This window comes from Actinomadura sp. NBRC 104425 (genome assembly GCF_030269545.1).
Taxonomy (GTDB): domain Bacteria; phylum Actinomycetota; class Actinomycetes; order Streptosporangiales; family Streptosporangiaceae; genus Spirillospora; species Spirillospora keratinilytica.
Window position 1 is genome coordinate 56,306 of record NZ_BSTN01000019.1, and the last position, 56,706, is coordinate 113,011.

At 72.3% G+C, this 56,706-nt stretch carries 54 protein-coding genes (1 of these 54 running past the window's edge); 27 read left to right on the forward strand and 27 right to left on the reverse strand.

The features are described 5' to 3' along the window. Positions 1-962 carry the 3' portion of a prenyltransferase gene (locus QSK22_RS24540; protein WP_285496711.1) on the forward strand. The gene continues 139 nt to the left of window position 1, outside the view, so only the last 962 of its 1,101 coding nucleotides appear in the window; its start codon lies off the left edge, out of view; the stop codon is at positions 960-962. A gap of 37 nt (positions 963-999) precedes the next feature. Here the strand turns inward: QSK22_RS24540 and QSK22_RS24545 are convergent, their stop codons facing one another. Continuing rightward, the gene (locus QSK22_RS24545; protein WP_285496768.1) at positions 1,000-1,659 is read right to left on the reverse strand and encodes a class I SAM-dependent methyltransferase; all 660 of its coding nucleotides are present in this window, start codon (positions 1,657-1,659) and stop codon (positions 1,000-1,002) included. 532 nt (positions 1,660-2,191) lie between these two features. On the opposite strand from QSK22_RS24545, the gene QSK22_RS24550 reads away from it, so the two are divergent. From QSK22_RS24550 to QSK22_RS24560, 3 genes are all read left to right on the forward strand, one after another. After that, positions 2,192-2,383 carry a ferredoxin gene (locus QSK22_RS24550; protein WP_285496712.1) on the forward strand — a complete coding sequence of 64 codons (192 nt, stop codon included), beginning with the start codon at positions 2,192-2,194 and terminating at the stop codon, positions 2,381-2,383. An 88-nt stretch (positions 2,384-2,471) separates the two neighbouring features. After that, positions 2,472-3,560: a Zn-dependent alcohol dehydrogenase gene (locus QSK22_RS24555; protein ID WP_285496714.1), complete on the forward strand. Its 1,089-nt coding sequence runs from the start codon at positions 2,472-2,474 to the stop codon at positions 3,558-3,560. Positions 3,561-3,795: 235 nt separating this feature from the next. Next, positions 3,796-5,793 (forward strand): DUF8508 domain-containing protein, encoded by a 1,998-nt coding sequence (locus QSK22_RS24560; RefSeq protein WP_285496715.1) that lies wholly within the window; start codon positions 3,796-3,798, stop codon positions 5,791-5,793. A gap of 698 nt (positions 5,794-6,491) precedes the next feature. On the opposite strand, the gene QSK22_RS24565 is transcribed toward QSK22_RS24560, so the two are convergent. Next, on the reverse strand, positions 6,492-9,887 hold the full coding sequence (locus QSK22_RS24565; RefSeq protein ID WP_285496716.1) for a beta propeller repeat protein: 3,396 nt from the start codon (positions 9,885-9,887) through the stop codon (positions 6,492-6,494). Between the two features lie 146 nt (positions 9,888-10,033). Beyond that, complete coding sequence (locus QSK22_RS24570) at positions 10,034-10,657, reverse strand: DUF1707 SHOCT-like domain-containing protein (protein ID WP_285496717.1); 624 nt, start codon at positions 10,655-10,657, stop codon at positions 10,034-10,036. A gap of 282 nt (positions 10,658-10,939) precedes the next feature. Here QSK22_RS24570 and QSK22_RS24575 point away from each other — a divergent pair, with 282 nt between their 5' ends. Further along, positions 10,940-11,542, forward strand: coding sequence for a Uma2 family endonuclease (locus tag QSK22_RS24575; protein WP_285496718.1), 603 nt, complete (start codon positions 10,940-10,942; stop codon positions 11,540-11,542). 124 nt (positions 11,543-11,666) lie between these two features. On the opposite strand, the gene QSK22_RS24580 is transcribed toward QSK22_RS24575, so the two are convergent. The 5 genes from QSK22_RS24580 to QSK22_RS24600 form a co-directional block, all read right to left on the reverse strand. Continuing rightward, complete coding sequence (locus tag QSK22_RS24580; RefSeq protein ID WP_285496719.1) at positions 11,667-12,281, reverse strand: GTP-binding protein; 615 nt, start codon at positions 12,279-12,281, stop codon at positions 11,667-11,669. After that, positions 12,262-12,726 (reverse strand): DUF742 domain-containing protein, encoded by a 465-nt coding sequence (locus QSK22_RS24585; RefSeq protein WP_285496720.1) that lies wholly within the window; start codon positions 12,724-12,726, stop codon positions 12,262-12,264. The genes QSK22_RS24580 and QSK22_RS24585 overlap by 20 nt, the downstream gene beginning before the upstream one ends. A 1-nt stretch (position 12,727) precedes the next feature. Continuing rightward, a complete protein-coding gene (locus tag QSK22_RS24590) occupies positions 12,728-13,171 on the reverse strand; it encodes a roadblock/LC7 domain-containing protein (RefSeq protein ID WP_285496721.1) in 444 nt (147 codons plus the stop codon). After that, positions 13,168-15,864: a nitrate- and nitrite sensing domain-containing protein gene (locus QSK22_RS24595; protein ID WP_285496722.1), complete on the reverse strand. Its 2,697-nt coding sequence runs from the start codon at positions 15,862-15,864 to the stop codon at positions 13,168-13,170. Before QSK22_RS24595 ends, QSK22_RS24590 begins: the two co-directional genes overlap by 4 nt. Positions 15,865-16,177: 313 nt before the next feature. Further along, positions 16,178-16,576: a roadblock/LC7 domain-containing protein gene (locus QSK22_RS24600; protein ID WP_285496723.1), complete on the reverse strand. Its 399-nt coding sequence runs from the start codon at positions 16,574-16,576 to the stop codon at positions 16,178-16,180. A gap of 410 nt (positions 16,577-16,986) precedes the next feature. Here QSK22_RS24600 and QSK22_RS24605 point away from each other — a divergent pair, with 410 nt between their 5' ends. Beyond that, complete coding sequence (locus QSK22_RS24605) at positions 16,987-17,754, forward strand: sirohydrochlorin chelatase (protein WP_285496724.1); 768 nt, start codon at positions 16,987-16,989, stop codon at positions 17,752-17,754. Between the two features lie 184 nt (positions 17,755-17,938). On the opposite strand, the gene QSK22_RS24610 is transcribed toward QSK22_RS24605, so the two are convergent. The 3 genes from QSK22_RS24610 to QSK22_RS24620 all read right to left on the reverse strand — a co-directional run bounded on the left by QSK22_RS24610 (position 17,939) and on the right by QSK22_RS24620 (position 20,599). After that, complete coding sequence (locus QSK22_RS24610; RefSeq protein ID WP_285496725.1) at positions 17,939-18,766, reverse strand: enoyl-CoA hydratase/isomerase family protein; 828 nt, start codon at positions 18,764-18,766, stop codon at positions 17,939-17,941. A gap of 13 nt (positions 18,767-18,779) precedes the next feature. Beyond that, the gene (locus QSK22_RS24615) at positions 18,780-19,682 is read right to left on the reverse strand and encodes an SDR family oxidoreductase (protein WP_285496727.1); all 903 of its coding nucleotides are present in this window, start codon (positions 19,680-19,682) and stop codon (positions 18,780-18,782) included. A gap of 194 nt (positions 19,683-19,876) precedes the next feature. Beyond that, on the reverse strand, positions 19,877-20,599 hold the full coding sequence (locus QSK22_RS24620) for a DedA family protein (protein WP_285496728.1): 723 nt from the start codon (positions 20,597-20,599) through the stop codon (positions 19,877-19,879). A gap of 92 nt (positions 20,600-20,691) precedes the next feature. Here QSK22_RS24620 and QSK22_RS24625 point away from each other — a divergent pair, with 92 nt between their 5' ends. From QSK22_RS24625 to QSK22_RS24650, 6 genes are all read left to right on the forward strand, one after another. Then, a complete protein-coding gene (locus QSK22_RS24625) occupies positions 20,692-21,621 on the forward strand; it encodes a glutathione S-transferase family protein (RefSeq protein ID WP_285496730.1) in 930 nt (309 codons plus the stop codon). A 187-nt stretch (positions 21,622-21,808) separates the two neighbouring features. Continuing rightward, positions 21,809-22,480, forward strand: coding sequence for an AIM24 family protein (locus QSK22_RS24630; protein ID WP_285496731.1), 672 nt, complete (start codon positions 21,809-21,811; stop codon positions 22,478-22,480). A 197-nt stretch (positions 22,481-22,677) separates the two neighbouring features. Beyond that, positions 22,678-26,376 carry a multifunctional oxoglutarate decarboxylase/oxoglutarate dehydrogenase thiamine pyrophosphate-binding subunit/dihydrolipoyllysine-residue succinyltransferase subunit gene (locus tag QSK22_RS24635; protein ID WP_285496732.1) on the forward strand — a complete coding sequence of 1,233 codons (3,699 nt, stop codon included), beginning with the start codon at positions 22,678-22,680 and terminating at the stop codon, positions 26,374-26,376. Between the two features lie 95 nt (positions 26,377-26,471). Further along, positions 26,472-26,651 (forward strand): DUF6104 family protein, encoded by a 180-nt coding sequence (locus tag QSK22_RS24640; RefSeq protein WP_285496733.1) that lies wholly within the window; start codon positions 26,472-26,474, stop codon positions 26,649-26,651. 96 nt (positions 26,652-26,747) lie between these two features. After that, complete coding sequence (locus QSK22_RS24645; protein WP_285496734.1) at positions 26,748-27,563, forward strand: DUF4097 family beta strand repeat-containing protein; 816 nt, start codon at positions 26,748-26,750, stop codon at positions 27,561-27,563. Between the two features lies 1 nt (position 27,564). Continuing rightward, on the forward strand, positions 27,565-28,275 hold the full coding sequence (locus QSK22_RS24650; RefSeq protein WP_285496735.1) for a PadR family transcriptional regulator: 711 nt from the start codon (positions 27,565-27,567) through the stop codon (positions 28,273-28,275). A 72-nt stretch (positions 28,276-28,347) separates the two neighbouring features. Here QSK22_RS24650 and QSK22_RS24655 read toward each other — a convergent pair whose 3' ends face one another. The 4 genes from QSK22_RS24655 to QSK22_RS24670 form a co-directional block, all read right to left on the reverse strand. Beyond that, complete coding sequence (locus QSK22_RS24655) at positions 28,348-29,316, reverse strand: zinc-binding dehydrogenase (RefSeq protein ID WP_285496736.1); 969 nt, start codon at positions 29,314-29,316, stop codon at positions 28,348-28,350. A 135-nt stretch (positions 29,317-29,451) separates the two neighbouring features. Continuing rightward, positions 29,452-30,210 (reverse strand): amino acid ABC transporter ATP-binding protein, encoded by a 759-nt coding sequence (locus tag QSK22_RS24660; protein WP_352231477.1) that lies wholly within the window; start codon positions 30,208-30,210, stop codon positions 29,452-29,454. A 14-nt stretch (positions 30,211-30,224) separates the two neighbouring features. Further along, a complete protein-coding gene (locus QSK22_RS24665) occupies positions 30,225-31,070 on the reverse strand; it encodes an amino acid ABC transporter permease (protein ID WP_285496738.1) in 846 nt (281 codons plus the stop codon). 9 nt (positions 31,071-31,079) lie between these two features. Further along, on the reverse strand, positions 31,080-31,931 hold the full coding sequence (locus QSK22_RS24670; protein WP_285496739.1) for an ABC transporter substrate-binding protein: 852 nt from the start codon (positions 31,929-31,931) through the stop codon (positions 31,080-31,082). A 499-nt stretch (positions 31,932-32,430) separates the two neighbouring features. Between QSK22_RS24670 and QSK22_RS24675 the strand changes: the two genes are divergently transcribed. From QSK22_RS24675 to QSK22_RS24685, 3 genes are all read left to right on the forward strand, one after another. After that, positions 32,431-33,537, forward strand: coding sequence for an NAD(P)-dependent malic enzyme (locus tag QSK22_RS24675; RefSeq protein ID WP_285496740.1), 1,107 nt, complete (start codon positions 32,431-32,433; stop codon positions 33,535-33,537). Between the two features lie 266 nt (positions 33,538-33,803). Beyond that, positions 33,804-34,361 carry an ABATE domain-containing protein gene (locus QSK22_RS24680; RefSeq protein ID WP_285496741.1) on the forward strand — a complete coding sequence of 186 codons (558 nt, stop codon included), beginning with the start codon at positions 33,804-33,806 and terminating at the stop codon, positions 34,359-34,361. 673 nt (positions 34,362-35,034) lie between these two features. Then, a complete protein-coding gene (locus tag QSK22_RS24685) occupies positions 35,035-36,246 on the forward strand; it encodes a hypothetical protein (RefSeq protein WP_285496742.1) in 1,212 nt (403 codons plus the stop codon). Positions 36,247-36,268: 22 nt separating this feature from the next. Here the strand turns inward: QSK22_RS24685 and QSK22_RS24690 are convergent, their stop codons facing one another. Further along, entirely contained in the window at positions 36,269-38,644 is a 2,376-nt protein-coding gene (locus QSK22_RS24690; RefSeq protein WP_285496743.1) for a hypothetical protein, read from the reverse strand. Between the two features lie 260 nt (positions 38,645-38,904). On the opposite strand from QSK22_RS24690, the gene QSK22_RS24695 reads away from it, so the two are divergent. Next, positions 38,905-39,873 carry a hypothetical protein gene (locus QSK22_RS24695; protein ID WP_285496744.1) on the forward strand — a complete coding sequence of 323 codons (969 nt, stop codon included), beginning with the start codon at positions 38,905-38,907 and terminating at the stop codon, positions 39,871-39,873. A 223-nt stretch (positions 39,874-40,096) separates the two neighbouring features. On the opposite strand, the gene QSK22_RS24700 is transcribed toward QSK22_RS24695, so the two are convergent. Further along, positions 40,097-40,309: a DUF397 domain-containing protein gene (locus QSK22_RS24700; protein ID WP_285496745.1), complete on the reverse strand. Its 213-nt coding sequence runs from the start codon at positions 40,307-40,309 to the stop codon at positions 40,097-40,099. Here QSK22_RS24700 and QSK22_RS24705 point away from each other — a divergent pair. Both QSK22_RS24705 and QSK22_RS33815 read left to right on the forward strand, forming a co-directional pair. Then, on the forward strand, positions 40,295-40,573 hold the full coding sequence (locus tag QSK22_RS24705) for a hypothetical protein (protein ID WP_285496746.1): 279 nt from the start codon (positions 40,295-40,297) through the stop codon (positions 40,571-40,573). The genes QSK22_RS24700 and QSK22_RS24705 overlap by 15 nt on opposite strands. 135 nt (positions 40,574-40,708) lie before the next feature. Beyond that, the gene (locus QSK22_RS33815) at positions 40,709-40,915 is read left to right on the forward strand and encodes a DUF2399 domain-containing protein (RefSeq protein WP_352231476.1); all 207 of its coding nucleotides are present in this window, start codon (positions 40,709-40,711) and stop codon (positions 40,913-40,915) included. On the opposite strand, the gene sodX is transcribed toward QSK22_RS33815, so the two are convergent. After that, positions 40,878-41,231: a nickel-type superoxide dismutase maturation protease gene (gene sodX / locus QSK22_RS24710; RefSeq protein ID WP_285496747.1), complete on the reverse strand. Its 354-nt coding sequence runs from the start codon at positions 41,229-41,231 to the stop codon at positions 40,878-40,880. The two genes, QSK22_RS33815 and sodX, sit on opposite strands and share 38 nt — an antisense overlap. A gap of 169 nt (positions 41,232-41,400) precedes the next feature. Between sodX and sodN the strand changes: the two genes are divergently transcribed. From sodN to QSK22_RS24730, 4 genes are all read left to right on the forward strand, one after another. Next, entirely contained in the window at positions 41,401-41,802 is a 402-nt protein-coding gene (gene sodN / locus QSK22_RS24715) for a superoxide dismutase, Ni (protein WP_285496748.1), read from the forward strand. Positions 41,803-42,018: 216 nt separating this feature from the next. Beyond that, positions 42,019-42,528, forward strand: coding sequence for a GNAT family N-acetyltransferase (locus QSK22_RS24720; protein WP_285496749.1), 510 nt, complete (start codon positions 42,019-42,021; stop codon positions 42,526-42,528). A 105-nt stretch (positions 42,529-42,633) separates the two neighbouring features. Then, positions 42,634-43,062, forward strand: a complete 429-nt coding sequence (locus tag QSK22_RS24725; protein ID WP_285496750.1) for an ATP-binding protein — start codon at positions 42,634-42,636, stop codon at positions 43,060-43,062. A gap of 65 nt (positions 43,063-43,127) precedes the next feature. Further along, complete coding sequence (locus tag QSK22_RS24730) at positions 43,128-43,886, forward strand: RNA polymerase sigma factor SigF (RefSeq protein WP_285496769.1); 759 nt, start codon at positions 43,128-43,130, stop codon at positions 43,884-43,886. 179 nt (positions 43,887-44,065) lie between these two features. Here the strand turns inward: QSK22_RS24730 and QSK22_RS24735 are convergent, their stop codons facing one another. Beyond that, positions 44,066-44,578, reverse strand: coding sequence for a hypothetical protein (locus tag QSK22_RS24735; RefSeq protein ID WP_285496751.1), 513 nt, complete (start codon positions 44,576-44,578; stop codon positions 44,066-44,068). Between the two features lie 72 nt (positions 44,579-44,650). Here QSK22_RS24735 and QSK22_RS24740 point away from each other — a divergent pair, with 72 nt between their 5' ends. Then, positions 44,651-45,583 (forward strand): diacylglycerol/lipid kinase family protein, encoded by a 933-nt coding sequence (locus QSK22_RS24740; protein WP_352231478.1) that lies wholly within the window; start codon positions 44,651-44,653, stop codon positions 45,581-45,583. A gap of 303 nt (positions 45,584-45,886) precedes the next feature. Beyond that, on the forward strand, positions 45,887-46,147 hold the full coding sequence (locus QSK22_RS24745; protein ID WP_285496754.1) for a WhiB family transcriptional regulator: 261 nt from the start codon (positions 45,887-45,889) through the stop codon (positions 46,145-46,147). Between the two features lie 136 nt (positions 46,148-46,283). Here QSK22_RS24745 and QSK22_RS24750 read toward each other — a convergent pair whose 3' ends face one another. Beyond that, positions 46,284-47,909, reverse strand: coding sequence for a PAS domain-containing sensor histidine kinase (locus tag QSK22_RS24750; protein ID WP_285496755.1), 1,626 nt, complete (start codon positions 47,907-47,909; stop codon positions 46,284-46,286). Positions 47,910-48,004: 95 nt separating this feature from the next. Between QSK22_RS24750 and QSK22_RS24755 the strand changes: the two genes are divergently transcribed. After that, positions 48,005-49,174 carry an 8-amino-7-oxononanoate synthase gene (locus QSK22_RS24755; protein WP_285496756.1) on the forward strand — a complete coding sequence of 390 codons (1,170 nt, stop codon included), beginning with the start codon at positions 48,005-48,007 and terminating at the stop codon, positions 49,172-49,174. Positions 49,175-49,210: 36 nt separating this feature from the next. Then, on the forward strand, positions 49,211-50,011 hold the full coding sequence (locus tag QSK22_RS24760; protein WP_285496757.1) for a GntR family transcriptional regulator: 801 nt from the start codon (positions 49,211-49,213) through the stop codon (positions 50,009-50,011). A 39-nt stretch (positions 50,012-50,050) separates the two neighbouring features. Here the strand turns inward: QSK22_RS24760 and bioB are convergent, their stop codons facing one another. Together bioB and bioD are read right to left on the reverse strand one after the other, a co-directional pair. Beyond that, entirely contained in the window at positions 50,051-51,046 is a 996-nt protein-coding gene (bioB, locus tag QSK22_RS24765; protein ID WP_285496758.1) for a biotin synthase BioB, read from the reverse strand. 75 nt (positions 51,047-51,121) lie between these two features. Continuing rightward, on the reverse strand, positions 51,122-51,847 hold the full coding sequence (gene bioD / locus QSK22_RS24770; protein WP_285496759.1) for a dethiobiotin synthase: 726 nt from the start codon (positions 51,845-51,847) through the stop codon (positions 51,122-51,124). Positions 51,848-52,291: 444 nt separating this feature from the next. Here bioD and QSK22_RS24775 point away from each other — a divergent pair, with 444 nt between their 5' ends. Continuing rightward, entirely contained in the window at positions 52,292-52,804 is a 513-nt protein-coding gene (locus QSK22_RS24775) for a GNAT family N-acetyltransferase (RefSeq protein WP_285496760.1), read from the forward strand. A 97-nt stretch (positions 52,805-52,901) separates the two neighbouring features. Here QSK22_RS24775 and bsaP read toward each other — a convergent pair whose 3' ends face one another. The 5 genes from bsaP to QSK22_RS24800 all read right to left on the reverse strand — a co-directional run. Further along, positions 52,902-53,087, reverse strand: coding sequence for a biotin synthase auxiliary protein BsaP (gene bsaP, locus QSK22_RS24780; protein ID WP_285496761.1), 186 nt, complete (start codon positions 53,085-53,087; stop codon positions 52,902-52,904). Positions 53,088-53,099: 12 nt separating this feature from the next. Next, complete coding sequence (locus QSK22_RS24785; RefSeq protein ID WP_285496762.1) at positions 53,100-53,312, reverse strand: biotin/lipoyl-binding carrier protein; 213 nt, start codon at positions 53,310-53,312, stop codon at positions 53,100-53,102. Between the two features lie 126 nt (positions 53,313-53,438). Then, a complete protein-coding gene (locus QSK22_RS24790) occupies positions 53,439-54,776 on the reverse strand; it encodes an acetyl-CoA carboxylase biotin carboxylase subunit (protein ID WP_285496763.1) in 1,338 nt (445 codons plus the stop codon). 197 nt (positions 54,777-54,973) lie between these two features. Beyond that, positions 54,974-56,347, reverse strand: a complete 1,374-nt coding sequence (locus QSK22_RS24795) for an HD-GYP domain-containing protein (protein ID WP_285496764.1) — start codon at positions 56,345-56,347, stop codon at positions 54,974-54,976. A 6-nt stretch (positions 56,348-56,353) separates the two neighbouring features. Beyond that, positions 56,354-56,706: HD-GYP domain-containing protein (locus tag QSK22_RS24800; protein WP_285496765.1), on the reverse strand; the 353-nt coding region annotated here is incomplete at its 5' end.

Genomic DNA, 56,706 nt, shown 5'->3' on the forward strand with positions numbered 1-56,706 from the left:
ACGTCGACGCCTGGAACCACGTCGAGGCCGCCATGGCGCTCACCGTGGCCGGGCTGCGCGAGCACGCGCGGCTGGCCTACGAGTGGCTGCGCGGCGCGCAGCGGCCGGACGGGTCCTGGCCCGCCAAGTGGGTGCTGGGCGAGATCACCGAGCCGGGCGGCGAGTCCAACCACGCCGCCTATCTGGCGGTCGGGGTCTGGCACGAGCTGCTGGTGACCGGCGACGAGGACTTCGCCCGGCACATGTGGCCCACGGTGCGCGCCGGCGTCGAGTTCGCCCTCGGCCTGCAGACGCGGCGCGGGGAGATCCGCTGGATGCGCGACCCGGACGGCCGCGCCGCCGGCGAGGCGCTGCTGACCGGCTGCTCGTCGATCTACCAGTCGCTGCGCTGCGCGGTGGCCCTCGCCGAGCACCTGGGCGAGCCGCAGCCGGACTGGGAGCTGGCCGCCGACCAGCTCGGCCATGTGGTGGCCGAGCATCCGGAGGCGTTCGCCGACAAGCGCCGCTGGTCGATGGACTGGTACTACCCGGTGCTGGGCGGCCCGGTGCGCGGGGAGGCCGCCGCGCGCCGCCTGGCCGAGGGCTGGGACACGTTCGTGGTGCCGGGGCTGGGCTGCCGCTGCGTGTCCGACCAGCCGTGGGTGACCGCGGCCGAGAGCTGCGAGCTGGTGATGGCGCTGGACGCGGCGGGCCAGCGGGACCGGGCGCTGGAGCTGTTCGCCACCGTCCAGCACCTGCGGCACGAGGACGGCTCGTACTGGACGGGCTGGCAGTTCGAGAACCGGCGGCACTTCCCCGGGGACCGTTCCACCTACACGGCCGCCGCGGTGATCCTTGCGGCCGACGTGCTGGCGGACGCCACCCCGGGCGCCCGCCTGTTCAAGGAGATCGCCGGGCGCCGGCTCGGGCCGTCCGCGGCCGCCGACCCCGTCGCCTGCGGCTGCGCCCTCGTCGGCGTCTGAACCGCGCGCGGGCCCCGGGAAGGCCGCCGGGGAGGGCCTACGGTGCGGCGAGCGGGTCGCGGTCGTCCACGCGCTCCAGCACGCGCAGCGAGCCGACGGCGCGCCGTTCGACGAACGCGCCGTTGTTCAGCGCCCGCAGGTAGATGTGCTGGTAGGGGGCCTGCCCGCCGTCCACCGGGTCGGGGAACACGTCGTGGACGACCAGCGCGCCGCCGACCATCACCCACGGCGCCCAGCCCTCGTAATCGGCGCGGGCGTGCTCCTCGGCGTGCCCGCCGTCGATGAACGCCAGCGCCAGCGGGGTGCGCCACAGCCGCGCCACCGTGCGGGACGCGCCCACGACGGCCACCACGTGGTCCTCCAGGCCCGCCGCGCCGATCGTCTTGCGGAACGTCGGCAGCGTGTCCATACGGCCGGTCTCCGGATCGACCAGCGACGGGTCGTGGTACTCCCAGCCCGCCTGGTTCTCCTCCGAGCCGTGGTGGTGGTCCACGGTCACCACCACGGCTCCGGTGCGGCGCGCGGCCGCGCCGAGGTAGATGGCGGACTTGCCGCAGTAGCTGCCGACCTCCAGCAGCGGCCCGCGGCCGCCGAGGCGCGCGCCGTACTCCAGCGCCGTCTCGTACAGCGCCTGCCCTTCGGGCTCGGGCATGAAGCCCTTGGCGTTCAGCGCGGCGCGCAGCAGGTCGGGGGGCATGGGCTCGTAGGCGGTGTCCGCGGGCGTCCGGGCGGCGGGCGGGGCCGGTTCGGCGGGGGTCCCCGCGCCGGTGGACGCCAGGGTGTCGGTCATCGGTGCCTTCTTCCGTGGTCGGTCGGCGGCCATGGGGGCGGCGCCCGGGTCTGCCGCGCACTCTATCCGGGCGGCGGCCCGGCCGGGCATCCGCCTTGTGACGTCTTAGTGAAACGTGTTCTACTTCGGTTATGGGGCAGCGGACGGCGGCGCGCCCCGGCCGCCTCGGGCGCCGGCCGGGACGACCGGGCCGCGCCGCGCAGCGGGCCGCACACCGCCCGCCTTTGACACGACCCGCCTCCCGACATCCCCGGAGAGCACGGAGTCCGCCCCACCCGTGACCAAACCGAATGACGTTCGCTATGTTGGCAGCCGGACCTTCCGGAGGATGATGGAAGGCGGCGGCCGGCGCGACCCCGCACCCGGGCCGCCGCTAGAACGTGTTCGCGTGCCCGTACCGGGGATCCGCGAGCCCACCGGGAAGTGAACGGAGAAGGCGATGCGCGTACGAGTCGACCCCCTGGTCTGCGAGGCCAACGCCGTGTGCGTGGGCCTGGCTCCCGAGGTCTTCGACCTGACCGACGACGACGAGCTGCAGATCCTGCTGCCCGACGTCCCGGCCGAGCACGCCGACCGCGTCCGGCACGCGGTGCGGTCGTGTCCCAAGGCCGCGCTCACCCTCGACGAGTGATCCCGGCCGTCCACCATCCTCCCTCCCCCACCCCTTTCCGCGACCCGCGCGCCCCGCGCGGCGTCCGATCCCCTCAGTGGAGGCAGCCATGGCACGTGCCGCGGTACTGCACGCGGTCGGCGACACCGAACTCGACCTGCGCGACGACGTGACCGCCGTCGCCCCCGGTCCCGACCAGGTGAAGGTCCACCTCAAGGCGACCGGCGTCTGCCACTCCGACCTGTCCACCATGACCGGCGTGCTGCCCGTCGTGCCGCCGGCCGTGCTCGGCCACGAGGGCGCCGGGGTCGTCGCCGAGGTCGGCGAGCACGTCACCCACGTCAAGCCCGGCGACCACGTGGTGGTCAACTGGACGCCCGACTGCGGCACCTGCCCCGACTGCCTGCGCGGGCAGCCGTACCTGTGCATGACGTTCATGGCGCAGTCGTTCAGCGATCCGCACTTCCGCATCGGCGCCGACACCCCCGCGTTCGGCATGGCGGGCTGCGGCACCTGGGCGGAGGAGATGACGGTGCCCCGGCAGGGCGTCGTCAAGATCGCCGACGACGTGCCGTTCGAGTACGCCGCGCTGCTCGGCTGCGGCATCCCCACCGGCGTGGGCGCGGTGGTCAACACCGCGCGGGTGCGGCCCGGGTCCAAGGTCGCCGTGGTCGGCGCGGGCGGCGTGGGCCTGGCGGTCATCCAGGGCGCCAAGATCGCCGGCGCGTCCACCATCCTGTCGGTCGACCCCAACGAGGCCAAGCACCCGGTCGCCAAGCAGTTCGGCGCGACGCACGTCGCCACGCTGGACGGCCTGGACGAGACCAAGAACCTGCTGACCGGCGGCGCCGGGTTCGACTACGTCTTCGAGGTGGTCGGCAAGGCCGCGGCCATCACCACCGCCTGGAACCTCGCCCGGCGCGGCGGCGACGTCATCGTGGTCGGCGCGGGCGCGGCCGACGACAACGTCCAGCTGAGCGCGTTCGCGCTGCTGTTCGACGGCAAGAACCTCAAGGCGTCGCTGTACGGCGGCTGCGACCTCAAGCACGACATCCCGATGTTCGTCGACCTGTGGCGGGCCGGGCGCCTGGACATCGACGGGCTGATCTCCCGGCGCATCCGCTTCGAGGACCTCAACGACGCCGTGCGGGCGCTGCGCAACGGTGAGGTGATCCGCCAGGTGGTGCTGTTCGACTGAGCCGCGGCGGGACCCCGCCGTTCACCCAAGATCATCCGGGTTGTTCGGCAACCGCTTTTTCCCCGCCGACAACGCATGTCATCCTTTGTCGTGCACGGCGCCCGCCGGTGAGCGGCGGGCGCCGAACGCACCACCGAGAACACGCGCGTCAGTCGAGCATGGAGCGTGGGTGACCTACGTCGGACGGGGACGCGGACGCCGCCCCTCAGCGCCAAGGACCCTTCTCACGGGAGCGGTGCTCGCCCTGCCCGTCCTCGCGGTGCCGACCTCCCAGGCGGCACCGCCCGAGGGTGCGGGGGTCTCCGCGCACGAGGCCGCGCGGGGCGCGCCGGGCGCGCAGAGCACCCCTGACGGCGCCGCGCGCACCGGAGCGGGCGGCACCGCGCCGTCCACCGCCGCGGGCGCCCGGCAGATCCGCATCCACGACATCCAGGGCGCCGGGCACGTGTCGCCGATGAAGGGGGCGCGGGTGACGGGCGTGCGCGGCGTCGTCACGACCGTCACCGCCACCGGCTTTTGGATGCAGGACCCGCGGCCCGACCGCGACGACGCCACGTCCGAGGGCATCTTCGTCTACACGCGCAACCGGCCGTCGGTGGCCGTGGCCGACGCCGTGCGCGTCGACGGCAAGGTCAGCGAGTTCCGCCCCGGCGGGAAGGCGTCGGCGACCCTGGGCCGCACCGAGATCGACGCGACCGCCACCGCGGTGGAGGCCCGCGGCGTGCAGCTGCCCGCGCCGGTGGTGCTGGGCCCGAAGGGCCGCAGGCCGCCGGGCCAGGTGGTGGACGACGACGGCCGCGGCCTGCCCATCAACGTCGAGACCCGGGGCTCGTTCGACCCGACCCGGGACGCCCTGGACTTCTACGAGACGCTGGAGGGCCTGCGCGTCCGCGTGCAGGACGCGGTGGCCGTCGGCCCCACCAGCGGCGGCCAGATCCCCGTGCTGCCCGCGGGCGGCGCGGGGGCGGGTCCGCGCACCGCGCGCGGCGGCATCGTCGCGGCGGTCGGCGACGCCAACCCCGAGCGGATCTTCCTCGACGACGCGCTGGCCCCGCTGCCCCCCGTGAACGTCGGCGACCGGCTGCCCGGCGCCGTCGACGGCGTGCTCGACTACGGCTACGGCGTCTACACGCTGCTGCCGACCGCGACACCGCGCACCGCAAGCGGCGGGCTGCGGCGCGAGACGACGCGTCCGCAGCGCTCCGGCGAGCTGGCCGTGGCGACGCTGACCGTGGACGGCCTCGACCCGAGCGCATCGCGCGAGCGGTTCCGCGCCGTGGCCGCCGACATCGTGGACGGCCTGCGCTCGCCCGACCTGATCGCGGTGTCCGGGGTGCGGGACAACAGCGGCCCCGACGACGACGGCACGGTCTCCGCCGACCAGACCGTGGCCGAGCTGATCACGGCGATCAGCGAGGCGGGCGGCCCCAACTACGACTGGCGGTCGGTGGCGCCGCGCGACAACGCCGACGGCGGCGAGAAGGGCGCCAACGACCACGTGGGCTTCCTGTTCCGCACCGACCGGGGGCTGAGCTTCGTCGACCGGGCGGCCGGCGGCTCCGGCGACGGCCTGGACCCGGCCGTGTCGCCCGGCGGCCCCGACCTGACCCGCACGTCGGTGCGCGCGCTCGCCGTGGGAGGGCAGGCCCGGCTCAGCCTCAGTCCCGGCCGCGTCGCGCCCACCGACCCGGTGTGGAGCAACGCGCGCAAGCCGCTGGCCGGTGAGATCACCTGGCGGGGGCGGCGGATCATCGTCGTGGCCAACGACTGGTACCCCAAGAGCAGCGACGACCAGCCCGAGTTCGGCCGCATCCAGCCGCCGCGCCGGCCCAGCGAGTGGCGCCGCGCCGCACAGGCGAAGGTGGTGGCGCGGTTCGTCCGGTCGGTGCGCGCCGTGGACGGCGACGCCGACGTCATCGTCACCGGCAGCCTCAACGAGACCGAGTTCTCCGACTCGGTGCGCGAGCTCACCCGGCAGACGGGGCTGCGCGACCTGACCGACGAGCTGCCCCGCGCCGAGCGGTACACGAGCGTGTCGGCCGGGAACTCGCAGGCCCTCGACCACATCATGCTCAGCCCGTCGCTGGCGCGCCGCAAGCACGAGTACGACGTGGTGCACCGGCGCTCGGAGTTCGCAGGCCCCTCCGCCGGCGAGCGCGACCCGGCCGTCGTCCGCATCGACATGTCGTCCACCGGGACCGCCGCTTCCTCGGGCACGGCTTCCCGCCAGTAGGCGGCGAGCACACGAGCCGAGGGCCCGCGCGGGCCGCGGCGGGAGCGCGGTGGCCCGTCTCAGGGCACGAGACGGCACGCAGAGGGCCGCCGCCGGCCCCGGCGCGCCTACGGTGGGATGCGCCGCCGCGCACGCGGCAGGCGCCCGCCGAGGCGGGCCCTCACCTTCGCCCGGAACGCATGCAGGCTGCGGCCGTCGGCCCGCCACCGTCTGCGAATCGCCTCAGCCGGTTTCGCCGACGCGTGTGCGCGCCGCAATCGCGTGGCGGCCGTCCCCAGTGGCAGAAGCCATCCGGCGGGCCGGGGAACCGGCCGCGGGCGATGGTCGGCGTGCGCTGCCCGTGGGCCGCCGACCATCGCGCGCCACCCGGAGTATCGCCGTCGGCGACGCATCCGCTACATCCGCGTTTTCCGGTTCGACCGAATACAGCGGTCTTTTCGTCCGATAACCGGCGCGCCGGGAGCGCCGGGTCATGCGGACATTGCCCCAGCGTTCAGACATTCGTTGCGTTTCAGTCATAGACCGCCCATGGCCCGAGGGGTTACGTTCCGGGCATGAGCAAAGCTGGATGCAGTTGTGGACACGGCAGCGGATGCTCCTGCCCGAAGGGCTGCGCCTGCGGGTGCAACGGCTGAGCCGCCGACTTCCGTAACCGAACCGCTACCCCGAACGAGACCGCTCCTGGGCGTGGACGCCGGTCACGGGGCAGTCGTCCGCCACAGAGTGGGCGTCTCCCCCCGGTGGTCGGCGTCCACGCCCACGGCGAGCACGTCCCCGCCCACCGCGGCCAGCGCGGTGAGCCGCTGGTCCCCCGGCCCGTCCAGGCCGGTGCCGCGCGTTGGGACGCGCCGCCACGTCACCCCGTCCGCCGAGGCCCACATGACAGCGTCCTGTGCGCCGTTGCGGCCGACCGCGCCGGCCACCACGAACCCCTTGGGCGTCACCGCGGCCGAGGTGAGCTCCGACGCCTCCTCGGCTCCCGCGGGCACGCTCGTGCGCCACGTGCGGCCGCCGTCGGACGACACCCCGATGAACCCCAGCCACCGCGCGGGCCGGCCCGCGGTCTGCGGCGTGGTGCCCCAGCCGAGCGCGACGAGGACGTCGCCGCGCGCCACGATCTGGTGGAACGCCCCCGATGCGACCCCGGACGGCAGCGGCGGCGGCGCGACGGCCGACCACTTCACGCCGTCCTGGGACGTCCACACCGCGGGCCGGTAGGAGACGGGCTTAGCGGGCTTGCGGCCGCTGCCCGCGGCCGTCGGACGGCCTCCGACGGCCACATAGCCCTTGGAGACGGCCGTGACGTCCCGCATCCACGTGCGGCCGTCCAGATCGCCCTTGCCCGCGTTCGAGCCGCGCTTCCAGCTCTTGAGGTCGGTGGAACGCCACGCGGCGGCCTTCCCCCCGGACGTGCCGACGACGACGTAGCCGGACGGCCCGGACGTGACGCCGTCCACCATGTTGCCCCGCGCACCGGGGAACGGGGTCTTGCGCCACGTCACCCCGTCCGCGGACCCGGCCACCAGGGGCGTCACCTTCCCGTCGGGGGCGGTGACGCGTCCGACGGCGAGCCACCCCTTGGCGCCGTAGACGACGTCGCCGAACCGCTGCCGCGGCTGGCGCGGCCCGCCGACCGCCTTGCCTGCGCGCAGGTCGGGCGTCTGCGCGCGCGCCCAGGAACCGGGGGTCGCCGCGGGCGCGCTCCACACCGCCCCGCCGCCGCCCGTGCTGCCCACGGCGACGACGCGCCCCGCCCCCACGCTCATGGACGTGACGGCGCGTTCGGGGCGGATCGCACCCGGCACCTTGGCCAGGTCCACCACGTTCACCGGACGGGCCGCCGCCTCGCCCGACAGCGCCAGGTACGGGTCGTCACCCCGGCGCCCGGTGATGACGGCGGCGGCGCCCGCCGCGACCGTCAGCCCGCTGACGGTGAGCCCCGAACCGGGGGCGGCGGCCATGGCCCCCACGTCGCCGCCGGGCCGCCAGGTGCGCCCGTCGCCGCTGCGCAGCACCGTGCCCGCGCCGCCCTTGCCGCGTACCAGGACCGCCAGGCCGGTGGACGACCCCGCCAGCCGCGCCACTCCCCCGTACGACGGCACCGACACCTGCCCGGCCGGCGCCCACGTGCGCCCGTCCGCCGAGAAGAACACCACGCCGTAGCGGGTGGTGGTGCGGCGCTTCTTCGCCTTGGTCACGCGTCGGCCCTCACGGGCGACGTACACGCCGCCGGGGCCGGACGCCAGCCCGATGGTCGCCCCGTAGGAGCCCTGCGCCTGCGGCACGGTCACCGGGGTCCACGTGCGCCCGCCGTCGGCCGTCAGCCACAGCCCCTCGCCGCGCTGCGTGACGGTCTGCTTCCTGCGCTTGCCCTTCCGGGTGACGGTCTTGGTGACCTTCCGGGAGAACCAGCCGTGCGCCACCAGGGCGCCGTTGCCGGTCGCCGCCACCCTGTCAAGTCCGGTGATCTCGCCGCCCGCCGGGCGGTCGACGCGCTGCCAGGACCGGCCGTCCGCCGAGGTCCACAGCACGGCCCGCTGGTCGCCCCGGAACGTGCCGCTCGGCGAGTTCGCGCCCACGGCCGCGAACCCGGCGGACGTGCGGACCAGCGCGTTGATCCGGTCGCCCGGACGGAACGCCGCGCTCGCGTTCGCCGCCTCGCGCGTCCAGACGCGGCCGTCCCGGCTGGTCCACACGGCCACGCCTGCGGTCGCGGCGGCCGCGCCGGCCTGCGAGGCGGCCTGCCCCAGCGCGGCCCACCGTCCCGAGCCGCCCGCGATGTGCCGGGGCTGGTCGCCGGGCGCCGGCTCGCCGCCGCCCGCGGCCTTCACCTGAGCCAGCCGCCAGCTCCGCCCCGCGTCGCCGGAGAACAGGAACTGCGCGCGCTCCCGGCCCTCGGCGCCGTCGCCCGCCTTCTCGTTCCCGACGGCCACGACGGTGCCGCCGGACGCCGCCACGGCCGACAGCTCCTGCACCAGGCCGTCCGTCCCGGCCGCCGGGTCGGTGGCGAACAGGCGGTCGGCCGCGATGGCCGCGGGCGCCGCCTGCCCCGGCTCGTCGTCGCCGTTCCCGGTCGCGTACACGCCCGCCGCCACGACGGCCACGACGACGGCCGCGGCCCCGGCGCCCACCAGCCGCCTGCGCCCGCGCGCCGCCGCGACCGGGGCCGTGCTCGGCGCCTCCGCCGCCTTCGCCCGCGTCTTCGGCCCGGTCTGCGCCTTCGCCTTCGTCTGCGGCTTCGGCCCTGCCTGCGCCTTCGCCTTTGTCTGTGTCTTCGGCTGCGTCTTCGGCTGCGATTCGGTCTTCGGCTTGGCAGCCGCCTTCGGCTTGGCGGCCGCGGCTGCCTTCTGCCCTGCCTTCGGCTTGGGACCGCTCTTCGGCTTGGGGCCGGTCTTCGACTTCGCCTGCGGCGCGGCCTTCGGCTTGGCGGCGGCCTTGTCCTTGGGTACCGCCTTGGAGGCTGTCTTGTCCTTGGAGGCGGTCTTGGAGTCCGCCTTGGCCTTGGCCGCGGCCTTGGGCTGCGTCTTGGGCTTGGCGGCGGCCTTGGATGCGCCCTTCGGCTTCGCCGCGGCCACGGGCTTGGCGGCGGCCTCGGCCCGCGGCTTCGGCTCGCTCTTCGCCGTCGGCTCGCTCTTCGCCGTCGGCTCGCTCTTCGCCGTCGGCTCGCTCTTCGACTTCGGCTCGGCCTCCGCCTTCGATGCCGCCTTCGATGCCGACTTCGGCGCCGCCTTCGGCTTGGACTTAACCTTCGGGGCGGCGGCCGCCGACTCGGCGGGCCTGCCCGGCTTCGGGTCGGCGGCGGGCTCGGCGGCGGGCTCGGCGGCTTTGTCCGCGTCCGGCCAGGGCACGCCCGCGCGGCGCCAGGCCTCCTCGGCGCGCTGCCAGGGGGACGGGACGTTCTTGGCGCGCCCGCCCCTGCCCCGGGACGGACGGCCGCCGGACACGGGCGTCTCGCCGAGCGTGTCGGGGGCGCTGAAGGCCAGCCGCTGCCGGATCCGGCGGGAGGCCCCCGCACCGGACAGATCGGGCCCCGGGGAAGGATCCGTCCCCGCCTGTGGCCGGGCACTGTCCTGCTCAGGGGTCTGTGCCGTCACTCCCGCTCCTTCACGCGCGCAGCGGTCCCGCAGGACCCGTCGGTGCCGACTCGGCGATGGAACACCATCCAACCGCGTCACATCAGTCTCTGTACCGACAACCGCCGGATCGCCGGTCAAAGGTATCGCGGAGCGTTTATATCGCCTCAGGCCAGGCGAAGTTGATCTTTTGCCTCGATCGCCCCTTTGTAGGCGATGCCGTGCACCTGCACGACGGGAGCGTCCAGGTCGGCGGCGGCCCCGTGCACGTCGGCGGACACGCCCAGCCCGCTGATCTCCAGCCGCACGTTCGGCGGGACGACGATGTCGACGTTCGACTTGTAGGCGACCACCCGCACGACGGTGACCGGCGAGGACAGCTCGGCCGACCGCAGGTCGAGCAGGCATCCGCCCTTGTAGACCACGACGGTGTACCGCTCGGGCAGGCGCCAGCGCCCGGTGCGGCGCACGCTGCTCTTGTAGGCCATCTGCCAGCGTCCGGCCAGGCCCGTGCGCGGCGCGGGGACGACGCGGGCCCGCGGGGCGGCCGCGGCCGTGCCGTCCGGCGCGGTCCGGCCGGTGCCGGGCAGGTCGGCGGTGAGGCGGTCGAGATCGGCGTAGGTGCGGGCGGCCAGAACCAGGTCGATGCGCTCGTCGAGCTCGGCCTCGGTCAGCCTCCCCTCGGCGAAGGCGGTGTGCAGGCGGACGAGGCGTTCGTCGCGGTCGCGGTCGGAGGCGCGCTGAGACGACCCGGCCGGTGGCGCGGGCCGCGGCCGCTGCTCGACAGTCATGGCATCTCCCCTTCGCGTCCTTGCGCGGCGCCGCGCCGGACGCCTGCCCCAGCGCCCGGAGGGACGGCGCCGCCGCCGAGCCTGCACCCTCCCGCCGCCGGAGGGTCAAGGCGAGTCGACCTTGGCCGAATAAACGAGATACATCGTAACTCGACTTCGCTCGCCGGGCGAGAGATATCGGGGTGGACGCGTGCCCTGCACCCGTCCGCGCGGACGGTCCGTTACATTCGCGATACGTCAGGTGATCAAGAAGGCCCGGTACTCGGGGAAGGGGCGTGTCCCGTGGTGAACTCGGTCGGCCGCGCGTTCGGCCCGTACACCCTCTACGACCTGGACGCCATGCCCGAGGACGGCGGGCGCCGCTACGAGCTGGCGGACGGCTGGCTGACCGAGCTGCCCGGCGACGTGTGGCACGACCACGCCGCCGCCCGGCTGCGCGACATCCTCAAGGACGCCGCCGGGCTGGCCGGCGCGGACGTGCACGTGGCGGGCGCGCCGCAGGATGTCATCACGCCGCGCGGCGTGCGCAAGCCCGACGTGTTCGTGGTCGGCCGGGAGGTGGCCCGCGCCGCGCTGGAGCGCCGCAGCCGCGCCTACTACGGCCCCGACCTGCTGCTGGTCGCCGAGGTCGTCACGCCGCGCACCGGCAGCGAGCGAATCGACCGGTGCGCGAAGGTCGCCGAGTACGCCGCCGCCGGCATCCCGCACTACTGGATCGTCGATCTGGAGCCGCGGCCCGCGGTGACGCTGCTGGAGCTGACCGCCCCGGCGCGGGGCGGCGCGGTGTACCGCACGCACGCCCGCGTGAGGGCGGGCGAGGAGCTGGTGGTCGAACGCCCGTTTCCCGTCGGTTTCGACCCGGCCCGGCTGTCGGAGATGGAGTGAAGCCGTCCGGGGCGCGGACGTGCCGCAGGCGCCGGCCCCGGCGGGGACGCGGGCGGGCCGCCCGTCCCGCCGGGGCCGGAAAGGCGCCGGTGAGCCGCGCGGCGGCGGCCGGCGCGGCCGCGGTTCAGTGGGTGAGCGCGCCCGGGTCCCGGCGGCTGCTCATCGACCGCATGATGTGCTCCACCAGCGTGATCAGCACCTGCTTGGCCGACTCGCGGTCGCGCACGTCGCAGTCGATGACCGGCACGTACGACGGCAGGTCCAGGGCGTCGCGCACCTGCTCGGGCGAGTGCCGCGCGGCGCCCTCGAAGCGGTTGACCCCGATGATGAACGGGACGCCGCGGCGTTCGAAGTAGTCCACCGAGGCGAAGCAGTCGGCCAGCCGCCGGGTGTCGACGAGCACCACCGCGCCCAGGGCGCCCTTGGCCAGCTCGTCCCACATGAACCAGAACCGGTCCTGGCCCGGCGTGCCGAACACGAACAGCACCAGGCCGTTGGGCAGCGTGATGCGCCCGAAGTCCATGGCCACCGTCGTGGTCGTCTTGTCCTGGACGGCGGTGGTGTCGTCGATCCCGATGCTCTTTTCGGTGAGCGCCTCCTCGGTGCGCAGCGGCCGGATCTCGCTCACCGCGCTCACCAGCGTGGTCTTGCCGACTCCGAACCCGCCGGCCACCAGGATCTTGACGGTCAGCGCGGAATCGCCCGGCGGCGGGCCCGCGTCAGAGCGCACGGATTCCATCGATCACTTCCTTGAGTACGCGCTCGCTGGGGAACTGGGCCACCGGCGCGGGTCGGCGGACCTGGATCAGCGAGCGGTCGAGCAGGTCGCCGAGCAGGACCCGGACGACCCCGAGGGGGAGTTCCAGTTCCGACGCTATCTCGACAACCGACAGCGGGGTGTGGCAAAGTGCCAAGATCATTTCATGTTCCGGCTCCGGTGCCCACTGGGACGCTCCCGATCCGGCCGGGACCTGCTCTGCGGCGTCGCCGTCCGCGGCGAGCCCGGCCGCCGCCTGCTCGTCGGTGACGATCAGCGCGACCAGGTCGAACTGCTCGGCGAGCTGGTGGTCCGTGCGGCCCCCGGTGAGCGCATACGGGCGCACCACGGGCCCGTTCGACTCGTCGTGCCAGACCGGCGGCCGGCGCCCCGCGGCGCCGGAGCCGGTGGAATGCGGGCCCGCCATGTCACGCGCCACCTGGTTCGGAGCCCACCCGCGGGTCGGCCGACAGATGCTGCCCGACCCGCGTGACCAGCATCGCCATCTCGTAGGCGATGACGCCGAGGTCGGCGCCCGCGTCGGCGAGCACCGCCAGGCAGGCGCCCTGCCCGGCGGCGGTGACGAACAGGAACGCCGACTCCATCTCCACGATCGTCTGCCGCACCGGACCGCCGCCGAAGCTCTCCCCGGCGCCGCGGGCGAGGCTCTGGAAGCTGGCCGCCACCGCGGACAGGTGGTCGGACTGCTCGGCGTCCAGCCCGCTGGAGGAGGCGATGCGCAGGCCGTCGCTGGACAGCACGACCGCGTTCTGCACCTTCGCCACCCGTTGGACCAGGTTGTCGAGCAGCCAGCTCAGCTCACCGCCGGGTCCGCCCGCAGTGTCCGTGCCGGCCTGCTGGGATTCTGTCATCGGCTGTCGTCCTCCTGGGCTCGGGGGGATTGGGCTGGGGGCGGCGGGGCGCCGTCCCGCTCCGCCTCCCGGCGGCCGCGTTCCCAACCGCGCTGCATCGCCGACAGCATCGTGCGCAGGCTGTCGGGCGAGCGCTGCGGGTCCGCGGCGGCCGGACCGGCGGCGGCGGGCTCGGCGGGCGGGGCGTCCGCCTGCGGGGCGGGCGGAGCGGGCAGGGGGCCGGTGCCGGCGGGCGGGGCGCCGTCGTCCGGGGGACGCAGCCCGGCGGCGGCCAGGTCGGCGTCCACCTTCTCGCGCAGCTGGGGCACCAGGTGCGTCTGGCGCCTGCGGCGCGGCAGCCCGTCCTCGGTCAGGAGCGGCTCCTGGTCCGCCGCGGGCGGCCGCCGCTCCTCGGCGGATGCCCCGGTGGCGGGGGACGTGTCTTCTGCGGACGCCCCCGCGGCGGGGGGCGCCTCGTCGGAGGGGGGCGCCTCATCGGCGGGAGGCCCGCCGACGGGCGGACGTCCCGTGCGGCGCCGCCGCGGCAGCTCGTCCGTCGCCGCGTCGCCGGCCGCGGGCTGCAGCGCGGGCGGCGCCGGCTTGTCGGACCGCTCGGACGGCGCCGGCGACTCGGACCTCGCGGACGGTCCGGCCACCAGCCGCATGACGCCCTGCTGCCCGGACGCGGCGGCCGGCGCCGAGGCGGGCGCCGCGACCACCACGGGCTGCGGCAGCACCCGCCGGTCCTGCTCGCCCTCGGACTGCCGGACGGGCGGGTCCTCGGGCTCGACGATCAGCGACGACGGCAGCAGCACGATCGCCGTCGTCCCGCCGTACGGGGAGGGGCGCAGCGTGACCTGGATGTCGTGGCGGTGGGCCAGGCGCGCCACCACGAACAGGCCGAGGCGGGCGCTGTCGGCGGGGTCGAACTCCGGCGGGTCGGCCAGCCGCTCGTTGGCCAGCCGCACCGCCTCGGCGGACATGCCGAGCCCCCGGTCCTCGACCTCGATGGCGAAGCCGCTGGCCACCGGGTGCCCGCTGACCCGCACGGGCGACTGCGGCGGGGAGAACGTGGTGGCGTTCTCCACGATCTCGGCCAGCAGGTGCACCACGTCGGCGACGGCGGATCCGGCCAGCGCCAGCCGGGGCAGCGGCTGCACCCGGACCCGCGGGTAGTCCTCCACCTCGGCGACCGCGCCGCGCACCACGTCCACCAGCGGCACCGGGCGGCGCCAGCCGCGGCCGGACGGGCGGCCGGCCAGGATGACCAGGCCCTCGGCGTGCCGCCGCATGCGGGTGGCCAGGTGGTCCAGGCGGAACAGGTCGGCCAGCTCGGCGGGGTCCTCGGTGCGGTGCTCCATCTCGTCCAGCAGGCTGAGCTGGCGGTGCAGCAGCGCCTGGTTGCGGCGGGCCAGGTTGACGAACACCTCGTTGAGGCCGCGCCGGGCGTCGACCTCGGCGGCGGCGGCCAGCAGGACCGCCTCCCGGGCGCGCGCGAACGACTGGGAGATCTGCCGGATCTCGTCGATCCGGTAGTCGTCCTCGGGCTCCTCGTCGGCGGTGCGGAGCGGCCGTCCGGCGCGCGCGTCCTCGGCGAGCTGGGGCAGCCGCCGCTTGGTGAAGTCGACGACGCGGGCGGTCAGCGTGCGGCACTCGCGCAGCAGCCGCCGCGACACGCGCGCCGCGACCACCAGGGAGAGCACCAGCGCGAGCAGGCCGAGGCCGCCGGCGGCGGCGAGCCGGGCGAACACGCCGACGGCGATGCCGCGGGCCCGGTGGGTGACGCCGTCCAGCACCTGGTTCTCGAAGCCGTAGAGGCGGTCGAGGACGGGCTCGGCGGCCGCGTTCCAGTCCACCGCGCCGACGGGCGGCGTCATGTGCGCGGCGGAGTCGGCCGCGGCGCCGGTGCGCGCCGTGCGGGCCGTGGTCTCGGTGCGGCCGGCCGTACGCGCACCGGTGCGCGCGGTCGGTTCGGCCGCGTGCATGATCCGCTCCTCCAGGTTGCGCAGCCGGGAGAACTGCGGCATGGCGACCAGCCGGTCGTAGCGGCCCCGGTCGGCGGCGGTCAGGCCCGGTACCGCGTCGGCGTAGGTGTACCGCTGGACGCCGGCGAGCTGGGCGAACAGGGCGCGTTCGGCGGCGGTCAGGCGGCCCGCCGCCAGCACGCCGGTGATCAGGGCGTCCTCGCGGGCCAGGTACTCGCGGGCGCGGGTGAGCTGCAGCAGGGCGCGGGCCTCGGCGGCGATGCGCGGGTCCTCGGGGGTGACGGCCCCGTAGACGCCGAACGCGGCGTCGATGACCTCCGAGTAGTCGGTCAGGATCCGGGTGCGGTCGGCGCCGCGCTGGTCGACCAGGCGGCGGATGCCGTCCAGCTCGCCCAGCTCCCGCAGCAGCCCGTCCAGGCGCGCGCGGACGGGGGGTTCGAGCGTGTCGCCGGCCTCCGGGTCCTTCCTGTAACGCTCCACGGTCGCCCGGGCCCCGTCGGTGGCCCGGCGCTGGGCGGTCAGCTCGGACTGCCGGGCCGCGGAGCGGGCGCCCAGGACGGCCAGCGACAGGCGGCGCTCCTTCTGCAGCGCGTCGACCAGCCGCTGGGTGGGCAGCAGCGTCCGGTTCTGGAACCGGTCGCTGTCCAGCAGGGCCTTGGCGTCACCGAAACTGATCGTGGTGAGGTAGCCCCACAGCGCGACCAGCGACAGCAGCGGCACGAGGAGCATCAACGCGATCCTCGACCGGATGGAGGTGAAACGCCGGGCCCTCACGGTCGGCACACCGGGCGCGCGTGGGCGGTCGAGGGCAGCCGGGGGGACGACATGCTGGTGAACCTCCCGAATGCGGGTTCTGCGGGGGTTTGCCGGAGCCTACTATGGCGGCCCGGCATTGCCGATCTTCGGGGCGGCGCGCCGTGACGGGCCGAACGCCGAAAGTCAGGCCCGGTGGGCGCACGAAGGCGCGCCCCGCCGCACCGGCCGCCTGGCCGGTGCGTTCGGGACGGCGGGACGGCCCGCCCGCGGGCCACCGGGCATCCCCTCAGGCGAACCTCGGATCGACCTGCATGTGCGTGCCCACCCGCTTGATCAGCACGGCCATCTCGTAGGCGATCAGGCCGGCGTCGGCCTCGGCCTCGGCGAGCACGGCCAGGCAGGAGCCGTCGCCCGCGGCGGTCACGAACAGCAGGACGTGGTCCATCTCGATGATGGTCTGGCGGACGTTTCCGCCGCCGAAGTGCCGTCCGGCGCCCCGGGCCAGGCTCTGCACGCCGGCGGCGAGCGCCGCGAGGTGCTCGGCATCCTCGCGGGCCAGTTCACGGGAGGCGGCGACAGCGAGGCCGTCCCTCGACAGCAGCACCGCCTGCCGGACCGCCGGCACACGCTCGGCGAAGTCGTTGACCAGCCAGTTCAGCTCACCGGTCGCGGTGTTGTGCGTCATCTTTCCCTCGTCGGTCGGCAGGCTCCCGGCGTCCGCGTCGGCCGTTTTCGGACGCGTCCCCGGCCCCTGAAAGCGCCGCAGACATTACCAGCCGCTATGCGGCATTTCCACGGATTCGCCATTTGGCACGCCGACGGACGCCCACCCCATCTCCCGACACAGATGTCTTATTTGCGTAATTAGTCCGAATTGACGCTCGGTGTCGCGCGGTCGAAGCGCAGGTCGCGGGCGTCCGTGCGGCCGGGCCCGGTGCTGTGCCATGATGCCCTGAAACGCCGAGCCGTCCGCGTGCGACGGCCGACGGCGTTACGATTCCCGCCGTGAGTCCCGAAACCCAGGCATCCGAGGCACTTCCGTCGAGACGCCGCCGCACGCCCCGCGGCGGCCGCCACCGGGGTACCGAATCCTTCGTGCTCCCCCCGGGCGCGCCCCCGCTCGTCCTGGCCGTCCCCGGTTCCGCCGCGGGCGGAGGCGGCGCGATCGCGGCCGAGCTGGCCGTGCTGGTGGAGACCGAGCAGACCGGGCAGCCTGCTCTGGTCGGCCACCTGGAGGGCGAGGAGAAGTCGCTGCGCTCGGTCCTCGCGGGCGTGCGCCGGCAGCGCCCCGAGGAGCCCGCCGCGGTGGTGGTGCCGCTGCTGACCGGCCCGCACCCCCAGGTCGACCCCCTGCTGCGCGAGGCGGTGGCGTCCGCGCCCGCGCCCGTCCTGCTCGCCGAGCCGCTCGGCCCGCACCCGCAGATCGCCGCGGCGCTGCACGAGCGGCTGGCCGAGGCCGGGCTGGCCCGCGCCGACCGCATCCGGATGATGAGCATGGTGACGGCCGCCAGCGGCTTCCTCGTCGTCACGCCCGGCGAGCAGCCCGCGCTGCGGCAGGCCGAGGTGACCAGCGTGCTGCTGGCCTCCCGGCTGGCCGCCCCGGTGTTCACCGCCCTGCTGGACGACCCCGCGGGCATCGACGCCGCCGTCCGGCAGCTGCGCGACGCGGGCGCCAACCGGCTGGCGCTGGCCCCGTACATCATCAACGGCGAGCCCTACCGGGAGGCCATCGCGAACGCGGCCGCCCGCGCCGGCGCCCAGTACGCCGCCCCGATCGGCGCCCACCCGGCCCTGGCGGAGCTGGCCGCCCTGCGCTACACCGAGGCCATGGAGCGGGCCCTCACCGCCCTCGAGCGCCGCTGACGGCACGCGCCGTCCGCTCGCGGCGAGCGGCCCCCGGGGGCCGAGCCACCCCGCCATGCCGCCGTGCCCGAGCGCCCAGACGACCCCGCCATCGACCCGCCGCCACCGTCCGCCGCCCGAGACGGCCCGGCACCGGACAGCGCGCGGCGTGCCGTCCCATCAGGACGGCACGCCCACGACGCGGTCAGCGGTTCTTGAAGTCGGGAGGGCGTTTCTCCAGGGTGGCGGCCATGCCCTCGGCCAGGTCCTCGGTGAAGAACGCCAGCGTCTGCACACCGGTCTCGGCCGCCAGCTGGGCGCGCAGTCCGGGGGCGTCCAGGGACATGTTGAGCAGTTCCTTGGTGCGGCGCAGCCCGTAGGGGGACTTGGCGAGCAGCTCGTCGGCCAGCGCCAGCGCGGCCTTCAGGTCCGCGCCCTGCTCGGTCACCTCCGTGACCAGGCCCAGCTCGGCCGCCTCCGTCACGTCCAGCCGCCGCCCCCGGTAGAAGATCTCGGCCGCGCGGGCCGGGCCGACCAACCGCGGCAGCAGCCACGACAGCCCGCAGTCGCCCGCCGACAGGCCGAGGTCCACGAACGGCACGACGAACCTGGTGGTCGGGTCGGCCACTCGCAGGTCGCAGGCGAGCGCCCAGGACACCCCCATGCCCGCCACCGGGCCGTGCAGCGCCGCGATCACCGGCTGCGGGATCTCCCGCAGCCGCGCGGTCACCTCGCCGCCCCGGGCGATGCTCCGGTAGATCCGCTGCGGGCGCCCCTCGGTCGCGGCCCCGTCGGCGGCATCACCGGCGGCGTCGGTGTCGCCGGCGCCGCCGCCGCGCAGGTCCATGCCCGCCGAGAAGCCGCGTCCCTCGCCGGTGAGCACGACCACCCGGGTCTCGGCGTCGCGCATCAGCTCGTTGAGGACGTCGACCATCTCCTCGGTGAGCGCGGCGGTGACCGCGTTCAGCCGCTCCGGGCGGGACAGGGTGATCACCAGCACCCCGTCCCGCCGCTCGAGTTTCAGATCACCCATGTCCGGCGCGCGGTCAGGAGCCCAGGTGCTGGATCAGCGGGGCCATCTGCTCGCCCGGGTTCTTCGGCACGATGTACGGCTCCTGGGCGTTGATCGCCTCCCAGTTGTCGCGGATCGCCTCCACCGACAGGGCGTCCTTGGTGCCCCAGCCCGGCCCCTCGGCCACGAACACCCGGGCCACCCGGCCGCCGCCGACGGTGTAGACCTCGCCGCTGACCGGGACGCTCTCGTGCACCAGGTAGGCCACCAGCGGGGTGACCTTGTCCACGCCGAGCTTCTCGGCGGAGTCGGGGGGCAGCAGGTCCTCGGTCATCCGGGTCCATGCGACCGGGGCGATCGCGTTGGCCTTGATGTCGTACTTGGCGCCCTCGTGGGCGAGGGTCCGGGTGAACCCGACCAGGCCCATCTTGGCGGTGGCGTAGTTGGCCTGCCCGAAGTTGCCGAACAGCCCGGCGGGCGAGGAGGTGTTGACGATGCGGCCGTAGCCGTTCTCCCGCAGGTGCGGCCAGGCCGCCTTGGTGACCAGGAACGAGCCGCGCAGGTGCACGGCGATCACCGCGTCGAACTCCTCGACGGTCATGTTCTTGAACGACCGGTCGCGCAGGATGCCCGCGTTGTTGATGACGATGTCGACCTTGCCGAACGCCTCCAGCGCCGCGCCCACCACGGCCTCGGCGCCCTCGGGCGTGGCCACGTTGTCGGGGCTGGCCACGGCCTCGCCGCCGTTCTTTGTGATCTCCTCGACGACCTCCTGCGCCGGACCGGCGGAGGCGCCGACGCCGGAGCGGTCCCCGCCCAGGTCGTTGACGACCACCTTGGCGCCGCGCGCGGCCAGTTCCAGCGCATGCTGACGCCCGAGACCGTGGCCCGCTCCGGTGACGACCGCGACCCGGCCGTCGTAGCGCAGTTCCGACATCCCGCTCTCCTCACATCGCACCGAACACGTCGACGGGTGGTCGACGGGTGTACGCCCTCAGGTAACCACCCGAGGGTTACCCAGTGGTACCACCTGACCGAATCTGACTCGGCTTCGCCCCCTGGACTTCTCCCCCGGAGGCGCGGCGGGTACTCGTCCGGGATGCCCGTCGGCGGGTGATCGTCCGGTTCGGGTCACCGCCCGTCACGGATGCCGTCGGACGCGCCGTCCGCTGCGGCGTCCGCGACGAGGGCGCCGGCGGCGTCCCCGGGCAGGTCCCGCTCGACGCCATCGGCCCCTTTTCCGGACCGCGCCTCGCCCCTGTGCCTGCGCCACGCCCAGACGCCCAGCACGACGAGCGCGACCGCGGCCAGCGCGACCGACAGGCCGCGCCCGGCGACCTTGGCCACGTGCTCGAACGCCGCCCCGGTGAAGAACCCGCCGAAGGTGAACACGCCCACCCAGCAGATCCCGCCGAGCGCGTTGAACACCAGGAACCGGGCGTAGGGCATGCGGGCGCTGCCCGCCAGGGCGGGCATCAGAGCGCGCAGCAGCGCGGTGAACCGCCCGATGAACACGGCGAACGCCCCTCGCCGCCGGATGAGGTTCTGGGCGCGGCCCACCGCGGCCCGGTGCCGCCGCGTCGCCCGCGTGTCGAGCAGGCGGTCGCCGTAGCGGCGGCCGATCTCGTAGCCCGCCGAGTCGCCCGCGATCGCGGCGGCGATCGCCACCGGCAGCAGGACGGCCAGCGACAGCCGCCCCTGGGAGGCCAGCACCCCGCCGACCACGATCGCGGTCTCGCCCGGGAAGACGAACCCGAAGAACAGTGCGGCCTCGGCGAACACCAGGCCGGCCACCAGCAGGTAGACCGGCAGCGGCGGCAGCCCGTCCACCAGGGCGCTGAAGTGCTGCGTCATGGAAACCCCGGCGCTCAGGCTAGCGGCACCGGCGGGTGCGGCGGCACGCTGGTGGGAAAAAGACGAGCACGCGACGGACGTCAGGGGCGCGGATGACGAAGATCATCACCAGGGAGATGAAGGACGGCCGGTTCGAGCGCCAGCCGAACCGCTTCACCGACCGGATCACCGCGGACGGCTCCAGCGGGTACCCCGCCGAGCCCGGCCGCTACCGGCTGCTGGTCTCCTACGCCTGCCCGTGGGCGCACCGCTCGCTGATCGTCCGGCGGCTGCTCGGTCTGGAGGACGTGATCGGCCTCGGCGTGGTCGACCCGATCCGCGACGAGCGCGGCTGGCGCTTCCCCGAGCCCGACCCGGTGACCGGCGCGACGTTCCTGGCCGAGCTGTACCGGGCCACCGACCCGTCCTACGAGGGGCGCGTCACCGTCCCGTGCGTGTGGGACGCCCGCACCGGGCGGATCGTCACCAACGACTTCCCGGCGATCACCACGACGATGGAGCTGGAGTTCGCCGCCCACCACGCCCCCGGCGCGCCCGACCTGTACCCCGAGGAGCTGCGCGCCGAGATCGACGAGCTGAACGAGCTGGTCTACACCAACGTCAACAACGGCGTCTACAAGGCCGGCTTCGCCACCGCCCAGGAGCCGTACGAGGAGGCCGTCGACGCGCTGTTCGACACGCTCGACCTGCTGGAGGAGCGCCTGGCGACGCGGCGCTACCTGATGGGCGACCGGCTCACCGAGGCCGACGTGCGGCTCTACCCCACGCTGGTGCGCTTCGACGTCGTCTACCACGGGCACTTCAAGTGCAACCTGCGGCGGCTGGTCGACTACCCCAACCTGTGGGGCTACGTCCGCGACCTGTACTCGATGCCCGCCTTCCGGGAGACTACGGACTTCGACCACATCAAGCGGCACTACTACGTCACGCACGAGGGCATCAACCCCTCCGGGGTGGTGCCCAAGGGGCCGATCATCAACTGGAACGAGCCGCACGATCGCGCCCGCCTCGCCGCCGGCTGAGGCGGCGGAGCCCGCCGTGGCCGGTCCGTGCCAGACGTCGCGCTGCGCGCGGAGAGTCCTCGGGGCGTCGGCCTCCCTCGTTATGCTGACGCCCCACATCCCGCCCCCGGGACGCGCCGTCCGCGGAACCTCCGGGGCCAGCGCGACCGTCAAATACTTCGCGAAACCTCCACGGAAGGGTCAGTCAATGCGCAGCGCGTTCTTCGGCAACATGGACCAGGGGCAGCAGCTCCCCGGCCACTTCGCCCTGCAGAACTCCAAGATGCTCCGGGTCCACCTCAACGGGGACGTCCTGGCCCGGCAGGGGTCCATGGTCGCCTTCCAGGGGCAGATGGACTTCGACTACGAGGGCGCCGGGGGCATCGGCAAGTTCATGAAGAAGGCGCTCACCGGCGAGGGCGTCCCCACGATGCGGGTCAAGGGGCAGGGCCTGCTGTTCCTGGCCCACGACGCCGACGACATCCACCTGTTCTACCTGGAGAACGAGGGCATCACCGTCAACGGCTCCAACATCCTCGCCTACGACGCGCACCTGCAGTCCGACATCAAGCGCGTGCAGGGCGCGGGCATCGCCGCGGGCGGGCTGTTCAACACCACCCTCACCGGCACCGGCTGGGTGGCGCTCACCACACACGGCACCCCGGTCATGCTCGACTGCGGCCGGGCGCCCACGTTCGTCGACGGCCAGTCGGCGGTGGCCTGGAGCAGCCACCTGCAGGTCGGCGTCAACCGCACCTTCAAGATGGGCGCGCTGATCGGCCGGGGCAGCGGCGAGGCCATGCAGCTGGCGTTCCAGGGGCAGGGCTTCGTGCTCGTCCAGGCCAGCGAGGGCCCGACGATCCCGCCGCACACCCACTGACCTGCGGACGGCTCGCAGCCGCCGGAGGTTTTCACAGATCACGATGAACTCGGCCCGCCGGATTCGGCAAGATCCACCGTAACGGGGGCCTGCGGGGGCGGGGTGCCGCCGTCGCGGCGTCCCCGGCGGGCGAGTGCGAGTAGCCTTAAGTCGTCTCAGAACACACCTGCGAGCTGCGGAAGAGGGCGATCTCCGCCGTGTCGACAGAGTCGCACACAAGTGCCGACCCCAAGCACACAGATTTCGGTGCCAACGAGTGGCTGGTCGACGAGCTGTACCACAAGTACCTCGAAGACCCGAACTCCGTGGACGAAGCCTGGTGGAGCTTCTTTGCGGACTACCAGCCGGACTCCCGGCCGTCCGCCGCTCCCCCGACCGCGTCCCCCGGCACCGACGGAGCGGTCGTGACGGCCGCCAACGGCACCGCGGCCGCCCCGCCGACACAGCCGGTGACGCCGCCCAAGGCCGCCCCCAAGGCGGCACCGAAGGCCGAGGCCAAGAAGGCCCCCGCCGTCCAGCTGCCCGAGGGCGCCGAGGAGGTCCGGCTGCGCGGCGTCGCCGCCCGCACCGCGACCAACATGGACGCCAGCCTTGCGGTGCCGACGGCCACCAGCGTGCGGGCGGTCCCGGCCAAGCTGCTGATCGACAACCGCATCGTCATCAACAACCACCTCGCGCGCGGCCGCGGGGGCAAGGTCTCCTTCACCCACCTGATCGGCTACGCCATCGTCCGCGCGCTGCAGGCGATGCCGGAGATGAACAACGGCTACGCCGAGATCGACGGCAAGCCGACGCTGATCAAGCCCGCGCACGTCAACTTCGGCCTGGCCATCGACCTGCAGAAGGACGACGGCACCCGGCAGCTGGTGGTGCCCAACATCAAGGCCGCCGAGACGCTGGACTTCCGCCAGTTCTGGGCCGCCTACGAAGAGATCGTCCGCAAGGCGCGCGCCGGCAAGCTGACGCTTGAGGACTTCCAGGGCACCACGATCAGCCTGACCAACCCCGGCACGATCGGCACCGTGCACTCGGTGCCGCGGCTGATGCCCGGCCAGGGCTGCATCATCGGCGTGGGCGCCATGGAGTACCCGGCCGAGTTCGCCGGGGCATCCGCCGAGACCCTGGCGCGCAACGGCATCAGCAAGGTCATGACGCTGACGTCGACCTACGACCACCGCATCATCCAGGGTGCGCAGTCGGGCGACTTCCTGCGCCGCATCCACCAGCTGCTGCTGGGCGAGGACGGCTTCTACGACGAGATCTTCGAGGCGCTGCGGATCCCGTACGAGCCGGTCCGCTGGGTGCAGGACATCTCGGCCACCCACGAGGACGACGTGGCCAAGGTCGCCCGCGTCCACGAGCTGATCCACGCCTACCGGGTGCGCGGCCACCTGATGGCCGACACCGACCCGCTGGAGTACAAGCAGCGCCGCCACCCCGACCTGGACATCCTCCAGCACGGCCTCACCCTGTGGGACCTGGAGCGCGAGTTCGCCACCGGCGGCTTCGGCGGCAAGCCGACCATGAAGCTGCGCGACATCCTGGGCGTGCTGCGCATGGCCTACTGCCGCACGGTCGGCATCGAGTACATGCACATCCAGGACCCCGAGGAGCGGGCCTGGATCCAGGAGCGGGTGGAGGTTCCGCACGACAAGCCGTCGCGCGAGGAGCAGCTGCACATCCTGCGCCGCCTCAACAGCGCCGAGGCGTTCGAGACGTTCCTGCAGACCAAGTTCGTCGGGCAGAAGCGATTCTCGCTGGAGGGCGGCGAGTCGCTGATCCCGCTGCTGGACTCGGTGATCTCGGCGGCGGCGCAGGCGCACCTGGACGAGGTCGTCATCGGCATGGCGCACCGCGGCCGGCTCAACGTGCTGGCCAACATCGTCGGCAAGTCCTACGGGCAGATCTTCGGCGAGTTCGAGGGCAACCTCGACCCGCGCAGCGCCCAGGGCTCGGGCGACGTGAAGTACCACCTGGGCGCCGAGGGCGACTTCGTGGCCCCCGACGGCTCGAAGATCCGCACGTCGCTGGTGGCCAACCCGTCCCACCTGGAGTGCGTCGACCCGGTGCTGGAGGGCGTGGTCCGCGCCAAGCAGGACGTCCTGGACGTCGGCGAGGCGGGCTTCACCGTGCTGCCGATCCTCATCCACGGCGACGCGGCGTTCGCCGGGCAGGGCGTGGTGGCCGAGACGCTGAACCTGTCGCAGCTGCGCGGCTACCGCACCGGCGGCACCGTGCACGTGGTGGTCAACAACCAGGTCGGCTTCACCACCGCGCCGGAGTACTCGCGCTCCAGCGTCTACTCCACCGACGTGGCCCGGATGATCCAGGCGCCGATCTTCCACGTCAACGGCGACGACCCGGAGGCGTGCGCGCGGGTGGCGCGGCTGGCCTTCGAGTACCGGCAGACGTTCAAGAAGGACGTCGTCATCGACATGGTCTGCTACCGGCGGCGCGGGCACAACGAGTCCGACAACCCCTCGTTCACCCAGCCGCTGATGTACGACCTGATCGACGCCAAGCGCTCGGTCCGCAAGCTGTACACCGAGGCGCTGATCGGCCGCGGCGACATCACGGTCGAGGAGGCCGAGGCGGCGCTGCGCGACTACCAGGAGCAGCTGGAGCGGGCGTTCACCGAGACCCGGGAGGCGGCCAAGCGGCCGCTGGAGCCGGGGTCGGTGGTCAAGCCGGACGTCGAGGAGCGCATCCCGATCGACCACGCGGGCACGGGCACCGCGATCCCGATGGAGACGGTCAAGCGCATCATCCAAACGCAGGTCACGCTGCCGGAGGGCTTCAACGTGCATCCGCGGCTGCAGCCGATCCTGCAGCGCCGGGTGCAGTCGATCGAGGACGACGCGATCGACTGGGCCACCGGGGAGCTGCTGGCGTTCGGGTCGCTGCTGATCGACGGGCACCCGGTCCGGCTGGTCGGCCAGGACTCGCGGCGCGGCACCTTCGGCCAGCGGCACGCGGTGCTGGTGGACCGCAAGACCGGCGAGGAGTACACCCCGCTCAAGCAGTTCGGGCAGGGCGTGTCGAAGTTCTACGTGCACGACTCGCTGCTCAGCGAGTACGCGGCGATGGGCTTCGAGTACGGCTACGCGATGACCCGGCCGGACGCGCTGGTGTGCTGGGAGGCCCAGTTCGGCGACTTCGCCAACGGCGCGCAGTCGGTCGTCGACGAGTACATCTCGTCCGGCGAGCAGAAGTGGGGCCAGCGCTCGGGCGTGGTGCTGCTGCTGCCGCACGGCTACGAGGGCCAGGGGCCCGACCACTCCTCGGCGCGCATCGAGCGCTACCTGCAGCTGTGCGCCCAGGACAACATGACCGTGGTCTACCCGACGACCCCCGCGAACTACTTCCACCTGCTGCGCTGGCAGGTGCTGTCGCAGCGGGGCAAGCCGCTGGTGGTGTTCACGCCCAAGTCGCTGCTGCGGCTCAAGGCGGCGACCTCGGCGGTCGACCAGATCACCGGCGGCTCGTTCCAGCCGGTGATCGGCGAGACGTCCGCGGACATCGACCCGTCGAAGGTGCGCAAGGTCGTGCTGACGTCCGGCAAGGTCTACTACGAGGCCCTGGCGGCGCGGAAGGCGGCGGGCGTCGACGACACGGCGCTGGTGCGGGTGGAGCGGCTCTACCCGCTGCCGGTGGACGAGATCAAGGCGGAACTGGCCAAGTACCCGGCCGACGCCGAGCTGGTGTGGCTGCAGGAGGAGCCGGCCAACATGGGCGCCTGGCCGTTCATCGCGATCAAGCTGCCGCCGCACCTGGACGGCCGGCAGCTGAACCGGGTGTCGCGCCGGGCGGCCTCGTCGCCTGCGGTCGGCTCGGCCAAGCTGCACCAGGCCGAGCAGGAGGCGCTGCTGGCCCGGGTGTTCGGCGCCGAGCAGTGACGGACCGGAACGGGTAACGACCGGCTGAGGGTCGAGGGCTCCGGGCGCGGCCGCGCCCGGAGCCCTCGCCTTTGCCGCATGGCTGGAGAGAGGCGATGTACTTCACCGACCGGGGAATCGAGGAGCTGACCGAGCGGCGCGGCGAGGAGGAGGTCACCCTGGGCTGGCTGGCCGAGCGGCTGCGCGAGTTCGTGGACCTGAACCCCGACTTCGAGACGCCCGTCGACCGCCTGGCCACCTGGCTGGCCCGGCTGGACGAGGACGACGAGGAGTAGCCCGTTCCGGCGCTGTCCCGACGCGATATGCCCGGACTTACCGAGACGCGACATATCGTGTTTACTGGAAGCAGTCGAACGAAGGGCGATGTCGCGATGCCGCGCTGGACGATCGAGGAACCCACCTCCCTGGACTTCGACGGCGTGGTGGCGTTGAAGACCACGCTGATCGCCGGGAGCGTCTGCGTGCTGGCCGGGGGCGAGCGGCCCTCGGTCCTGGTGGACGAGGTCGAGGGGCCGCCGCTGGTGGTCAGCCACGAGGCCGGCATGCTCAACGTCAGCCACGAGCGGCTCTGGGAGGGCGTGCTGACCTGGCTGCGCACCCAGCGGTGCCGCGCCGTGGTCACCGTCACCGTGCCGCACGACTGCCCGGTCACCGTCAACCTGGTGTCCGCGGACGCCGTCATCACCGGGCTGTCGGCCCGCACGTCCCTCAAGACCGCCTCGGGCGACGTCACCCTGGACGGCGTCACCGGCGAGATCGACGTGGGCACCGTGTCGGGTGCGATCGAGGCCCAGGGGCTGGACGGGCGGGTGGCGTTCACCTCCGTGTCCGGCGACCTGGCGCTGGCGGGCGGCTCGGTCGACGCGCTGACCGCCCGCACCGTCAGCGGCCGCATCGCCGTGGACGTGGACCTGGCCGAGTCCGGCTCGGTGGAGGTCAACACCGTGTCCGGCGAGGTGGCGCTGCGCCTCCCGGAGTCCGTCTCGGCCGAGGTGACGCTGAACTCGGCGGCCGGGCGGCTCGAATCCTCCTTCCCCGGGCTGGAGCGGCAGGACCGCCCGTTCGGCCGGACCGTCGCGGGCAGACTGGGGGACGCCGCCGGCCGGCTGTCGGTGAGCACCGTGTCCGGCAGCGTCACCCTGCTCGGCCGCGCCCCCGGCGACCCCGCATCCGAAATGGAGAAGTGAGTTGAGCCCCGTCTTCGGCCACGGCCGCCTGCGGCTGTACCTGCTCAAGCTGCTGGAGGAGTCCCCCCGGCACGGCTATGAGGTGATCCGGCTGCTGCAGGACCGCTTCCTCGGGGTCTACTCCCCCTCCCCCGGCACGATCTACCCGCGCCTGGCCCGGCTGGAGTCCGAGGGCCTGGTCAGCCACGAGGTCGTCAAGGGCAAGAAGGTCTACTCGCTGACCGACAAGGGCCGGGCCGAGCTGGAGCGCCGCATGGACGAGCTGGCCGAGCTGGAGGAGGAGATCTCCGCCTCGGCGCAGCGGTTCGCCCGCGAGGTGCAGCAGGACGTCCGGCAGACGGTGCGCTCGCTGCGCGAGGAGCTCACCCAGGCCGCCCGCAGCATGCGCGACCAGGGCCGGGCCGCCTCCAAGGAGGCGTGGCGGGAGACCGCCGAACGCCAGAAGGAGGAGTGGCGCCGGCAGAAGGATTTCTGGCGCGAGCAGACGCAGACCTGGAAGGAGGAGTGGCAGCGCAACTGGGAGGAGGTCTGGAAGACCGCGACCGGCTCCCAGGACGACTTCGCCCGCCTCAAGCTGGAGCGCCTGCTCGGCCGCTTCGTCGACGACGTCCGCCGCGACGCCCGCGACGCCCGGCTGAGCGAGCACGACCTGGAGGCGGTGCGGGACCTGCTCGACGACGCCCGCGCCCGCCTCCGCGACCTGCTGTCGTGATCGCTGTCGTGATCGCTGTCGTGATCGCCGCTGTGCGCGTCCCGCCCGGTTCCCTTCGGCCGGGCGGAGCCGCTACGGCGTGAAGACGATCTTGCCGAAGAGGTCGCCCTCGGCCATGGCGGTGAAGCCCTCGACGGCCCGGTTCAACGGCAGCACCCGGTCGATCCTCGGCCGGACGCCCGTCGTGACCAGGAACCGCGCCAGCCGCTGGAGCTGCTCGCGGGTGCCCATGGTGGAGCCGACCACCGACAGCTGCAGGAAGAACACCCGGTTCAGCTCGGCGGGCGGCACCTGGCCGCTGGTCGCGCCCGACACCACGATCCGCCCGCCCGGCCGCAGCGACTTCAGCGAGTGCGACCAGGTGGCCTGGCCGACGGTCTCCATGACCGCGTCCACCCGCTCGGGCAGCCGGGCGCCGGGCTCGAACGCCGCGTCCGCGCCCAGCTCCAGGGCCCGCGCGCGCTTGGCCTCGCTGCGGCTGGTCGCCCACACCCGGTAGCCCGCGGCCGAGCCGAGCGCGATCAACGCGGTGGCGACGCCGCCGCCCGCGCCCTGCACCAGCATGGTCGAGCCGGGCTGCAGGCCGGACTTGTCGAACAGCATCCGGTAGGCGGTCAGCCAGGCGGTCGGCAGGCAGGCCGCCTCCTCGAACGACAGCTCCGCGGGCTTGTGCACCAGGTTGCGGCGCGGCACCGCGACCTTGTCGGCGAACGTGCCGTCGTGCAGCTCCGACAGCAGCGACCGCTTGGGGTCGAGGGTCTCGTCGCCGCCGCCGCGCTGCGGGTCGCCGATGACCGAGTGCACGATGACCTCGTTGCCGTCCTCGTCCAGCCCGGCCGCATCGCAGCCCAGGATGATCGGCAGCCGCTCGGCGCGCAGCCCCACGCCCCGCAGCGACCACAGGTCGTGGTGGTTGAGGGCGGTGGCCTTGACCGTCACCGTGGTCCACCCGTCGGGGACCTGCGGGTCGGGCCGCTCGCCCAGCGTCAGCCCGTTCACGGGGTTGTCTGCGTCGAATCGCGTAGCCGTCACAGCGAACATGACCGCACCCTAGTCCGCGCCGCCGCCGCAGTCCCCAGCCGGGGGCGCCCTCCGCGCAGGAAGGGACGCCAGGAGCGCGGCTTCGGGGTCTCTTCGGGCGCCTCGCCGGCTGTCAGGCCCTCCGGGTGCTCCAGGTCAGCCGCGCGCGTCGCCGACGTCCACGTGGGTGGGGTCGAGGACCCGGCGCAGGAAGCGCTGGGTGCGCTCGTGCTGCGGATCGCCGATGACCTGGTCCGGCGGCCCCTGCTCGACGATCACACCGCCGTCCATGAACACCACGTGGTCGGCCACGTCCCGGGCGAAGGCCATCTCGTGGGTGACCACGAGCATGGTCATGCCCTCCTGGGCGAGCTGGCGCATGACGGTGAGCACATCGCCGACCAGTTCCGGGTCGAGCGCCGAGGTGGGCTCGTCGAACAGCATCAGGCTCGGGTCCATCGACAGCGCCCGCGCGATGGCGACGCGCTGCTGCTGCCCGCCGGACAGCTGGGAGGGGTAGCTGTCGGCCTTGCCCTCCAGCCCCACCTTGGCGAGGTTCTCGCGGGCGATCCGCTCGGCCTCGGCCTTGGACCGCTTGAGCACCCGCCGCTGGGCGATGGTGAGGTTCTCCAGCACCTTCAGGTGGCTGAACAGGTTGAACTGCTGGAAGACCATGCCCAGGCGGCGGCGGGCCGCGTTGATGTCCACGTCGGGGTGGGTCAGCTCGACGCCGTCCACGACGATCGTGCCCGCGGTCGGCTCCTCCAGCAGGTTCACGCACCGCAGCAGCGTCGACTTGCCCGAGCCGGACGGGCCGATGATGCAGATGACCTGGCCCCGCTGCACCGACAGGTCGATGCCCTTGAGCACCTCGACGGGGCCGAACGACTTGCGCAGCCCGCGGATCTCCACCATGTGCGTCACAACGCTCACCGTGCCTTCGCCTGGCGGGCCTCAAGCCTGCGCACGAGGTAGCCCAGCGGAATCGTGATGATCAGGTATGCCGTGCCGGCCACCATGATGGGGGTGACGTCCGCCAGCCGCACCGCGACCTGCTCCCCGAACTTGGTCAGCTCGACCTGGCTGCTGGTCACGCCGAGCACGAAGACCAGCGAGGAGTCCTTGAACAGCAGCACCAGCTCGTTGGTGAGCGGCGGGATCACGATCCGGAACGCCTGCGGGATGACGATCGTGAGCATGGCGCGGCCGTAGGACATGCCCAGCGAGCGGGCCGCCTCCATCTGGCCCTTGGGCACCGCCTGGATGCCGGCCCGGATCGTCTCGGCCATGTAGGCGGCGCCCACCAGGCCGAGCCCGAGGGCGATCTGGGTGTAGATGCCGCCGGGCGGGTCGCTGAACGCCGGGAAGGCGATCGGCAGGCCGAAGGCGACCAGGATCAGGATCAGCAGCGCGGGCAGCCCGCGGAAGATCTCGATGAAGACCAGCCCGAACCAGCGGTACGGCCCCACCGACGACAACCGCATCAGCGCGATCACCAGGCCGACCACGATGCCCAGCGCGTAGGCCAGGACGGTGTAGATCACCGTGTTGCCGAGCGCCCGGAAGATGTCGGGGACGGTCTCGCGCGCCGCGTCGCCGTCGAGGAAGTGCTCGTGGATCTTCCCCCAGTCGGCGAACACAGCGACCAGCACCACGATCAGCAGGAAGATCGCGTACTGGATCCAGCGGCCGATCCGCTGCTTCTGGCGTGGGCTGAGCCCGGTCCGGCCGGCGGGCTTTCCGGCCGGACCGGCCTCTGGCGTCGTCGCGGTCATGAGGAGATATCAGCCTTCGGCGGGCATCGTCTTGGGGTCGGAGCCGACCCACTTCTTGTACGTCGCCTTCCAGGTGCCGTCCTGGATGGCGGACGTGATCGTCTCGTTGATGACCTTCAGCAGCTCCTCGCTGCCGGTCTTCTTGACCGCGAAGCCGTACTGCGCGCCGGTCGGGATCTCGGCGGCGAGCTCGAACTTGCCGGAGACCTCGGGCTTCTTGAGCCACCCGTTCACCACGGGCAGGTCCTGCAGGACAACGTCGATCGCCCCGGACTGCAGGGCCAGCAGCTGCTTGCCGGAGTCCTTGTACTGGCGGGCGCCGGCGATGCCCTTGCTCTTGGCGTAGTCCTGGCTGGTGGTGTCGGCCTGGACGCCGAGCTTGGCGTTCTTGGCCTTGACGTCGTCCACCGAGGTGATGCCCGCGCCCTTCTTGACCAGCAGGCCGAGCACCTCGGGGAAGTACGGCCGGGAGAAGCCCAGGTTCTGCTTGCGCTCGTCGGTGATCGTCATGCCGGCGGCGGCGACGTCGCAGCGGTTGGCGTTGAGCGCGGCACCGCTCTTGATCACGTCGAAGTCGATGTTGACGATCTCCTGGGTGACGCCGAGCTTCTTGGCGACCAGGTCGATCATGTCGACGTCGAACCCGACCACCTTGCCGCCCTCCTCGTACTGGAACGGCGGGTACGGCAGGTTGGTGCAGGTCTTCAGCTTGCCGCTGCTCACCAGCTTGACCCCGGGGACCTTGGTCCCGGTCGCCGAGTCGTCGCCCGAGTCGCCTCCGCACGCGCTCAGCGCCAGCAGGCCGCTCATGGCGAGCGCGGCGGCCGCGACGGCACGGCGACGCAGAGAACCAGTCGTCACGGTCCCCCTCCACAATTTCTCGATCATTGGGCGGATCGGGTCGATCCGCAGACGAGTGCACATTCTGGCGTACACCAGGCATGAACTGGATTAAGGGTGCGAAACAATCGCACAACAGAGCGGGCGGCTCCACCCTACCCGCGGCGACGTTTCGGCTGCACACGGTGGGCATGACGCGAAAGGGACGGGTGTGGCGGGGCGTCCGGGGCGCACGCTCCGTGACGGCCGCCACGCAGGGCCCCGCTCTTCGGGACGAGGCCCCTGTGGCACAATCGGACAACGGGTGACCCCCGTACGTCGCGAGATCACCGCAGGTGCCCGGCCACCAGACCGCACCATCGTCCACGCGCGGCATCGCCTCAAAGCTCTCATCTCACAGACAGGGGTCGCTGTGGCTGTTCAGCCCTTCACCAGCGAAACGCGCCGGTCCGGATCCCCGGACTCCGCCTCGCTCGACAACGATCCGGCATTTCGGTTGCACCGGGGTGGCAAGCTCGAGATGCGCTCCACCATCCCGGTGCGCGACAAGGAAGACCTCTCCCTCGCCTACACCCCCGGCGTCGCCCGGGTGTGCACCGCCATCGCCGACAACCCCGAGCTCGCCAACGACTACACCTGGACGTCCAAGGTCGTCGCGGTGGTGACCGACGGCACGGCCGTCCTCGGCCTCGGCGACATCGGCCCGGCCGCCTCCATGCCCGTCATGGAGGGCAAGTCGCTGCTGTTCAAGGAGTTCGCCGGGGTCGACTCGGTCCCGATCGCGCTCGACTGCACCGGCGTCGACGAGATCGTGGAGACCGTCGTGCGGCTGGCGCCCAGCTTCGGCGGGATCAACCTGGAGGACATCAGCGCACCGCGCTGCTTCGAGATCGAGGACCGCCTGCGCGCGGCCCTGGACATCCCCGTCTTCCACGACGACCAGCACGGCACCGCGGTCGTGACGCTGGCCGCGCTCAAGAACGCCGCCCGCCTGATCGGCCGGCCGCTGTCGGACCTGCGCGCCGTCGTCGCGGGCGCGGGCGCCTCCGGCGTGGCCGTGACGCGGATGCTGCTGGAGGCGGGCATCGGCGACATCGCCGTGTCCGACAGCCGCGGCCTGATCTACCCGGGCCGGGCCGGCCTCAACCCGGTCAAGGAGGCGCTGGCGGCCGACACCAACCGGGCCGGCCTGCGCGGCTCCACCGAGGAGGCGCTGCGCGGCGCCGACGTGTTCATCGGCCTGTCCGGCGGCACCGTGCACGAGTCGGCCATCGCCGCCATGGCCGACGACGCGATCGTGTTCGCGCTGTCCAACCCGACGCCCGAGGTGCCCCCGGAGGTCGCCCGGCGGTACGCCCGGGTGGTCGCCACCGGCCGCAGCGACTTCCCGAACCAGATCAACAACGTGCTGGCCTTCCCCGGTATCTTCCGCGGCGCGCTGGACGTGCGCGCCCGCACCATCACCGAGGGCATGAAGCTGGCCGCCGCCGACGCCCTGGCCGCCATCGTGGGCGACGACCTCGCCCCCGACCACATCATCCCCGGCCCGTTCGACGAGCGCGTCGCGCCCGCGGTGAGCGCGGCCGTGGCCGACCAGGCCCGCCGCGAGGGCGTCGCCCGCTGCTGAGCCGACAACGATCTTCCGGCCCCGATTACGGCCCGTGCTCCCACCCCCGGGAACACGGGCCGTAATCAACTCCACCCCCACCACCTCCGTCAAAACTTCCCCCAAACTCCAACCAGACGACCAATCTGCCGCCATCACACCGCTCATCCCGCAAATATTTCATATTCGCCTCGGCGCCCTCTGCCGCCGCCGTCGCCCAAGGTGTAATAGTCGACACAAGGGAATGCATTGCCCCGCCCGAAGGCCCGACTCCGTCAGGAGCCCTCGTGGACCTCTCCTCCTATGCCGACCTGGCGCTCGACCTGGTGAACACCCGGCAGCCGAGCGGAGACGGGCTGGGCGACCTGGACGGGCTGCAGGCCCTGCTGGCCCACCGTCCGCACCTGGGCGGCCGCGTCACCCGCCGCGACCTGGACGCGATGCGCGAACTGCGCGACGAACTGCGCGCCGTCTTCGTCGCCGCCGACCACGGCGACGAGGAGGACGCCGCCGAACGCCTCAACGCCCTGCTCATCCAGCACCCCATCCACCCCCAGCTGTCCGGCCACGACGCCCAGGGCTGGCACCTGCACCTCAACGAGGGCGGCTCCATCCCCGACCGCTACGCCGCCCGCGCCGCGATGGGCCTGGCCGTCCACATCAGCGACCGCGGCATGCACGGCCTCGGCATCTGCGCGACCGACGGCTGCGACCGGGCCTACCTCGACACCACAGGCGACCCCTCCCGCCACCACTGCCCCGCTCACACCCCTCGCGTCACCGCCGCCGCCCACCACCACCCACCCCGCCGCGTCACCGTCCCCCTCCCCCCACACCCCCGCTAGAGATCCGCGCGCAGGAAAGCCCGACCAGGACATCGCGGCAGTGCCAGGACGCGCCGTCAAACACGCAGATCCACCGACAGTCCTCCGTGGTGCGCGCGCCGTGGCATCCCCAGCCCGAACCGGCTCTCCAGTGTCCAGCTCACCACCTCAACGCACCGGCGCAGCCGACCGGGAACACCACGCCCAGCGGCTGGGCTCGGACAGGGCGGATCAGGACAACCCAGGCCGACGGCCCCCTTCTCCACGCCTGCCCCCATGAATCCCCCGCCGCACACGATCGGCCACACTCCGGCACGAAACCGCTGGACGCGCAGCAGTTGCACCACCTGCGTTCGTCCAACGCCTTGGGGATGGGCCAGGCCGAAGACAGACACCGCCCCTGACTGGTGATCAGCAGCAGCTGGACACTCCAGCAGATCCCCGTGCCGCAGCCGACGGAGCGAGAGGCGCCGCAGCACAGCGGGGTGCCGTCCATCGACCACAGCCGGCACGCCAGGTAACACCAGCCATGCCGCCGCAGCGAACAACGGGGCTGCGCATCCTCCAGATGCCCGTTGCACTCCGACTGGCCGGGCACGCGCAGGAACAGGTACCAGGTCCTTGCGCTGCTCAGCCATCGACACTGGCGATAACGCGCGACCGGGCAGGATTTCGGGCAGAACATCACTAGTCATTGCGCGATCACGCGGTTGCGGGCGACGCGACGCCCCTGGGCGGACATCCCCACTTCGGTGCCAGCGAAAGACGGATTGGTGTCATCATCAACTTCGTGCGACGCAACAGGTTCACGACCACCGCCGCCGCCATCATGATCTTGAGCGCCTGCTCATCGACCCCGGACGAACCGTCGTTCAACCCCACCCCCCGCCCCACCCGCCCCGGCCAGGTCGTCATCATCGCCGGCGACCACAACATCAACCGTGATCCACGCGACGGCGAGTATGCCCTCCAGACCAGTGCATACACGAACGGCGGGCTGGCAGCGGCGGGCGACGGACGCATAATGTTCGAAGTGGTCCACGGCCGAGAGGGCAGAATAGCCCGGCTTGAACACAACGGCCGAATAACGCTGCTGAAGTTGGGGAACGTGCCGAGCCAACTCGCCGTGCACGGCAACGACCTGTGGCTGATGAGCGCATACTCGGGCTTTGATCTCACGAAAGCTTCTCTTGCCACTCTTGGACAAGAGGTCCAGCTCGCTTGGGACAGTGCACTGGGCGAGAAACTTTCAGTGGTCACGGATTCAGGGCGGCCGGCATCGAAGACGAAGCGCGAAGAGATCGCGGAAAGCCTGCAAGACGCTCGATTCAACCTGAGAGCCGACGGCACGCCGATTATCGCCAGAAAAGACGGCGAACTGTTCGAGGTGCCCGAAATAGGCACCATTCGGAGGTGGCATCCCGAGGGATACGACAAGGCACTGGCCAAGGTCTCCGCAGGCACGACTTTTGACACTACGTACGTGGCCAGCGATAGCCGCACCGGCGAGATGGCGATTCTCGGCCACCAGGGGATCATCTGGATTCCCCGCACCGGCGCCGCGTCGGGACTTCGCTTCCCCCAATCCGCGCGGTCCCTGCCCCCCTGGACCGTCGCCGCACAGCTGGGTGATGGGTCGACACTACTCCTGGGGGGCGTGAACGCGACCCATCGCACCCCTCGCCCAGTGCGCGCAAGCAAAGACAAAGGGTTGACATTGTTGTCTTGGGGCGAAGCGAGACGGTGTGACGAGTTCGACGGCTCGCTCGCCACGATCGGCTCAGCATTCCCTGGCGGCATCGCACGCCTACCGGATGGTAGTTTGGTGATCAGCGACAAGATGTGCGGTCGCGTCTATTCATTCCGCATGCCCGACGATCCGGCGGGAAGACCCTACCCCGCCTGAACTCGGCCGGAAACCATGGCGGCTACTGTTGCGGCGCGTTGTGCGACACCGCGTCCTGCGTTTCACGAACGAGAGCCAGCCCCGTCCTCGGCAGATCAGCCGACCTGCTTGATCCACCACTGAACTCGTGCTGCATGGCCCATACCACGATGCGATCCCGCTCCTCATCACTCAGCACGGACTTCCAGAGAACACCGTCGATGAACGGATCGCCGACCTTGCCGTTGTGGGCGATGGCATAACCCCGGGCCAGATCCACGTAGAGCTGACTGGAATAACTAGAGTGAACAGCTTTGATCTGCTCGACATTCTTATCGAAGTCAGCGTACTTGATCTTGTCTAGGGCCGGGTTGGTGGCCATCTCGACACCACTGTCGGCTCCGATGTTCCCTGCGGGCGTCACTCCGATGATGGCCGCCGCGGCATCGCGGAGGAGACTGAGCTGCTTCTTGACCTCTTCGTACTGCGCCTTGATGCGCTCCTCGTTGGTGACTCGCTCCTTGGCGTACGCAGCAATGAGATTTCCCTCAAGGTAGCCACCTCTCGTGGTGGCATCGCCGAGACTGCCCTTCCGGATCGCCCATGCGTTAAGAAGCTGCCGGTACCGTTGGGTGTCCAACGCGAGTTGCGCCCAAGCTCTGTCGTCGATGGCGAGGGTGCGCAGGAAGGATTGCACCTCCTGCCCAAGATGAATATATATCTGCCCAGTGACGGGGTCGGTGAGGAAAAGCCCGGTGCCGCTCGTTGTGCGCTCGGCAGTCGCAAGCGCAGGAATATGCATGCGGGTCATCTGGAGCAACCCCTGGCGCAGGCCGGGGCCGAGTTCGGCGAAATACTCTTCGCCGCGGTGCGGCATCCAGTCGGGTGCCGAACTGTCGGCCACGAGAGGGTTGTAGTCGGCGGCCTTCCCTCGATCCAGGAACTTATGGACCTTGTCCCTGCCGACGTCGTTCCACCAGGCGACGGTTTCCATGATGTTGGCGGCGTTCTCCGCGGCCTGCTCTTCGTGGCCCTTCTCGGGAGTTGTGGCCAGCTTGATCACCGCTCCCGCCGCCGTTCCCTGGTCCATCCAGTCCGGCGCGACCAGCAGCGAACCGTAGGTGTTGCCCGAGCCGCGGCTGAGCAGGATCAATGGAAGTGCCTTGTCCGCGTCCTTGATTGTAAAGGAGCCCTCGAGCTTTGTGGCGGCAAGCTCTCGCGCGGCGGTGGTGTCCTGCTGCTGGGCGATCCTGCCAAGGATGTTCAGTGCCGGGTCGTACTCACGCAGACGTTTGACATTAGGGTCGGTAAAAGGATTTTCTCCGCTGCCGTCGATGCCCCAGTCGTCCCACCATCGGCCGTGGGGCTGATTGATGACGGAGACTTGTCGGGACCCAGGCAACCCGGTGGCGTCGGTCAGTTCGTATGACGGGTACCGCTGGCGCCAGCGCAGCGCGGCCTTGGCCATGTCCAGCAGGACGGCGGAACTCCATTTGACCTCCGGAGCGCTGAGCTTCACCAACAGCGCCTGTCCTGGCATGTCGGAGCCGATGGGGCCGAGCGCGTTGGACACCGCCTTCTCCGAGTCCTCCTTGTTGGACGCGGCGGCCAGGGCGGTGCCCATGTCGGCGACTATCTGCTTGTCGGTTGCGTTGAGTCCAGTGCCGCCATGCCGGCGGTGGAGGTTGTAAGCCAGCTTGCCGATCGATCCGGGTGGGACTTGGGAGAAGAAGGCCGCGAGGTAGCCCGCGTCCTTGCGGTTCTCTCGTAGAGAGCGTGCGATGTCGGCGAGCAGCTCTGTGCTTTCGGCGTTGGATTGCCGCATGTGCGCGGCGTAGAGGTCGGCCTGCATCTGGCCGAGGCGGGCCATCTCCTTGCTATCCAACCGCTCCTTGTCGGGGATGCTCGTCATGCCCCATGAGGCGCGACCACGGTTCTCCGCGATCGCGTAACGGAGGCGGGTGCGCATCCGGCCCGCCTGCTGGCTGCACCAGGCGGCGGTGCGATCGCACTGGGCGGTACCGGCTATCCCAGGTCCCGCTTTCGCCAGCAGAGCGCGGATGCGGCGGCCCTGGTCGGGCAGGCCGTCGGCCGCTCTCCGTAGTGCCGTCTCCAGTCGCTCCATACGGGAGATCGAGACCGATGCCACCCCGGGAAGGCCCGACGGGGGCGTCACGCGGGATATGTGAGGTGGCGTCAGGGTCATCGGCACCTCGTTGGCACGCGCGACCGCACGCAGGATCTCCGCCATCATCCGGCCCAGCGACCGGCCGTGGCCGTCCAGATCCGTGGTGAACGCGGCGGCCGTCCCGCCTTGCCACGTATCGGGCCCCATCACCCGGTTGATCTCGTTCATGAGCGCGGAGATCCCCTGCAACTCCGCCTGAACCGCCGCGGCATCGATCTTCGTTCCATCCACCCGCAGTACACCCTTCTGCCCCGTCGGCCAGAGATAGCGCAACCGGTCAAGAGCGTCAACGGCGCGAAGTAAAGCCGGGACTTGCTTGCTTCGTCCAACGAAGCAAGAAACCGCGCCATACCGGCAAATCAGACTGCGTCCCACTCGTGTCAGAAGCCGGAGAGGCACCGATATAAGACGAGCACCGCCTACAACGGTCGGCCGGTTGATCGAGAAGCCTGCCGCTACCCGGAGAGGTGCCGGTATGGTGTTGGGCGACCATGAGCGAATACCAGTACTACGAGTTTCTGGCCGTTGATCAGCCGCTGGACGAGCGGCAGCAGGCCGAGGTCCGCGCTCTTTCCACCCGAGCCCGGATCACTGCCACCAGCTTCGCCAATGAGTACCACTGGGGCGACTTCCGCGGTGACCCGAGCACGCTGATGGCGCGCTACTACGACGCGCATCTCTACTACGCCAACTGGGGTACGCGCCGGGTGATGCTGCGCCTCCCCCGGAAAATACTCAGCCTGGAAGTGGCCGAGCGGTACTGCGTCGATCCTTATGTGACCGCCTCTGTTTCCCAGGAGAACCTCGTCTTGGATCTGACCAGCGAGGCCGATCCGGACGACTGGTCCGAGGAGTCCGAGAGCAGGTTGGATGCCATCATCGGCGTCCGCGCCGAACTCGCAGCCGGGGACAGGCGTCCTCTCTATCTCGCCTGGCTGGCGGCGTACGGTACATGGGAACGCAACGAGGACGCCTTCAGCGACGACCACGAAGACGTACTCGAGCCGTCGGTGCCCGCCGGGCTGAGAACGCTCACCGGAGCCCAGCGCGCCCTGGCCGACTTCCTTTGCGTCGACGCCGACCTGCTCAAGGTCGCCGCCCAAGCCAGCCCGCCACTGGCCAGACCGAAGGATGATGCCCGCGACCTGACCGACTGGATCAAGAACCTGCCGGACCGGGACAAGGACGAGCTGCTTCGGCGGGTCGCCCAAGGCCAGGGCGCCCAGGTCCAGATGGAACTCATGCGCCAGTTCCGTGGTGGGCACGACGGCCCCGGAAACGGCCGGCGCACGGTGGCCGAACTGCTGGACGCCGCCGCCGAGTTCCGCAACGAGCGCGAGCGCCGGGAAGAGGCCGAACGCGCCGCAGAGAAAGCCCGCCGTGAACGCGCACTGGCCCGCGGAAAACGACTTGACTCTACGAGTGATTCCAATGGTCGTAGGCGATCAGCAAGCTGGTGATGGGCTGGCCGGTGCGCCGTCGCCCCAAGGTGCAATAGTCGACACAAGGGAATGCAATCCCCCCGCCCCGCCCGAGGGCCCGACTCTGTCATGAGCCCTCGTGGCCCTCTCCTATGCCGACTCGACACCACAGGCGCCCCTCCCGCCGCCACTGCCCCACCACACCACCACCAAACACCACTCCCGTCCCAGCCCCTCCCCTCTAACCGCCCCCTCGCTGGCATCAAACGCGAGCGAGATCATGCGCACCCGCCTTCACCCGCACGAGGAAGGCCCGCCACTCCCCCAATCCGAACGCAAGCACTTGCCCAGTGGGCCGCTTGGAGTCCCGCACCACGACCCCGTCAGCGACCCGAGCCAGCTCAACGCAGGTCGCAGCCTGTGCCGAACGGGAACTCTTGCGCCACTTCAGTCCCACACGATGAACTTCGCCCATTTCTACAGTTCTGTTACCGAGTTGCCGAGCCGCGATTCGTGCAGGGAGGCCGAGCTGGCCGCGCGAGGGCTGGAACGGCTTCACCGGTGCGAGGGCTGGAACATGGCCGTGCTGTCCGTGCGGGCCGAGATCACCGTATGGGCCAGGCCACAGGTCATCACGGTCACGATGCCGCTCACCGGGACGGCGCGGTTCGCGCTCACCGACGTCACCGAACTGGCCGAACCTATCGGCCAGTGCAACGAAGATCTGAACGCGCGCTGACCGAGCACCCCCAGCGGACGCCGAGCAGCCCCGGTGGCATGGCCGTGGGCGGCGGATCACTGGAGCGGCCGCGCCACTTGCGAACGTCCGCCCCCACTCGGCTCCGACTAGGGCGGTGTCGCTATCGCTGCGGCTGTGCGCGAGCGGGTCGGCGGGTGGCGGGCGTGGCGTTATGACAGGGGTGCTTATCTGGCGGCGGCTTCCGGAGGGTCATTGAGCGGGCGGGCTGTTGCCACGCCTTGGGATCCTGGTTTGGGGGCGGCGATGGCCGAACTCGGGGTGCGGGTCGAGGAGGAGCTCGTTCTCAGCGATCTGCTCGACGACCTGCGCGGCCGGGGGTGAAGACCGCGAGGCGGGACAACGGCCAGTAGCGGGCGACGACGCGGCCGACGAGCAGGGCGTCGGGGACGGCGTCGAAGTCCCAGCTGTCCTGGCGGCCCGGGGCGCCCTGGTTGTCGCTCTCCAGCCACCAGCCGCCGTCGGTGCGCCGCGTCGCCCGTTTGACGATCAGCTGCTCGGCACGTCCCGGATGGCACGCCACCACGACGTCCCCCTCGGCGACCCGCGTCCCCCGGCGTACCAGCAGCCAGTCACCGGGACGCAGCGCAGGCGTCATCGACTCCCCCGTCACCGCGACGGCCAACAACCGGCCGGCCATTCCCGAGTCCTCCGCATAGGTCACCGTTGTGTGGAGACAACGTCTCTCCGGGCACTCCCCCGAGGGGTCCTAGGCCCAAATACCGAGCGCCCCGCCCCGACGGCGGCGCCGCCACAAGAGTAATGTCGGTGACCTGAGCATGATCCGATACGAGGGAAGGGAAACGCAGGTGCTCGCTAAACTTCTGCGCCCCAAGACCACGGTCTCCGCGCACTGCGACCTGCCGTGCGGCGTCTACGACCCGGCGCAGGCGCGCATCGAGGCCGAGTCCGTCAAGGCGATCTGCGAGAAGTACGCGGCCAACGAGGACCCGGTCTTCCGGGCCCGCGCCATCCTCATCAAGGAGCAGCGCTCGCAGCTGGTCAAGGAGCACCTGTGGGTGCTGTGGACCGACTACTTCAAGCCGCCGCACTTCGAGAAGTACCCGCAGCTCCACCAGCTGTTCAACGAGGCGACCAAGCTCGCCGGGGCCGGCGGCACCAAGGGCAGCATGGACGTCAAGGCCGCCGAGGACCTGCTCGCCCGCATCGCGGAGATCGACAAGATCTTCTGGGAGACCAAGCAGGGCTGAGCACGCCGGCGCAGCACGTCACGAGGCCCCGCCCACCCCGGGCGGGGCCTCGTCCATTCCCGCAGGCGCGGGGAGCACGCATCACAGAAGATGTCGTCGATCTCGGAACATCCCCGCGGCATGCGGGGCCGAACGTGAAACTTTCATCACTCTCGGTGGTCGGCCGTTCCTGTGACGTGGGTTCTGTAGTGGTCAGAGCCTTGTAACCTCTCCCATGTGATCCGCCCCGCTGCTCCCGAGGATGTTCCCGCGATCCTGACCCTGGTGCGCGGGCTGGCCGACTACGAGCACGCGCTGCACGAGGTCAAGGCGACCGAAGACGATCTGCGCGAGCATCTGTTCGGGCCGGAGCCGCGGGTGTTCGCGCATGTGGCCGAGCACGAGGGCGAGGTCGTCGGGTTCGCGCTGTGGTTCCTGTCGTTCTCCACCTGGCTCGGCCGCCACGGCATCTACCTGGAGGACCTGTACGTCTGCCCGTCCGCGCGCGGCAGGGGCTACGGCAGGGCGCTGCTGGCGGAGCTGGCGCGGATCGCCGTGGAACGCGGGTACGGCCGGGTCGAGTGGTCGGTGCTGAACTGGAACACCCCGGCGATCGGTTTCTACGAGGCGCTGGGCGCCCAGCCGCAGGACGAGTGGACGGTGTTCCGGCTCACCGGCAGGGCGCTGGAGGAGCTCGGCGGCGGCCGGAGCGAAGGGGGACCGGGGCCCGGACACCCGGACAGGTGATCCATTTCTACCGGATGCGGCAAAGCCACGCGCGCCGGAGTCTCGAAGCAGGCCGGTTAGGCGGTAGTTTCGAAGGCAGCGGGACCTACCGCGCAAGGGAGTGACGTGACTGAGGAAACCGCTGCGATGCCGGCCAGTACGAAGGTGTCGCCGCGCGACGCGGTGACCGTGAAGCTGCCTGCCGCGAGCGCCTACCTGTCGGTCCTGCGGACCGCCACGGCGGGTCTTGCGGCCCGGCTCGACTTCACGCTGGACGAGATCGAGGACCTTCGCATCGCCGTCGACGAGGCGTGCGCGATGCTGCTCGCACAGGCGGTGCCCGGAACCGACCTGACCTGCGAGTTCGAACTGACCGGTGACGCGATGCGCATCAACGTGTCGGTGCTGACCGTGGACGGCCGCGAGCCGAGCCGCGACACCTTCGCCTGGACGGTGCTGTCGTCGCTGGCCGGAGAGGTCGACTCCGAGGCGGGCGCCGACGACCGGGTCACGGTGATGCTGCAGAAGCGTCGCGGCGCGACGGGGGCCCCGTGACGGAGAAGACGACCCTTCCGGAGGGCGGCGGCGCGGCGGGCGCGAGCGAGCGTCCCGACACCGCGGTGCCCGACCGCGCCCGGGCCCGGGCGCTGTTCGAGCGGCTGGCCGAGCTGCCCGAGGGCGACCCGGAGCGCCAGCGCATCCGCGACCAGCTGGTGGAGCTGCACCTGCCGCTGGTGGAGTACCTGGCCCGCCGGTTCCGCAACCGCGGCGAGTGGCTGGACGACCTGATCCAGGTCGCCACGATCGGGCTGATCAAGTCGATCGACCGGTTCGACCTGGACCGCGGCGTGGAGTTCTCCACCTACGCCACGCCCACCATCGTCGGCGAGATCAAGCGGCACTTCCGCGACAAGGGCTGGGCGGTGCGGGTCCCGCGCCGGCTGCAGGAGCTGAAGCTGTCGCTGACCAAGGCGATCAGCGATCTGGCCCAGCGCGAGGGGCGCGCCCCGACCGTCAGCGAGCTGGCGGCGCACCTGGGGATGACCGAGGAAGAGGTGCTGGAGGGCCTGGAGTCGGCCAACGCCTACTCCACGGTCTCGCTGGACGCCCCCGACTCCGGCGACGAGGACGCGCCCGCGGTGGCCGACTCGCTCGGCATGGTGGACGAGTCGCTGGAGGGCGTGGAGTACCGCGAGTCCCTCAAGCCGCTGCTGGAGAAGCTGCCCGCCCGCGAGAAGAAGATCCTCCTGCTGCGGTTCTTCGGCAATATGACCCAGTCGCAGATCGCCGCCGAACTGGGCATCTCCCAGATGCACGTCTCCCGTCTGCTCGCCCGCACCCTCGCCCAGCTCCGGGAGGGCCTCACCGCCGACGAGTGACCGCAAGGCCGCCGCGGAGTCCGCAGGCGGGTCCCGCTCGCACGGCGTTCCCTGTAGGCAAGATGCGTGCCGCCGTCGGCGCGGCGCGGGGAGAGACGCGCACGGCGAGCGTCACGGTGCGTACACACGCGTGTGGGGGGCGGAGCCGGATGCACCGGCCGCCGCCCCTACGCGTATTTTCAGAGCTTTTTACCGCCCTGCGGCTTCTTCTTGCCGCTCGGGGCGCGTCCGCGGGGCGCCGCCGCGGCCTTCTCCCGCGGCCTGCCGGCGCTCTCGTCCGCCGCGCCCCGTTCACCGGAATCGCCGGAGGGCTGGTGGTCGTGGACGAGCCAGGCCGTGGTGGGCGGGCTGAGCAGGAGCACCAGCGCGGCCACGGCCACCAGGCCCAGCGGGACGGCCAGCCAGTACTGCCCGCTCTGCCACAGCGACCAGGCGACCGGCAGGGCGAACAGCTGCACCAGGACGCCGGGCGAGCGGCTCCAGCCGTCGCCGCGCAGCAGGCCGCGGGCGCAGCCCAGCATGCCCGCGCCGGCGCCGAGCGCGATGACGGTCACGGCGATCGCGGTCGCCGGGTCCACCGCCGCGCCGATCACCGTCTCGTAGCCGGTGAACAGGCCGAACCCGATCGCGGTGAGGCCCTCGGCGGCGACGAGGGCGGCGGCGCCGTGCACGGTGTTCAGACGCTTCGACACAACCAGCAAGCCTATCCCCGGGCGCCGGCGCCCCCGTCCCCGAGCACGGATACGCTGAACGCCGTGCGCGCCATGCTCATCGCCAACCCCAAGGCGACCTCGACCACCCGGCGGGCCCGCGACATCCTGCTGCGGGCCTTCACCGGCGATCTGACCGTCGACCTCGCCGAGACGGCGCACCGCGGGCACGCCATGGAGCTGGCCCGCAAGGCCGCGCACGAGGGGTACGCCCGGGTCGTGGTGCTCGGCGGCGACGGCACGGTCAACGAGGCCGTCAACGGGCTGCTGGCCGACGGGCCGTCCCCGGACCTGCCGGTGCTGGCCGTGGTGCCGTGCGGCAGCGCGAACGTGTTCGCCCGGGCGCTGGGCCTGCCGGGCGACCCGATCGGGGCGACCCGCCAGGTGCTGCAGGGGCTGCGGGCCGGGCGGCACCGCACGGTGGGCCTCGGCACGGCGAGCCTGCCCGGCGGCCCGGAACGGTATTTCACCTTCAACGCCGGGGTGGGGCTGGACGCGGAGGTCGTCCGCGAGGTCGAGCGGCAGCGCCGCAAGGGCGGCCGGGCGCCCGCGTCCCTGTACGTGCGGACGGCGATACGGCATTTCTTCACCGGGACGGACCGGAGGCGTCCGGCGCTGACCCTGGAGCAGGCGGGCCGCCCGGCGAAAGCCGGGCTGTTTCTGGCCTTTGTCTCCAACACCTCGCCGTGGACTTTCCTTGGACCGCTTCCGGTGAATCCGAGTCCGCGCGCCAACTTCAACAAGGGCCTGGACGTGTTCGCGATGCGGTCGCTGGAGGCGGGCCCGGCGCTGGCGACGGTGGCGCAGATGCTGGTGGCCCGGACCCGTCCCGTGCAGGGCCGCCACGTGGTGAACGTGCACGATGCGGCCGAGGTCACGCTGCGGGCGCCGCGGCCGGTGGCCTACCAGCTCGACGGCGACTACCTCGGCGAGACGCCGGCCATCACCTTCCGCGCCGTCCCGAAGGCGATACGCGTGGTCATATGACGCCGGTCACGTCCGAGTTAACGGCAAAGCAACACCGCCGAACCATGGATGTGACACATACGACACTCATACTTTGAGAAACGTTTCTCAAAGGTCTTGCGTCCCCCTACGCTGCCCTGACACGCTCAAAGTGCGCCGCGACAGAGGCCCAGCGTCGTCAGCCTCGTGTTCGAGGAGCGCCACGCAAACGACCACCCCTGAACCCATCCCCCCTTCTGCGGCTCGGGGTGCTTCGCGAGACATGTGAATCAGTTCACAAGAATGTGGGGGCGATTCCTCCACGCTGACGAAGGAGTGGACCGCATGGACTGGCGCCACCGCGCAGCCTGCCGTGACGTGGACCCCGAGCTGTTCTTCCCGATCGGCAACACCGGGCCCGCGCTTCTGCAGATCGAAGAGGCCAAGCAGGTATGCCGCCGCTGCGACGTCACCGACGCCTGCCTGCGCTGGGCGCTGGAGTCCGGCCAGGACGCCGGCGTGTGGGGCGGCATGAGCGAGGACGAGCGGCGCATCCTCAAGCGGCGCACCGCCCGCGCGCGGGCCCGCGCCAACGCCCGCGTCTGAGCCGCCGCGAAATCACCTCCGTCTCCCCCGCCGACGCGCCGCCTTTGAACCTCCCGGTCGGAGAGCACCGCGCGTCCGCAGACTCCCGGCGCCCGCGGCATCGCCGCGGGCGCCGGTCATTTCCCCGGAAGACCGCCTAGACCCCCTGGTCGGGCCGTCCCCGCAGCGACGACCTCCCGCCGTCGCGTCCCCGGCCGAGGCCGAGGTCCTTCAAGGCGGGACGCGCCGCCGCACCCCGGTCCCGCGCCGCCGGGCCGCGCGCCCCGGTCTGGTCGAGCGGGATGTCCACCAGCACCTCGGTGCCGCCGCCCTCGCGCCGCCCGAACTCCAGCCGTCCGCCCAGCTCGCCCACGATCAGCGTGCGGACGATCTGCAGCCCCAGGCTGTTGCTGCTCTCCACGTCGAAGTCGGCGGGCAGGCCCACCCCGTCGTCGGCGACCGTGACCGCCAGCCGCGGCCCGGTCTCGCCCGCCGCCTCCTGCCGCCGCGCGCTGACCTCCAGCGTCCCGAACCGGTTGGACAGGCCGTGCTCCAGGGCGTTCTGCAGCAGCTCGGTGAGCGCCATCGCCAGCGGGGTGGCGACCTCGGCGGGCAGCACCCCGAAGCTGCCGGTGCGCTTGGGCGTCACCCGCGCCTCCGGCGTGGACACCTCCCCCGCCATGGTGATCACGCGGTCGGCGATGTCGTCGAAGTCGATCAGCTCGTCGGGGGTGAGCGACAGGGTCTCGTGGACGATCGCGATGGACCCGACCCGGCGCACCGCCTCGTCCAGCGCGGCCCGCCCCTCGGGGATGCGCAGCCGCCGGGCCTGCAGCCGCAGCAGCGCCGCGACCGTCTGCAGGTTGTTCTTCACCCGGTGGTGGATCTCCCGGATGGTGGCGTCCTTGGTCATCAGCTCGCGGTCGCGCCAGCGCAGCTCGGTGACGTCGCGGCACAGCACGATCGCGCCGATCCGGGTGCCGCCCACCACCAGCGGGATGGTGCGCAGCTGCAGCACCGACCCGTGCGCCTCCACCTCCACCTCGCGCGGGGCGCGGCCGCTGAGCAGCACGCTCAGCGCCTCCTCCAGCGGCTCGCCGGTGTCGCACAGCTGGGTGGTGATCTCGCCGAGCACCTCGCCGACCAGGTCGGTGGGGAAGCCGAGCCGCCGGTAGGCCGACTGCGCGTTCGGGCTGGCGTAGGTGACCCGCCCGGCCCGGTCCAGCCGGATCAGCCCGTCGCCGACGCGCGGCGCGCGCACCAGGTTGGGCTCCTCCCCCGGCACCGGGAACCGGCCCTCGGAGATCATCTGGGCCAGGTCGCTGGCGCTCTGCAGGTAGGTCAGCTCCAGGCGGCTCGGGGTGCGGGCCGAGCTGAGGTTGGTGCTGCGCTGGATGACGCCGAGCATCTTCGCCCCGCGCCGCACCGGGATCGACTCCTCCCGGACGGGGATGCCGCTGCCCCACTCCGGGTCGCCCTCGCGGACGATGCGCCGCTCGCGCCAGGCCACGTCGATCAGGCCGCGGCGTCCGCTGCGCACGATCCGGCCGACCAGGTCCTCGGGGTAGGCGGTGGGGCCGGTGGTGGGGCGCATCTGCGCGATCGCCACCCACGACGACGGCACCGGGCCCTCCTCCGCCGACCGCAGCGGCACCCACAGCAGCAGGTCGGCGAACGACAGGTCCGCCAGCAGCTGCCAGTCCGACACCAGGGCGTGCAGCCACTCCAGGTCGGTGTCGGTGAGGTCGGTGTGGTCGCGTACCAGGTCGGTCAAGGTGGGCACGGCTCCATCATCGCCGATGCCGGGGACCGCCCCGTCCACCCCCGGCACGTCCCCCGCCGACGGGGGCCGGGCACAGGACCTGGCAAGATCTGGTCATGGCACCTGATCCCCTGGAGCGGCTGCGCGCCGCCGCCGCCCGCCGCGAGCGGGCGGGGCTGCGGCGGAGCCTGCGGCCCCGGACCGCCGACCACGACGGCCTCATCGACCTGGCGTCCAACGACTATCTGGGGCTGTCGCGCGACCCGCGCCTGATCGAGGGCGCGGTCGCGGCGGCGCGCGCCTGGGGCACCGGGGCCACCGGGTCCCGGCTGGTGACCGGCACGACGCGGCTGCACGCCGAGCTGGACGAGCGGCTGGCCGCGTTCACCGCAAGCGCCGCCGGGCTGGTGTTCTCCTCCGGCTTCATGGCCAACCTCGGCGCGGTGGCGGGGCTGGGCGGCCCCGGGGTGCTGGTGGTGTCCGACCAGGTCAACCACGCCTCGATCATCGACGCCTGCCGGCTGTCGCGGTCCCGGGTGGCGGTCGTCCCGCACCGCGACGTCGGCGCCGTGGAGGCGGTGCTCGCCGACCGGGAGGAGGAGCACGCCCTGGTCGTCACCGACGCGGTCTTCTCCGTGGCCGGCGACCTGGCGCCGCTGCGCGAGCTGCACCGGGCGGCCCACGCGCACGGGGCGCTGCTGGTGGTGGACGAGGCGCACTCCCTGGGCGTGGTCGGCGACGGGGGACGCGGCGCCGTGCACGCCGCGGGCCTGGCCGGGGAGCCGGACGTGGTGCTCACCGTCACCCTGTCCAAGTCGCTGGGCGCGCAGGGCGGCGCGGTGCTCGGCGCCCCCGAGGTCGTCCAGACGCTCGTCGACACCGGACGTTCCATGATCTTCGATACGGGGCTGGCGCCGCCCGCGGTGGGGGCCGCGCTGGCCGCCCTGGACGTGCTGGCCGCCGAACCGGACCTGCCCGCCCGCGCCCGCGGCATGGCCCGCCGGATCGCCGCGACGGCCGCCGAGCTGGGGCTGGAGACCACCGCCGAGCCCGCCGCCGCCGTGGTGCCGGTGGTGCTGGGCGAGCCGCTGACGGCGGTGCGCGGCCAGGAGATCTGCGCGCGGCACGGCGCCCGCGTCGGCTGCTTTAGGCCCCCGTCGGTGCCGAAGGGGCAGGCGTGCCTGCGCGTCACCGCCCGAGCCACCCTCGACGAGTCCGACCTCACAACGCTAGAACGGGCCCTGAAAGATGTCGCCGCGTCGGCCACCCGTACCCTTCACACATAACATCGGGGAAACCCATGATGAACGTGAGGAGAGACCGTGACGGAGGTCAGGGGCGGGCCCCGGCACGGGGGCGGCTACAGAGCCGATCGGGCACCACTCAGCGACATCGGCCGGCACCACTCGGCCAACGCACCGCGCATTCCGAAGTACTACAAGCTCAAGGAACTGCTCGTCGAGCTGATCCAGTCCCTGCCTCCCGGTAGCCCGCTCCCGCCGGAGCGGACCCTCGCCGAGAAGTACGAGACCTCCCGCACCACGGTCCGCCAGGCGCTGGCCGAACTGGTCGTCGAGGGGCGGCTGCAGCGCATCCAGGGGAAGGGCACCTTCGTCGCCAAGCCGAAGGTCGCCCAGGAGCTGCAGCTGGTCAGCTACACCGAGGACATGCGGCACAAGGGCCTGCGGCCCGAGACCCGCATCCTGGAGATCGGCTATGTCAGCGCCGACGAGCGCCTGGCCGGCCTGCTCGGCATCCGGACGGGGGGCCGGGTGCTGCGCATCCACCGGCTCCGGCTGGCCGACGGGGAGGCCATGTCGATCGACACCTCGCACCTGCCGGCCCGCCGCTTTCCGGGCCTGCGCCGCGAGCTGCCGCGGCACCGTTCGCTGTACGAGACGCTGGCCACCGCCTACGACGTCCACCTCGCCGAGGCCGAGGAGACCATCGAGACGGTGCTGGCGACCCCGCACGACGCCCAGCTGCTGGGCGTGGACGTGGGCCTGCCGATGCTGCTGCTGTCCCGGCACGCTCTGGACGACACCGGCCAGCCGGTCGAGTTCGCCCAGAGCCTCTACCGGGGCGACCGCTACAAGTTCATCACCCGCCTCAAACGGAACTGAAGCGGTCGCCCCGTACGCGTGCGGGTCGGCCCGCGCAGGTCAGAGGGTCTGGGAGAGGGCCTTGATGGGCATCTGCAGCTCGTCGAGCAGGGCCAGGTCCTGGGCGGCGGGGCGGCCCAGAGTGGTCAGGTAGTTGCCGACGATGATGGCGTTGATGCCGCCCAGCATGCCGTCGCGGGTGCCCAGGTCGCCCAGGGTCAGCTCGCGGCCGCCCGCGTAGCGCAGGATCGTGCGCGGCAGCGCCAGCCGGAACGCGCCGATCGTCTTGAGCGCCTCGGTGCCCTCCACCAGCGGACGGTCGGCGAACGGGGTGCCCGGACGCGGCGCCAGGAAGTTCAGCGGCACCTCGTCCGGCTCCAGCTCGGCCAGCTGCCCGGCGAACTCGGCACGCTGCTCGACGGTCTCGCCCATGCCGATGATGCCGCCGCAGCACAGCTCCATGCCCGCCTCCTTGACCATGAGGCAGGTCTCCCAGCGCTCCTCCCACGAGTGCGTGGTGACCACGTTGGGGAAGTGGGAGCGGGCGGTCTCCAGGTTGTGGTTGTAGCGGTGCACGCCCATCTCGACCAGCTCGTCCACCTGGGCCCGGGTGAGCATGCCCAGCGAGCAGGCGATGTTGATGTCGACGGCGTCGTTGATGGCCTTGATCCCCTCGCGGACCTGCGCCATCAGCCGCTCGTCCGGGCCGCGCACGGCCGCGACGATGCAGAACTCGGTGGCGCCGGTGCGGGCGGTGTCCTTGGCCGCCTCCACCAGCTCGGGGATGTTCAGCCACACCGACCGCACCGGGGACTCGAACCGGCCCGACTGCGAGCAGAAGTGGCAGTCCTCGGGGCAGCCGCCGGTCTTCAGCGAGACGATCCCCTCGACCTCGACCTCCGGCCCGCACCAGCGCATCCGGACCTCGTGCGCCAGCGCCAGCAGGTCGGAGATCCGCTCGTCGGGCAGCGTCAGGCACTCCAGGGCCTGCTCGGCGGACAGCCCCCGGCCCTCCTCCAGCACCTGGCGGCGGGCGACCTCAAGGATGTCGGTCACGGACCCCTACCTTCCTTCCTGGGTTGACGCGGTGTTCGTGCTCGGGGAGGACATCGGCTCGCAGAAGCCGGGCGGTCAGGGGACGGCGGTGCCCTGGGCGCCGCGGAACGCGGCCGGGTCGAAGGAGCCGCCGAACACCGGGGCCAGCGCGCGGTGCGCGGCCACCAGGAACTCGGCCGGGTCGAGGGCGCCCGCGCCCGCGGGCACCGCCCCGGCCAGCGGCCGGGCCGAGATGGTCTCCAGGTCCGGCACGTTGCTGCGCATCGCCAGGTCCGGCTTGTCGGGCCACTCCCCGATCACCACGCCGGCGGGCTGCACGCCGCGGTGCGCCATCGCCTCCAGGGTCAGCGCGGTGTGGTTGAGGGTGCCGAGGTCGGGCCGGGTCACCACGACGGCGGGGGCACCCAGCCAGCGGGCCAGGTCGGCGACGGTGGTGCCCTCCTCGTCGTAGCGGACCAGCAGCCCGCCCGCGCCCTCCACCAGCACCAGGCGGCGGGTCTCGGCCAGCTCGCGGATACGGCCCGCCACCTCCGACAGCGCCACCGGCGGCAGCCCGGAGCGGCGGGCGGCCGCGGCCGGGGACAGCGCGTCCGGGAAACGGGCGAACTCGTGCAGGTCGTCCACGCCCGCCAGACGCCGCACGACGTCCAGGTCGCCGGGTTCGCCGAGCCGCACGCCGGTCTGCGCGGGCTTGACCACGGCGACCGACGACCCGCGGGCGGCGGCCAGCGCGGCCAGCGCCGCGGTCACGATCGTCTTGCCGACGCCCGTACCGGTTCCGGTCACCACGAGCACACTCACGACCGGCACCCTAGCGCGGGCCGCTCCGGCGGCGCCCTCGCCGAATTCCACAGTCTTGGCCAGGGGAATTTGTACGCGGGTTCGCGCGCATACCTCCGGAATGCCCCGGAATCCCCCGGAACCCGGCGATGGTGCCGCGTCCGAGCACGATCGCCCCGGGGCCGGCAGGTCATGGACGCCATGGCCCTGGAGATCACCATGAGGACCGCGCGCACCCGGGTGGTTCTGCCCGAGGAGCACGACGGCCCGGTGACGCGGTTCGCCGCGTCCGATTTCGTATGGATCCGATTCGTCCGGCACCGTCTGGCGCAGCGGCGCACACCTGTTCTCCGTCCGCTTCCGGCCGCTGCCGCCCGACGAGACGGCCTGCGCGGACATCGCCCGCCTCTGACTCCGGGCATACCCTGTGGCGCGGATCCGATCGACCCCCAGGGAGCACCACAGGTGGCAGAGACGTCGGTTGTGCGCGGCCCGGTGACGGTGCGGCCCGCCCGCCCGGACGAGCACGATCTCGTGGGCGAGCTGACCGTCGAGGTCTACGTCGGCGGCGGGCTGGTCGCGCCCGACTCCGGGTACGTGCCCGAACTGCGCGACGCCCGCGCCCGCGCCGAGGACACCGAGCTGCTCGTGGCCGAGCTCGCCGGCGAGGTGGTGGGCTCGGTTGCGTACTGCCCGCCCGGCAGCCGGTACGCGGCGCTCGCCGGCGTGGACGAGGCCGAGTTCCGCATGCTGGCCGTCGTGGAGCGGGCGCGCGGCCGGGGTGTGGGCCGCGCCCTGGTCGAGGCGTGCCTGGACCGCGCCCGCGCGGCGGGGCTGTCCGGGCTGCGGCTGGTCACGCAGCACAACATGCCGGCGGCCCACCGCCTGTACGAGCGGATGGGCTTTCGCCGGACGCCCGAGCGCGACTGGACCCTGGAGTCCGGGAAAGAGCTGCTCGCCTACCACATGCCGCTGTGACGGGCATGCCGCCGCGGCCGCGGGCGCCGCGGCGGACCCGGTCGCGTCAGGTCACGTCAGGGCGGCTCAGGTCGCGGCGGGGCAGGTCGCGGCGGGGTCAGGCCGAGGTGAGCGTGCCGTGCTCGGCGCAGCGGGCCGTCCAGCCCATCGGCGTCACCTGGACCACCAGGCGGCGGCGGCACCGGGTGCAGTAGCGCGGCGGCTCCATCAGCCGGGCGGCCCGGCAGTCGCGGTGGTCGCCCTCCGCCTCCGGCGCGCCGCAGCGGTCGCAGTACCTCTCCACGGTGCGAGCGTATTACTCGATGACGGCGATCAGGTCGCCCTCCTGGACGACCTGGCCCTCGGTGACGGCCAGCTTGGCGACCGTGCCCGGCTCCTCGGCCAGCACCGGGATCTCCATCTTCATCGACTCCAGGATCACCAGGGTGTCGCCCTCGTTCACCTGGTCGCCCTCGGCGGCGGTCACCTTCCACACGTTCGCCACCATCTCGGCGTACACGTCGGCCACGGCGGTTCCTTCCTTCGATGTGCCAGGGACGATGTCGGCGGACGCGCCCGGGGCCGGGCGCCGCCGCGGGTCGGCGGGTCGCTCGCCGCGGGACGCGGCGCGCGGGATGGGGGTGCGGCGGGGCGGCTAGCGCTCCCGCATCCGGCCGACGAGCCCGGTGTCGTAGGACCCGTCGGCGAACTCCGGATGGTCGAGCAGCTCGGCCAGGAACGGCAGGTTGGTCTTGGGACCTTCGATGCGGAACGCCCCGACCGCCGCCCGCGCCCGGCGCAGCGCGTCGTCGCGCGTGTCGGCGTGCACGCACAGCTTGGCCAGCAGCGGGTCGTAGTGCGGGGTGACGGTGTTGCCCTCGGCGTATCCGGCGTCGATGCGGATGCCGTCGCCGACCGGCTCCTCCCATACGCCGATCCGGCCGGGGCCGGGCAGGAACCGCACCGGGTCCTCGGCGTACACGCGCAGCTCGATCGCGTGGCCGCGCGGCTCGGCCGTGGTGAACGACACCGGCTCCCCCGCCGCGACCAGCAGCTGCTGCTCGACCAGGTCGATGCCGGTGACCAGCTCGGTGACCGGATGCTCGACCTGCAGCCGGGTGTTCATCTCCAGGAAGAACAAGTCCTTGGTGGCCGGGTCGACCAGGAACTCCACGGTGCCCGCCCCGCGGTACCCGATCGCCTCGCCCGCCCGCACCGCCGCGGCGAGCATCCGCTCGCGCAGCTCGCCGGCGACGCCCGGCGACGGGGCCTCCTCGGCGACCTTCTGGTGCCGGCGCTGCACCGAGCAGTCCCGCTCGCCCAGCGCCAGCACGGTGCCGTCGGCCAGCCCGAGGATCTGCACCTCCACGTGCCGAGCCCGCTCCACGTACCGTTCCAGCAGGATGTCGGCGCTGCCGAAGAACCGTTCGGCGCGGGTGCGGGCGGTCTCGAACGCCGCGCGCAGGGCCGCCTCGTCGCGGACGGCGGCCATGCCGATGCCGCCCCCGCCCGCAGCGGCCTTGACCATCACCGGGTAGCCGATGCGCTCGGCCTCCTCGGCGGCGGTGCCGGCGTCCGGCACCGGCTCCCACACGCCGGGCGCCACCGGGACGCCCGCGTCCTTCATCAGGTTCCGCGCGTTGATCTTGTCGCCCATGCGGGCGATCGCCAGCGGCGGCGGGCCGATCCACACCAGACCCGCGTCGATCACCTGCCGGGCGAAGTCGGCGTTCTCCGCCAGGAATCCGTACCCGGGGTGGACGGCCTGCGCGTTGGTGCGGCGCGCGGCCTCCAGGATGCGCGGGGCGTCCAGGTAGCTGCGCGCGGGCGGCGGCGGCCCGATCAAGATGGCCTCGTCGGCCTCGGCGACGAACGGCAGGTCGGCGTCGGCCTCGGAGTACACCGCGATGGCCTTCAGGCCCATCGCGCGCACGGTGCGGATGATCCGGCTGGCGATCTCACCGCGGTTCGCCACGAGCACGGACTCGAACACCAGGGGATTCTCCTTCCACGTGCACGTGTGTGCACGCGACGGCGCGCCGGAACGGACGTGGCCGACCCTATTGCGCGCGCCAATGCTCGTCCGGGTGCGCGAGCGACAAATACCGGCCGGTAGTTTTGTCCGCCGCCCCTATGCCCGCCGTGTCCGGCGGCCGGCCGCGACACGTGCGGCGCCGGGCGTGGGCCGGGCTAGGTGCGGGTACGGCGTTCGACGACGCGGCTGAGCGCCTCCACCACGGCGGGGTCGTACTCCGACGCCGAGTCCAGCCGCAGCCGTTCCAGCACCGCGGCGCCCCGGTCGCGGTCGGAGGAGTCGCCGACCAGGTCGTCGTAGGCGTTGGCGACCTTGATGATGCGGCTGGCCAGCGGCGGCGGCGCCGGCCGCTCCACGCCGTCGTCGGCGCCCGCCGGCTCGCCCTTGCCCCGCCGGGAGGTGGGGGAGGCCGCCCCCTCCCCGGAAGTCGCGGCGGTGCGGTAGGGGTGCGAGGACAGCTTGACGATGTGCGCCACCCGGTCCAGCACCCCGGTCTGTTTGATCACTTCGGCGCCGAGCTCGGCGATGCGGCGCTGCTCGGCGGGCGAGGCCAGCACGGTGGCGCCGCCGGGGATGGGGTCGCCGAGCGACAGCTGGCCGATGTCGTGCATGAGGGCCGCGTACTCCAGCTCCAGCAGCTCCTCCTCGCACATGCCCAGCTCGCGGCCCATCCCCACGGCCAGCCGCGACACCCGCCGCGAGTGCCCGGTCTCGACGTAGCCGCCGACCTCGGTGACCCGCGACAGCGCCCGCACCGTCTGCAGGTAGGTGGCCCGCACCCCCGAGTAGCGGCGGAAGGCGAACTGGGTGACCAGGATCGGCGCGGTGAACACCGCCAGCGCCACCGGACCGAGCACGGTGGTGGCGACCGCGATGAGCATGGCGGTGGCGTTGGTGGCCGCGCACAGCGCCATCTTGGCGCGGATCTCGTCGCGCACCGCGATGCCGAACCGGGCCCGCACCGTCTCGGCGCGGATCCACGCCGCGACCACCACATCGGTGAAGCAGGAGATCACCACGGTCAGGCACATCGCCGCCAGCAGGAACTGCCAGTTCAGGTCCAGCGCCAGCAGGGGGCGGAAGCACAGCGCCACCACCGCCGCGATGAGCAGCCGCCGCGCCATGGCGTCGAGCCGCGGCATCCGGCCGACCGCGGCGTGCGGGAGCGAGCCGACCAGCATGCCGACCGCGGTCACCGCCACCACCTGCAGCGGCGAGTGCACCGCCGGATGCACGCCGAGCAGCGCCCCGGGCGGGGCGTTCTCGGGGCCGACGCCCACCAGCAGGGCGTATCCGACGGCGCCCGCGGTGGCGACCGGGGCGACCTCGCGGTTGCCGGGCATGACCATGCGGAACAGCTCGCCCAGCGCGATCAGCACGCCGAACAGCACCGCGACGTCGGGCTGCTGCAGGCCGACCGCGGCGACCCGGGTGACGGCGACCGCCACCAGCAGCCCGACGATGGCGATGACCAGCAGCTTCCCGGCGTCGACGCGCTGCCAGGCGGTCCGGGTGTGGTGCGCGCTCACGGCGCCCTACCGCCGCGCGCCGTCCCCGGCGACCCGGATCGGGGCGCTGGGGTCGTCGTGGTCCTGCTGGGTGGTCTCCACCACGTCGTCGTCGGGCAGCACGACGGGCTTGGGCGGGTCCCACCCCTCGCGCTCGAGCGCGCGCAGGAACGCCTCGACCATCACCGGGTCGAAATGCTCGCCCGCGCACTTGCGCAGCTCGCTCACCGCTTTTTCGATGCTGAGCGCCGAGCGGTAGGAGCGGGTGGAGGTCATCGAGTCGAACGCGTCGGCCACCGAGATCACGCGGGCGAACTCGGGGATCTCGTCACCGGCCAGGCCCATGGGGTAGCCGGTGCCGTTCATCTTCTCGTGGTGGT

Excerpts from the sequence above, each read along its gene's own strand:
- QSK22_RS24545 (WP_285496768.1), bottom strand. The coding sequence starts at position 1,659 with ATGCCCCCCGACCTGCTGCGCGCCGCGCTGAACGCCAAGGGCTTCATG.
- QSK22_RS24550 (WP_285496712.1), top strand. The coding sequence starts at position 2,192 with ATGCGCGTACGAGTCGACCCCCTGGTCTGCGAGGCCAACGCCGTGTGC.
- QSK22_RS24555 (WP_285496714.1), top strand. The coding sequence starts at position 2,472 with ATGGCACGTGCCGCGGTACTGCACGCGGTCGGCGACACCGAACTCGAC.
- QSK22_RS24570 (WP_285496717.1), bottom strand. The coding sequence starts at position 10,657 with ATGACTGTCGAGCAGCGGCCGCGGCCCGCGCCACCGGCCGGGTCGTCT.
- QSK22_RS24580 (WP_285496719.1), bottom strand. The coding sequence starts at position 12,281 with ATGGAATCCGTGCGCTCTGACGCGGGCCCGCCGCCGGGCGATTCCGCG.
- QSK22_RS24585 (WP_285496720.1), bottom strand. The coding sequence starts at position 12,726 with ATGGCGGGCCCGCATTCCACCGGCTCCGGCGCCGCGGGGCGCCGGCCG.
- QSK22_RS24590 (WP_285496721.1), bottom strand. The coding sequence starts at position 13,171 with ATGACAGAATCCCAGCAGGCCGGCACGGACACTGCGGGCGGACCCGGC.
- QSK22_RS24595 (WP_285496722.1), bottom strand. The coding sequence starts at position 15,864 with ATGCTCCTCGTGCCGCTGCTGTCGCTGGTCGCGCTGTGGGGCTACCTC.
- QSK22_RS24600 (WP_285496723.1), bottom strand. The coding sequence starts at position 16,576 with ATGACGCACAACACCGCGACCGGTGAGCTGAACTGGCTGGTCAACGAC.
- QSK22_RS24610 (WP_285496725.1), bottom strand. The coding sequence starts at position 18,766 with ATGGGTGATCTGAAACTCGAGCGGCGGGACGGGGTGCTGGTGATCACC.
- QSK22_RS24615 (WP_285496727.1), bottom strand. The coding sequence starts at position 19,682 with ATGTCGGAACTGCGCTACGACGGCCGGGTCGCGGTCGTCACCGGAGCG.
- QSK22_RS24620 (WP_285496728.1), bottom strand. The coding sequence starts at position 20,599 with ATGACGCAGCACTTCAGCGCCCTGGTGGACGGGCTGCCGCCGCTGCCG.
- QSK22_RS24625 (WP_285496730.1), top strand. The coding sequence starts at position 20,692 with ATGACGAAGATCATCACCAGGGAGATGAAGGACGGCCGGTTCGAGCGC.
- QSK22_RS24630 (WP_285496731.1), top strand. The coding sequence starts at position 21,809 with ATGCGCAGCGCGTTCTTCGGCAACATGGACCAGGGGCAGCAGCTCCCC.
- QSK22_RS24640 (WP_285496733.1), top strand. The coding sequence starts at position 26,472 with ATGTACTTCACCGACCGGGGAATCGAGGAGCTGACCGAGCGGCGCGGC.
- QSK22_RS24645 (WP_285496734.1), top strand. The coding sequence starts at position 26,748 with ATGCCGCGCTGGACGATCGAGGAACCCACCTCCCTGGACTTCGACGGC.
- QSK22_RS24655 (WP_285496736.1), bottom strand. The coding sequence starts at position 29,316 with ATGTTCGCTGTGACGGCTACGCGATTCGACGCAGACAACCCCGTGAAC.
- QSK22_RS24660 (WP_352231477.1), bottom strand. The coding sequence starts at position 30,210 with ATGGTGGAGATCCGCGGGCTGCGCAAGTCGTTCGGCCCCGTCGAGGTG.
- QSK22_RS24665 (WP_285496738.1), bottom strand. The coding sequence starts at position 31,070 with ATGACCGCGACGACGCCAGAGGCCGGTCCGGCCGGAAAGCCCGCCGGC.
- QSK22_RS24675 (WP_285496740.1), top strand. The coding sequence starts at position 32,431 with ATGCGCTCCACCATCCCGGTGCGCGACAAGGAAGACCTCTCCCTCGCC.
- QSK22_RS24695 (WP_285496744.1), top strand. The coding sequence starts at position 38,905 with ATGAGCGAATACCAGTACTACGAGTTTCTGGCCGTTGATCAGCCGCTG.
- QSK22_RS24705 (WP_285496746.1), top strand. The coding sequence starts at position 40,295 with ATGAACTTCGCCCATTTCTACAGTTCTGTTACCGAGTTGCCGAGCCGC.
- QSK22_RS24700 (WP_285496745.1), bottom strand. The coding sequence starts at position 40,309 with ATGGGCGAAGTTCATCGTGTGGGACTGAAGTGGCGCAAGAGTTCCCGT.
- sodX (WP_285496747.1), bottom strand. The coding sequence starts at position 41,231 with ATGGCCGGCCGGTTGTTGGCCGTCGCGGTGACGGGGGAGTCGATGACG.
- QSK22_RS24740 (WP_352231478.1), top strand. The coding sequence starts at position 44,651 with ATGCTCATCGCCAACCCCAAGGCGACCTCGACCACCCGGCGGGCCCGC.
- QSK22_RS24745 (WP_285496754.1), top strand. The coding sequence starts at position 45,887 with ATGGACTGGCGCCACCGCGCAGCCTGCCGTGACGTGGACCCCGAGCTG.
- QSK22_RS24755 (WP_285496756.1), top strand. The coding sequence starts at position 48,005 with ATGGCACCTGATCCCCTGGAGCGGCTGCGCGCCGCCGCCGCCCGCCGC.